The sequence below is a fragment of the uncultured Cellulomonas sp. genome (assembly GCF_963527515.1).
Lineage (GTDB): Bacteria > Actinomycetota > Actinomycetes > Actinomycetales > Cellulomonadaceae > Cellulomonas.
In genome coordinates this window covers 1-55,999 of sequence record NZ_CAURTV010000003.1, presented here as the reverse complement: position 1 = coordinate 55,999, position 55,999 = coordinate 1, and the positions used below count along the sequence as shown (strand labels likewise).

At 73.0% G+C, this 55,999-nt stretch carries 54 protein-coding genes (1 of these 54 cut by a window edge); 33 read left to right on the top strand and 21 right to left on the bottom strand.

All coding sequences use genetic code 11. The annotated features are described in order from the left end of the window. On the top strand, positions 1-407 hold the 3' portion of the coding sequence (locus RYN42_RS01745; protein WP_315093189.1) for a helix-turn-helix domain-containing protein. Its footprint begins 445 nt before the window's first position; only the last 407 of its 852 coding nucleotides appear in the window; its start codon lies beyond the left edge, outside the window; it ends in the stop codon at positions 405-407. Between the two features lie 19 nt (positions 408-426). Here RYN42_RS01745 and RYN42_RS01740 read toward each other — a convergent pair whose 3' ends face one another. The 4 genes from RYN42_RS01740 to RYN42_RS01725 all read right to left on the bottom strand — a co-directional run bounded on the left by RYN42_RS01740 (position 427) and on the right by RYN42_RS01725 (position 4,478). Further along, on the bottom strand, positions 427-1,230 hold the full coding sequence (locus RYN42_RS01740) for a hypothetical protein (RefSeq protein ID WP_315093188.1): 804 nt from the start codon (positions 1,228-1,230) through the stop codon (positions 427-429). A 67-nt stretch (positions 1,231-1,297) separates the two neighbouring features. After that, the gene (locus RYN42_RS01735) at positions 1,298-2,914 is read right to left on the bottom strand and encodes an anibiotic ABC transporter (protein WP_315093186.1); all 1,617 of its coding nucleotides are present in this window, start codon (positions 2,912-2,914) and stop codon (positions 1,298-1,300) included. Further along, positions 2,911-3,837, bottom strand: coding sequence for an ABC transporter ATP-binding protein (locus RYN42_RS01730; protein WP_315093184.1), 927 nt, complete (start codon positions 3,835-3,837; stop codon positions 2,911-2,913). The genes RYN42_RS01735 and RYN42_RS01730 overlap by 4 nt, the downstream gene beginning before the upstream one ends. Continuing rightward, positions 3,834-4,478, bottom strand: a complete 645-nt coding sequence (locus RYN42_RS01725) for a TetR/AcrR family transcriptional regulator (RefSeq protein WP_315093182.1) — start codon at positions 4,476-4,478, stop codon at positions 3,834-3,836. Before RYN42_RS01725 ends, RYN42_RS01730 begins: the two co-directional genes overlap by 4 nt. A 74-nt stretch (positions 4,479-4,552) precedes the next feature. On the opposite strand from RYN42_RS01725, the gene radA reads away from it, so the two are divergent. The 4 genes from radA to disA all read left to right on the top strand — a co-directional run bounded on the left by radA (position 4,553) and on the right by disA (position 8,605). After that, the gene (radA, locus tag RYN42_RS01720) at positions 4,553-5,974 is read left to right on the top strand and encodes a DNA repair protein RadA (protein WP_315093180.1); all 1,422 of its coding nucleotides are present in this window, start codon (positions 4,553-4,555) and stop codon (positions 5,972-5,974) included. A gap of 108 nt (positions 5,975-6,082) precedes the next feature. Beyond that, positions 6,083-6,310, top strand: coding sequence for a hypothetical protein (locus RYN42_RS01715; protein WP_315093179.1), 228 nt, complete (start codon positions 6,083-6,085; stop codon positions 6,308-6,310). Between the two features lie 68 nt (positions 6,311-6,378). Continuing rightward, positions 6,379-7,437, top strand: coding sequence for a LacI family DNA-binding transcriptional regulator (locus RYN42_RS01710; RefSeq protein WP_315093178.1), 1,059 nt, complete (start codon positions 6,379-6,381; stop codon positions 7,435-7,437). 91 nt (positions 7,438-7,528) lie between these two features. Further along, the gene (disA, locus tag RYN42_RS01705; RefSeq protein ID WP_315093177.1) at positions 7,529-8,605 is read left to right on the top strand and encodes a DNA integrity scanning diadenylate cyclase DisA; all 1,077 of its coding nucleotides are present in this window, start codon (positions 7,529-7,531) and stop codon (positions 8,603-8,605) included. 4 nt (positions 8,606-8,609) lie between these two features. Here disA and RYN42_RS01700 read toward each other — a convergent pair whose 3' ends face one another. Continuing rightward, the gene (locus tag RYN42_RS01700) at positions 8,610-9,188 is read right to left on the bottom strand and encodes a hypothetical protein (protein ID WP_315093176.1); all 579 of its coding nucleotides are present in this window, start codon (positions 9,186-9,188) and stop codon (positions 8,610-8,612) included. Between the two features lie 96 nt (positions 9,189-9,284). Then, a complete protein-coding gene (locus RYN42_RS01695) occupies positions 9,285-9,863 on the bottom strand; it encodes a GNAT family N-acetyltransferase (protein WP_315093174.1) in 579 nt (192 codons plus the stop codon). A gap of 54 nt (positions 9,864-9,917) precedes the next feature. Here RYN42_RS01695 and RYN42_RS01690 point away from each other — a divergent pair, with 54 nt between their 5' ends. The 3 genes from RYN42_RS01690 to RYN42_RS01675 are packed head-to-tail and all read left to right on the top strand — an operon-like array spanning position 9,918 to position 11,696. After that, positions 9,918-10,823, top strand: coding sequence for an A/G-specific adenine glycosylase (locus RYN42_RS01690; protein ID WP_315093172.1), 906 nt, complete (start codon positions 9,918-9,920; stop codon positions 10,821-10,823). Between the two features lie 20 nt (positions 10,824-10,843). Then, the gene (locus tag RYN42_RS01680) at positions 10,844-11,350 is read left to right on the top strand and encodes a DivIVA domain-containing protein (protein ID WP_399552371.1); all 507 of its coding nucleotides are present in this window, start codon (positions 10,844-10,846) and stop codon (positions 11,348-11,350) included. Positions 11,351-11,363: 13 nt separating this feature from the next. After that, complete coding sequence (locus tag RYN42_RS01675) at positions 11,364-11,696, top strand: cupin domain-containing protein (protein WP_315093170.1); 333 nt, start codon at positions 11,364-11,366, stop codon at positions 11,694-11,696. A gap of 4 nt (positions 11,697-11,700) precedes the next feature. Here the strand turns inward: RYN42_RS01675 and RYN42_RS01670 are convergent, their stop codons facing one another. The 4 genes from RYN42_RS01670 to RYN42_RS01655 form a co-directional block, all read right to left on the bottom strand. After that, positions 11,701-12,264, bottom strand: coding sequence for a GNAT family N-acetyltransferase (locus tag RYN42_RS01670; protein ID WP_315093168.1), 564 nt, complete (start codon positions 12,262-12,264; stop codon positions 11,701-11,703). A 40-nt stretch (positions 12,265-12,304) separates the two neighbouring features. Beyond that, the gene (locus RYN42_RS01665; protein WP_315093166.1) at positions 12,305-12,805 is read right to left on the bottom strand and encodes an amino-acid N-acetyltransferase; all 501 of its coding nucleotides are present in this window, start codon (positions 12,803-12,805) and stop codon (positions 12,305-12,307) included. 42 nt (positions 12,806-12,847) lie between these two features. Beyond that, the gene (locus RYN42_RS01660; RefSeq protein ID WP_315093164.1) at positions 12,848-14,371 is read right to left on the bottom strand and encodes a sodium:solute symporter family protein; all 1,524 of its coding nucleotides are present in this window, start codon (positions 14,369-14,371) and stop codon (positions 12,848-12,850) included. 119 nt (positions 14,372-14,490) lie between these two features. After that, complete coding sequence (locus RYN42_RS01655) at positions 14,491-15,144, bottom strand: TetR/AcrR family transcriptional regulator (RefSeq protein ID WP_315093162.1); 654 nt, start codon at positions 15,142-15,144, stop codon at positions 14,491-14,493. Positions 15,145-15,330: 186 nt separating this feature from the next. Here RYN42_RS01655 and RYN42_RS01650 point away from each other — a divergent pair, with 186 nt between their 5' ends. The 4 genes from RYN42_RS01650 to RYN42_RS01635 are packed head-to-tail and all read left to right on the top strand — an operon-like array spanning position 15,331 to position 21,728. Next, a complete protein-coding gene (locus tag RYN42_RS01650; RefSeq protein ID WP_315093161.1) occupies positions 15,331-16,173 on the top strand; it encodes an urea amidolyase associated protein UAAP1 in 843 nt (280 codons plus the stop codon). Then, a complete protein-coding gene (locus RYN42_RS01645; RefSeq protein ID WP_315093158.1) occupies positions 16,170-16,772 on the top strand; it encodes an urea amidolyase associated protein UAAP2 in 603 nt (200 codons plus the stop codon). Before RYN42_RS01650 ends, RYN42_RS01645 begins: the two co-directional genes overlap by 4 nt. Then, a complete protein-coding gene (gene uca / locus RYN42_RS01640; protein ID WP_315093157.1) occupies positions 16,769-20,344 on the top strand; it encodes an urea carboxylase in 3,576 nt (1,191 codons plus the stop codon). The genes RYN42_RS01645 and uca overlap by 4 nt, the downstream gene beginning before the upstream one ends. 55 nt (positions 20,345-20,399) lie before the next feature. Continuing rightward, positions 20,400-21,728 (top strand): hypothetical protein, encoded by a 1,329-nt coding sequence (locus tag RYN42_RS01635; protein WP_315093156.1) that lies wholly within the window; start codon positions 20,400-20,402, stop codon positions 21,726-21,728. A gap of 25 nt (positions 21,729-21,753) precedes the next feature. On the opposite strand, the gene RYN42_RS01630 is transcribed toward RYN42_RS01635, so the two are convergent. From RYN42_RS01630 to RYN42_RS01620, 3 genes are read right to left on the bottom strand one after another with little or no spacing between them, the layout of a single operon-like run. Next, entirely contained in the window at positions 21,754-22,101 is a 348-nt protein-coding gene (locus RYN42_RS01630) for a type II toxin-antitoxin system PemK/MazF family toxin (RefSeq protein ID WP_315093155.1), read from the bottom strand. After that, positions 22,098-22,325 carry a ribbon-helix-helix domain-containing protein gene (locus RYN42_RS01625; RefSeq protein ID WP_315093154.1) on the bottom strand — a complete coding sequence of 76 codons (228 nt, stop codon included), beginning with the start codon at positions 22,323-22,325 and terminating at the stop codon, positions 22,098-22,100. Before RYN42_RS01625 ends, RYN42_RS01630 begins: the two co-directional genes overlap by 4 nt. Positions 22,326-22,364: 39 nt before the next feature. Then, positions 22,365-23,354, bottom strand: a complete 990-nt coding sequence (locus tag RYN42_RS01620; RefSeq protein WP_315093300.1) for a sugar-binding domain-containing protein — start codon at positions 23,352-23,354, stop codon at positions 22,365-22,367. Between the two features lie 145 nt (positions 23,355-23,499). On the opposite strand from RYN42_RS01620, the gene RYN42_RS01615 reads away from it, so the two are divergent. From RYN42_RS01615 to RYN42_RS01585, 7 genes are all read left to right on the top strand, one after another. Beyond that, positions 23,500-25,308 carry a glycerol-3-phosphate dehydrogenase/oxidase gene (locus tag RYN42_RS01615; RefSeq protein WP_315093152.1) on the top strand — a complete coding sequence of 603 codons (1,809 nt, stop codon included), beginning with the start codon at positions 23,500-23,502 and terminating at the stop codon, positions 25,306-25,308. A 112-nt stretch (positions 25,309-25,420) separates the two neighbouring features. Then, entirely contained in the window at positions 25,421-26,107 is a 687-nt protein-coding gene (locus RYN42_RS01610; protein ID WP_399552369.1) for an MIP/aquaporin family protein, read from the top strand. Between the two features lie 92 nt (positions 26,108-26,199). Next, positions 26,200-27,723, top strand: a complete 1,524-nt coding sequence (gene glpK / locus RYN42_RS01605; protein ID WP_315093149.1) for a glycerol kinase GlpK — start codon at positions 26,200-26,202, stop codon at positions 27,721-27,723. 97 nt (positions 27,724-27,820) lie between these two features. Continuing rightward, positions 27,821-28,837: a hypothetical protein gene (locus RYN42_RS01600; RefSeq protein WP_315093147.1), complete on the top strand. Its 1,017-nt coding sequence runs from the start codon at positions 27,821-27,823 to the stop codon at positions 28,835-28,837. Then, complete coding sequence (locus RYN42_RS01595) at positions 28,816-29,238, top strand: hypothetical protein (RefSeq protein ID WP_315093146.1); 423 nt, start codon at positions 28,816-28,818, stop codon at positions 29,236-29,238. Before RYN42_RS01600 ends, RYN42_RS01595 begins: the two co-directional genes overlap by 22 nt. Further along, positions 29,235-29,708: a hypothetical protein gene (locus RYN42_RS01590; protein WP_315093144.1), complete on the top strand. Its 474-nt coding sequence runs from the start codon at positions 29,235-29,237 to the stop codon at positions 29,706-29,708. Before RYN42_RS01595 ends, RYN42_RS01590 begins: the two co-directional genes overlap by 4 nt. After that, positions 29,705-30,508, top strand: a complete 804-nt coding sequence (locus RYN42_RS01585; RefSeq protein ID WP_315093142.1) for a hypothetical protein — start codon at positions 29,705-29,707, stop codon at positions 30,506-30,508. The genes RYN42_RS01590 and RYN42_RS01585 overlap by 4 nt, the downstream gene beginning before the upstream one ends. 1 nt (position 30,509) lies before the next feature. On the opposite strand, the gene RYN42_RS01580 is transcribed toward RYN42_RS01585, so the two are convergent. Beyond that, positions 30,510-30,818 carry a hypothetical protein gene (locus tag RYN42_RS01580; RefSeq protein WP_315093140.1) on the bottom strand — a complete coding sequence of 103 codons (309 nt, stop codon included), beginning with the start codon at positions 30,816-30,818 and terminating at the stop codon, positions 30,510-30,512. Between the two features lie 10 nt (positions 30,819-30,828). Next, on the bottom strand, positions 30,829-33,144 hold the full coding sequence (locus tag RYN42_RS01575) for an MMPL family transporter (RefSeq protein ID WP_315093138.1): 2,316 nt from the start codon (positions 33,142-33,144) through the stop codon (positions 30,829-30,831). Between the two features lie 70 nt (positions 33,145-33,214). Here RYN42_RS01575 and RYN42_RS01570 point away from each other — a divergent pair, with 70 nt between their 5' ends. Beyond that, entirely contained in the window at positions 33,215-33,805 is a 591-nt protein-coding gene (locus RYN42_RS01570; RefSeq protein ID WP_315093137.1) for a TetR/AcrR family transcriptional regulator, read from the top strand. Positions 33,806-33,847: 42 nt separating this feature from the next. On the opposite strand, the gene RYN42_RS01565 is transcribed toward RYN42_RS01570, so the two are convergent. Beyond that, the gene (locus tag RYN42_RS01565; protein ID WP_315093135.1) at positions 33,848-34,603 is read right to left on the bottom strand and encodes an SDR family NAD(P)-dependent oxidoreductase; all 756 of its coding nucleotides are present in this window, start codon (positions 34,601-34,603) and stop codon (positions 33,848-33,850) included. A 125-nt stretch (positions 34,604-34,728) separates the two neighbouring features. On the opposite strand from RYN42_RS01565, the gene RYN42_RS01560 reads away from it, so the two are divergent. The 5 genes from RYN42_RS01560 to RYN42_RS01540 all read left to right on the top strand — a co-directional run bounded on the left by RYN42_RS01560 (position 34,729) and on the right by RYN42_RS01540 (position 40,382). Continuing rightward, the gene (locus RYN42_RS01560) at positions 34,729-35,520 is read left to right on the top strand and encodes an exodeoxyribonuclease III (RefSeq protein WP_315093133.1); all 792 of its coding nucleotides are present in this window, start codon (positions 34,729-34,731) and stop codon (positions 35,518-35,520) included. 75 nt (positions 35,521-35,595) lie between these two features. Continuing rightward, positions 35,596-36,759 carry a DUF4190 domain-containing protein gene (locus RYN42_RS01555; RefSeq protein WP_315093132.1) on the top strand — a complete coding sequence of 388 codons (1,164 nt, stop codon included), beginning with the start codon at positions 35,596-35,598 and terminating at the stop codon, positions 36,757-36,759. A gap of 47 nt (positions 36,760-36,806) precedes the next feature. After that, entirely contained in the window at positions 36,807-37,421 is a 615-nt protein-coding gene (locus RYN42_RS01550; protein WP_315093130.1) for a DUF4190 domain-containing protein, read from the top strand. A 72-nt stretch (positions 37,422-37,493) separates the two neighbouring features. Then, positions 37,494-39,731: a glycoside hydrolase family 3 C-terminal domain-containing protein gene (locus RYN42_RS01545; protein ID WP_315093128.1), complete on the top strand. Its 2,238-nt coding sequence runs from the start codon at positions 37,494-37,496 to the stop codon at positions 39,729-39,731. Between the two features lie 93 nt (positions 39,732-39,824). Beyond that, a complete protein-coding gene (locus tag RYN42_RS01540) occupies positions 39,825-40,382 on the top strand; it encodes a hypothetical protein (RefSeq protein ID WP_315093126.1) in 558 nt (185 codons plus the stop codon). A gap of 1 nt (position 40,383) precedes the next feature. Here the strand turns inward: RYN42_RS01540 and RYN42_RS01535 are convergent, their stop codons facing one another. After that, positions 40,384-41,007: a TetR/AcrR family transcriptional regulator gene (locus RYN42_RS01535; RefSeq protein WP_315093125.1), complete on the bottom strand. Its 624-nt coding sequence runs from the start codon at positions 41,005-41,007 to the stop codon at positions 40,384-40,386. 146 nt (positions 41,008-41,153) lie between these two features. On the opposite strand from RYN42_RS01535, the gene RYN42_RS01530 reads away from it, so the two are divergent. Together RYN42_RS01530 and RYN42_RS01525 are read left to right on the top strand one after the other, a co-directional pair. After that, complete coding sequence (locus RYN42_RS01530; protein WP_315093124.1) at positions 41,154-42,437, top strand: MFS transporter; 1,284 nt, start codon at positions 41,154-41,156, stop codon at positions 42,435-42,437. Further along, positions 42,437-44,149 (top strand): glycoside hydrolase family 3 N-terminal domain-containing protein, encoded by a 1,713-nt coding sequence (locus RYN42_RS01525; RefSeq protein WP_315093123.1) that lies wholly within the window; start codon positions 42,437-42,439, stop codon positions 44,147-44,149. The genes RYN42_RS01530 and RYN42_RS01525 overlap by 1 nt, the downstream gene beginning before the upstream one ends. A gap of 93 nt (positions 44,150-44,242) precedes the next feature. Here RYN42_RS01525 and clpB read toward each other — a convergent pair whose 3' ends face one another. After that, the gene (clpB, locus tag RYN42_RS01520; RefSeq protein ID WP_315093122.1) at positions 44,243-46,864 is read right to left on the bottom strand and encodes an ATP-dependent chaperone ClpB; all 2,622 of its coding nucleotides are present in this window, start codon (positions 46,862-46,864) and stop codon (positions 44,243-44,245) included. 101 nt (positions 46,865-46,965) lie between these two features. Between clpB and RYN42_RS01515 the strand changes: the two genes are divergently transcribed. The 5 genes from RYN42_RS01515 (at position 46,966) to RYN42_RS01495 (ending at position 52,066) form a co-directional block, all read left to right on the top strand. Next, on the top strand, positions 46,966-47,898 hold the full coding sequence (locus RYN42_RS01515; RefSeq protein WP_315093121.1) for an alpha/beta hydrolase: 933 nt from the start codon (positions 46,966-46,968) through the stop codon (positions 47,896-47,898). Between the two features lie 46 nt (positions 47,899-47,944). Then, positions 47,945-48,730: a VOC family protein gene (locus RYN42_RS01510; protein ID WP_315093120.1), complete on the top strand. Its 786-nt coding sequence runs from the start codon at positions 47,945-47,947 to the stop codon at positions 48,728-48,730. An 11-nt stretch (positions 48,731-48,741) separates the two neighbouring features. After that, the gene (trmB, locus tag RYN42_RS01505; RefSeq protein ID WP_315093119.1) at positions 48,742-49,482 is read left to right on the top strand and encodes a tRNA (guanosine(46)-N7)-methyltransferase TrmB; all 741 of its coding nucleotides are present in this window, start codon (positions 48,742-48,744) and stop codon (positions 49,480-49,482) included. Next, on the top strand, positions 49,479-50,270 hold the full coding sequence (locus RYN42_RS01500) for a LysR substrate-binding domain-containing protein (RefSeq protein WP_315093118.1): 792 nt from the start codon (positions 49,479-49,481) through the stop codon (positions 50,268-50,270). Before trmB ends, RYN42_RS01500 begins: the two co-directional genes overlap by 4 nt. Positions 50,271-50,539: 269 nt before the next feature. Then, a complete protein-coding gene (locus RYN42_RS01495) occupies positions 50,540-52,066 on the top strand; it encodes an APC family permease (RefSeq protein WP_315093117.1) in 1,527 nt (508 codons plus the stop codon). Between the two features lie 3 nt (positions 52,067-52,069). On the opposite strand, the gene RYN42_RS01490 is transcribed toward RYN42_RS01495, so the two are convergent. Both RYN42_RS01490 and RYN42_RS01485 read right to left on the bottom strand, forming a co-directional pair. After that, positions 52,070-52,444 carry a DUF5997 family protein gene (locus RYN42_RS01490; RefSeq protein WP_399552375.1) on the bottom strand — a complete coding sequence of 125 codons (375 nt, stop codon included), beginning with the start codon at positions 52,442-52,444 and terminating at the stop codon, positions 52,070-52,072. A 120-nt stretch (positions 52,445-52,564) separates the two neighbouring features. Beyond that, entirely contained in the window at positions 52,565-55,045 is a 2,481-nt protein-coding gene (locus RYN42_RS01485; RefSeq protein ID WP_315093115.1) for a glycogen/starch/alpha-glucan phosphorylase, read from the bottom strand. 112 nt (positions 55,046-55,157) lie between these two features. Here RYN42_RS01485 and RYN42_RS01480 point away from each other — a divergent pair, with 112 nt between their 5' ends. Then, positions 55,158-55,553 (top strand): phage holin family protein, encoded by a 396-nt coding sequence (locus RYN42_RS01480; RefSeq protein WP_315093114.1) that lies wholly within the window; start codon positions 55,158-55,160, stop codon positions 55,551-55,553. A 4-nt stretch (positions 55,554-55,557) separates the two neighbouring features. Here RYN42_RS01480 and RYN42_RS01475 read toward each other — a convergent pair. Continuing rightward, the coding region (locus tag RYN42_RS01475) for a M15 family metallopeptidase (RefSeq protein ID WP_315093112.1) at positions 55,558-55,999 on the bottom strand (442 nt) is incomplete at its 5' end.

The following is a 55,999-nucleotide window of genomic DNA, read 5'->3' as shown; positions in this document are numbered from 1 at the left end:
CGCAGGCACGCGCCCGAGCGGCCAGCGGCCTGGTCGTCGACCTGATGCGGCGGCACCCGGCGCCGTCCACGCACCTGCTGGCCAACCGTGTCCTGGACGAGCTGCGGTCCGGCGCCCACCAGCGGACGGGGACCACGCTCGCTCGGCACTTCGACGTCAGCGAACGAACGATCCAGCGGGCGTTGTCAGCCACGCTCGGCATCGGACCGAAGCAGGCCGCCCGGCGTCTGCGCCTCCAGGAGGCAGCCCGGGCGATCGCGGTGCACGGCGACGACGAGCTGGCCGCGGTCGCGGTCCAGCTCGGCTACACCGACCAGGCGCACCTCACCAGCGACTTCCGCACGGCGACGGGCACGACGCCCGGAACCTACCGGCGCACCCTGCGACGGCTCACCGAGTCGTCATGAAGGTGCCCGGCCGGTCTGGTCAGAGCGGGAACGCGTTGTAGACGTTGACGATGTCCGCCAGCGGGGCCGTCGCGCGGAAGACCGTCGTGCCGTTGGTCCAGACCGCGACGCCTGTGCCGTCGCTGGCATCGGCGATCGTGAACGTGCCGGCCGCGGCGTCGCCGGCCGTGACCTCGCCGGTGCTCGGCAGCGTCGGCCCCGAGGGGGACGCGGACGGGTCGGCGCTCGGGGCGGCCGGGAGTCCTGCGACGAGCGCCGCGGCGTACGCGACGGCCTCCGCGGGCGTCTCCCACTGGCCGGAACGGACCGTGAGCGTGCCGTCGGCGCCGTCGGTGTAGGTCTCGGTGTACGCCTCGAGGGCACCGGCGGCCTGCCACTCGGCGTCCGGGCCCGACGTGGCCAGCGCGTACTGCAGGACGCTGACCGGCAGCGCGGACGCGAACGCGCTGGTCGCGGGGCGGGCGGCCGGTGCGACGGTCGGCGTCGGCGACGGCAGGACGGTCGTCTCGGCGACAGCCGGGGGCTGCTCGACGGTGTCGTCGCCACCGGAGCTGACGACGATGCCGATGATGATCGCGGCGGCGATGAGCACGACGGCGCCGATGATGGCGGGGATCAGCCAACGGGGGCGGCCGGTCGCCTGCTCGGGCGGCGGCTCGGACCCGGTGGTCGCCGGGACCGCGAACGAGGACGGCACACCGGTGCGGGCGTCGCCCTGGACGGGACCGCTGGGCGGCGTCGGCGGCTGCGCCTGCCAGTTCGAGATCGGCGGGACCGGCTGGCCGATCGGTCGGTCGGGGCCGGGACGGCCGGTGTCGCTCATCGGGGCTCCCCCTTGCATCGCGTCGCCCGAACCCTCGCCGGACGCCCCGCAGCCTACCTACGCCGGGTCATCCCACGACGTCACGGCGCCGGAACGCGGCGAGCCCCGCGCAGATCAGGGCGACCGCGACCACGCTGACCCCCAGCACGGGCGGCCAGTCCACGGGCTCGGCGGGCATCCGCGGGAGGTAGGTGAACGGAGACAGCACGTCGGAGCCGTCCGGCAGCAGCTCGGCGAACATCCCCACCACGCCGACGTAGGTGACGTAGAGCCAGACCAGCCCGAACGCGCGCGGCGCGACGCCCATCACGAGGACGGCGACGCCGAGGACGATCCCCACCGCGGGCAGCGTGCCCGCCGCGGCGCCGAGCATGCGTCCGACGTAGGCGTCGTCACCGAGGGACGTCGCCGCCATGAGCCCCATCAGCAGGCCCGCCACCAGCATCATCACCACCGCCGCGGCACCCGCCACGGCGACCTGCGCGCCGAGCCACCGGTAGCGCGACACCGGGCCCGAGAGCACGAGCGCGCCCCGGGCCGCCGTCTCCTCGGCTCGGGCCGCACCGACGGCGGTCCCGCAGTAGGCGGCCGCGACGACCGCGAGGAACACCACGTAGATCGCGAAGGCGGACGCCGCCGCACCCTGCGGTCCGGCCGGGAAGAGCTGCTCGAGCTGCGGCTCCGTGGCGATGAAGTCGACCACCGCGCCCGCCAGCATCCCGACCAGCGCGCCCATGGCGACGACGCCGATGCCCCACGCGGCGATGGCACCCGCCTGCCGTCGCACCGTGAGCGCCACCAGGCCCGTGAGGCGTGCCGACGCACGCGGCCGGCCCAGCCGCTCGGCGAGCAGGCCCGTCCCCAGGTCACGCCGACCGACCAGCCAGAACGCCACCGCAACGAGCGCGACCGCCACGACGAGCCCGATGCCGAGCGGCCAGAACCGCTCGTCGACGTACGCGCGGGTGGCCTGGGCCCACCCGAACGGCGACAGCCAGGTCAGGACGCTCGTGCTCTCGGGCCCGCGCACGTCGCCGACCGCACGGAGCACGAACGCGACGCCGAGCGCCGCCATGCCGATCGAGCTGGCGGCCCGCCCGTGCGCGGTGAGCTGGGACGCGACGGCCGAGACGCCCGCGAAGACCAGACCGACCATGACGATGCCGCCCGCGAGCGCGACGGATCCCACGGCGTCGAGACCGGTGCTGAGCAGCGCGAGGAGCGTCAGGGCACCGACCGCGAGGGTCGCGACCGCCGCGGCGACGAGCCCCGCGACCACCGGGGCGTCCCGGCCGACGGGCGCCGACCGCACCAGCTCGAGCCGGCCGTCCTCCTCCGCGGCGCGCAGGTGCCGGGTCACGGTGAGCAGCGCCATGATGGCGACGGGCAGCATGACCCAGAGCCCGAGCTCGTTGGCCGTCATGGCGCCGACCGTGTAGTCGTCCAGGCCGTACCCCGGTCCGGCCAGGGCCGTCGCGGCCGGCGAGGAGATGAGCTGGGCGCGGCTGGCCAGCGACTCCGGCGACCCGTACAGCTCCACGATCGAGCTGACCGACACCTGCGTCAGCCCCGCCACGGCCACCGCCCAGACCACCGTGCGCCACCGGTCCAGGCGCAGGGCCACCCGGACGAGCCCCGGCGTGCCGGACAGCTCGCTCCCGCGTGCGTCGAGCGCGGTGGTCATCGTGACGCCTCCGGCACACCCAGCGTCTCCAGCTCGTCGCTGTACTCGCGCAGGAACAGGTCCTCGAGCGTCGGCGGGTGCGCGGTCAGCGACTGGACCCCGAACGTGGTCAGCCGCGCCAGGACGTCGTTGAGCGAGGCGGTGTCGACGTCGACCGTGAGGTGCCCGTCGTCGCGCTGGACGTGGTGCACGCCGTCGAGCCCGGCCAGGGTGCGCTCGGCGTCGTCGGCGTCGCGAAGCCCTGCCGTGACCGTGGTGCGCGTCCGGCTGCGCAGCTCCTCGAGCGACCCGCTCTGCACCGCGCGGCCCTGCCGGATGATCGTCACGCGCCGGCACAGCGCCTCGACCTCGGCCAGGATGTGGCTCGACAGCAGCACGGTCCGGCCGTCCGCCGCGGCCTCCTGCACCACCTGCTGGAACACCGCCTCCATGAGCGGGTCGAGGCCGCTGGTGGGCTCGTCCATGAGCAGCAGCTCGACGTCCGCCGCCAGCGCCGCGACGAGCGCGACCTTCTGCCGGTTCCCCTTGGAGTACGCGCGGCCCTTGATGCGGGGGTCGAGCTCGAACCGGTCGACCAGGGCGTCCCGGCGGCGCCGGTCCAGGCCCCCGCGCAGCCGGCCGAGCACGTCGATCGCCTCGCCGCCGGTCAGGTTGGGCCACAGGTTCACCTCGCCGGGCACGTAGGCGAGGCGGCGGTGGAGCGCGACGGCGTCGCGCCACGGGTCGCCGTCCAGCAGCCGCACGTCGCCCGCGTCGGGGCGCAGCAGGCCCAGCAGCACGCGGATGGTCGTCGACTTGCCCGCTCCGTTGGGTCCGAGGAAGCCGTGCACCTCCCCCGTGCGGACCGTGAGGTCGAACCCGTCGAGCGCGCGCTTGGCGCCGAACGTCTTGACGAGTCCGCTGACCGCGATGGCGTCGGTCATGGCTTCTCCTTGTACTCCAGGTAGGCGTCGAGATAGGAGCTGTCCGTGAACAGGCCGTGCGTGTAGAGGTCGAGGCCGGCCAGCATCGAGCGCGTCACCAGCTCCTCGATGGCCGCGCCCGGGTCCTCGGTGGGCGCGACGCCCCGGCCTGCGGTGCCCTCCAGCTGCGCGAGCAGGAGGAGGCCGAGCTGGGTGGCGACGACCAGGCGGGCCCGCCCGGCGGGGTCCACCGACGGCCGGATCGTGCCCGCCGTCTCCCCCGCCTCCAGGTACGCCCCGGCGTCGTCGACGAGTCCCTCGACGAAGTGCCCGGCGAGCGCGCCGCCCTCGAGCAGGCTGCGCACGATGTACGCGAAGAGCGGTCCGTACTCGCGCACCTTCGCGAGCAGCGCGATGGTCTCGCTGGGCGACATCGTGCTGATGGCGGCCGACTTCTCCGCGCGGATGACCCCGAGCACGTGCTCGTCGCACGCGGCGCGCAGGGCGTCCTTGGAGCCGAAGTGGTGGATCACCAGGCCGGCGCTCACCCCGGCGTCCTCCGCGATGGTGCGCAGCGGGGCCGCGAACCCGTCCCGGCCGAAGCGCGCGACGGCCGCGTCGCGGATGCGGGCGCGGGCGGTGAGGTCGTCGTCTGAACGCACGTTCACTACGTTAAACGCGTGTTCAGCCGTGGCGCAAGGGGTTCGTGTCAGACGCTCCGGTTAGCGTGCGGCCCGTGACCTCGACCTCCCCGAAGCGCCCCGACCGCAGCGCTCGTCCGGCGTTCCGCTGCACCGAGTGCGGCTGGACCGCCGGCAAGTGGGTGGGCCGGTGCGGCGAGTGCCAGGCCTGGGGATCGGTGGTCGAGGACACCGGCCCCGGCGGTGGTGCCCCGCGGACGGTCGCCACCTCGCCGACGCGGTCGCCCGCCCGGCCCATCGACCAGATCGACGTGGAGACGGCACGGGCCCGACCGACCGGCGTCGAGGAGCTCGACCGCGTCCTCGGCGGCGGCCTGGTGCCCGGCGCCGTGGTCCTGCTGGCCGGCGAGCCGGGCGTCGGCAAGTCGACCCTGCTGCTGGACGTGGCCGCGCGGGCGGCGCGCACGGGCCGCAAGGTCCTCTACGTGACCGGCGAGGAGTCCGCCGCGCAGGTGCGTCTGCGGGCGGGTCGGATCCACGCGCTCGACCCGCAGCTGCTGCTCACGGCGGAGACGGACCTGGGCACGGTGCTCGGGCACATCGAGCACGTGGACCCCGACCTGCTCGTGCTCGACTCCATCCAGACCATCGCCTCCGCGCAGGTGGAGGGGACCGCCGGGGGCGTCTCCCAGGTGCGCGAGGTGGCCACCGCGGTGATCCAGGCGGCCAAGGCGCGGGACCTGCCGGTGGTGCTCATCGGGCACGTCACCAAGGACGGCTCGGTGGCCGGCCCTCGCACGCTCGAGCACCTGGTGGACGTCGTCTGCCAGTTCGAGGGCGAGCGGCACTCCCGCCTGCGCATGCTGCGGGCCACCAAGAACCGCTACGGCCCGACGGACGAGGTCGGCTGCTTCGACCTGTCCGAGTCGGGGATCGTCGGGCTGGCGGACCCGAGCGGCCTGTTCATCTCGCAGGCCCTGCACGCCGTGCCCGGCACCTGCCTGACCGTGACGCTGGAGGGTCGACGCCCTCTGGTGGTCGAGGTCCAGTCGCTCGTGGCGCCCAGCGCGGTGCCCAACCCGCGGCGCACCACCAGCGGGGTCGACAGCAGCCGCCTGGCCATGGTGCTCGCCGTGCTCCAGCGCCGGCTGGGCGCACGACTGGCCGACCAGGACGTGTACGTGTCGACCATCGGCGGCGCGCGCGTGGTCGAGCCGGCGGCGGACCTCTCGCTGGCGCTGGCCGCCGTGAGCTCGCGCGAGAACGTCGCCCTGCCGCGCGGGCTGGTGGCCATCGGCGAGGTGGGGCTGGCCGGGGAGATCCGGACCGTCTCGGGGGTCGGCCGGCGGCTGGCCGAGGCTGCCCGGCTCGGCTTCACCCGCGCGATCGTGCCGGCCGGGGCGCTGGACGGCGCCACCCCACCCGCAGGGCTGACCGTGCTCACGGCCGCCGACCTCGTGGAGGCCGTCACCGCCGCCGGGCTGGTGCCGGACCTCGCCGGTAGCGCCCGCCGCTGACGGCCGTCGGGCCGTACTCGGACTTTGTCCGCGGATCCTCTTGACCGGTACAGAGCCGAGGGTTACTTTAGCGGTACAGACAATCCTCTGGACGACAGGAGAAGCCCGATGTCGATGGACAACCCGCAGCTCGGACTGCTGCTCGGCGTCGCCGCTGCGCGGCACGAGGCGGAGAGCTCGCGCCCGTGGGCACCCGAGGTCCCCGAGCCGGACCGCGCTCCGCACACCCCCCGCGCTCGCGTCCCGCGCACCCGGCGCACCCTGGCCGGCGCCCTGCACCAGCTCGCCGACGCCATCACGCCGACCAGCCCGTGCGACGGTCAGCCCGCGCGGTGACCATCTCCACCCCGGCACACGTCCGGGCGACCTACCCTGTCCCGCATGGAGCGGAACAGGGTGGCGTCATGTCCCGGGTGACGCTGCAGACGATCGCGGACCGCGTCGGGGTCAGCCGGATGACCGTCTCCAACGCGTTCTCCCGCCCCGACCAGCTCTCGGCCCAGATGCGCCGGACCATCCTCGCGGCCGCCGCAGAGCTCGGGTACGTCGGCCCCGACCCGTCGGCCCGCGCGCTCGCCCGGGGCACCACCGGCGCGATCGGCGTGCTGCTGACCGAGTCGATCGGCACCGCGTTCCTCGACCCGATCGCCGCCGCCTTCTTCGGGGCGGTCGCCGAGGAGCTGGCCCCCACCGGCATGGCGGTGGTGCTCCTGCCCTCCACCAGCTCGGAGACCATGATCCCCGCGCGCGACATCCCCATGGACGGCGCCCTCGTCTACGGGTGCGCGGGCGACTACCCGGCGGTGGACTGGCTGGTCAAGCGCCGGCTGCCGCTGGTGTTCGTCGACGGCGAGCCCGTGCAGGGCTCGGACAGCGTGCTCCTGGACGAGCAGCACGGGGCGGTCCTCGGTGCCGAGCACCTGCTCGCCCTCGGCCACCGCCGGATCGGCATCCTCACCATGAACTCCTACGAGCCCCCCGGTCTCGCACCAGACCCGGCCGCGGCCGGCTCGGGCTTCGTCGCGCGGGAGCGGCAGATCGGCTGGATGCGCGCGCTGGACGCCGCCGGGGTGACGCCCGTCGTCATGGAGGTCCACGACAACGCGGAGCCGTACGTCTCCCAGGGCGCGCGGGCGCTGCTCGCCCTCGACGAGCGACCGACCGCGGTCCTGTGCTTCTCGGACCTCATGGCCGCCGCGGTGGTGCACGCCGCCGAGGAGCTCGGGCTGCGGGTTCCGGAGGACCTGTCGGTGGTGGGCTTCGACGACTCGCCCCTGGCCCGCCGGCTGCGCCCCGCCCTGACGACCGTGCACCAGGACTTCGTCGCCAAGGGCCGGGCGGCTGCCGCCGCGCTGACCTCGTCGATCGCCCGGTTCCGGGCCGGCGACCCGGCCGAGCCGCAGGAGCACCGCATCCCGGTCGACCTGGTGGTCCGCGACAGCACGGCTCCAGCACCTGCGTGAGGCGTGTCGAACGAGCGAACCCGCACGTGCGGAGGGGTCCGTCATGCGGTTCGTGACCGCCGGTGTCCCCGGGCGTCGTTACCATGCAAGCGTGCCGCACCCGCACGCCCCCGACGACCTCCTGAGGTCGACCCTCGCCGCCGTCGCCCCCGGCGGTGAGCTTCGTGACGGCCTGGAGCGGATCCTGCGCGGCCGCACGGGTGCGCTGATCGTCCTCGGGTTCGACAAGACCGTGGAGAGCATCTGCTCCGGCGGCTTCGTCCTCGACGTGGAGTTCTCGGCCACCCGCCTGCGCGAGCTGGCCAAGATGGACGGCGCCGTCGTGGTCGACGCGGGCATCTCCCGCATCGTGCGCGCGGCCGTCCAGCTGCTGCCCGACGTCACCATCGAGACGTCGGAGTCCGGCACCCGCCACCGCACCGCGGAGCGCGTCGCCAAGCAGACCGGCCTGCCGGTCGTGTCCGTCTCGGCCTCCATGCGGATCATCGCGCTGTACGTCGGCGGCCAGCGGCACGTCATCGAGGACTCGACCACCATCCTGTCCCGCGCCAACCAGGCGCTGGCCACCCTCGAGCGGTACAAGTCGCGTCTCGACGAGGTCAGCGGCACCCTGTCCGCCCTCGAGATCGAGGACCTGGTCACCGTCCGCGACGTGTCCGCCGTGGTGCAGCGCCTGGAGATGGTCCGCCGCATCTCCGAGGAGATCGAGGGGTACGTCGTCGAGCTGGGCACCGACGGCCGCCTGCTCACCCTCCAACTGGACGAGCTGGTCGGCGGCATCGGCTCCGACCGTGCGCTGATCATCCGCGACTACGTCGACACCAGCCGCCGCGACGTGGACTCCGTGCTCGACGAGCTGGCGGAGCTGGACTCCACCGAGCTGCTGGACAACGCCCGGATCGCCAGCGTGCTGGGCCTGCCCGGCGGGGGCGACGCCCTCGACGCAGCCGCCGGACCGCGCGGCTACCGGTTGCTGTCCAAGGTCCCCCGCCTCCCGGGCGCCATCGTCGACCGCCTGGTGGCGCACTTCGGCGGGCTGCAGAAGCTGCTGGCCGCCGGCATCGAGGACCTCATGGCGGTCGACGGCGTCGGTGAGCAGCGAGCGCGGGCGGTGCGCGAGGGACTGTCCCGGCTCGCGGAGTCGAGCATCCTCGAGCGGTACGTCTAGCCCGTCACTCCAGCCCGAACACCGCCGGCGGTGCGCTCGCACCGGCCAGGACCAGCTGCGCGGAGTACGTGCCGGCGCCGGGCGCCGGCAGTCCCTGCGGGCAGCCTTCCGCGGACCGGACGCGGTTCCACGCGAACGACGTCGTGTCGTTGGCGCCCCCGGCGAGCAGCAGCGTGCGCTTCTCCGTGCCGGGCACCACGCAGTCGCGGTTCGACCACACGCGGTCGGAGCCGGAGGTGATGACGATCTCCCGCTGCGCCTCGCCCGCGTCGACCAGGCACTGCTCGGACCCCGGGTTGGTGATCGAGACGGTGAACGTGGCGCTCACGCCCGCCGCGAACGACACTGCGTCGGGCGTCATCGCGATCACCAGGCCGGTGCAGTCGGGCACCGCAGGCGTCGCGGCCGGCGTGGTCTCCGGAGCGGGGGCGGTGGTCGTCTGGGCGTCGGGCGTCGGCTCGTCGCCCGAACCCCGTCCGGCGACGAGCCAGACGACCACGGCGATGATGACCAGCGGGATGCCGAGCACGACGAGCCGGCGCACCCAGTAGACGCGGGCGGGGAGGCGTCGCGACTCGCTCACTCGTCCTCCGGCTCCGCTCGACTGCCCGCGCGATCCCGCGGCGCGACCACCGTAGAGGCAGGTCCGCCGGCCCGCGCGGCAGGCGCGCGGGGGTGCTCAGAGGGCGAGACGGACGATCGCCCGGCCCTCCTTCGGCCGCGCCACCACGTCGAAGTCGGCCGCGAGGAACAGGCTCACGGTCCCCCGGTAGAGCTCGGCCGACGAGAGCTTGCGCCCGCCCGGTTCCAGCGGGTAGCCCTCCAGCGTGTGCGCCCCCGACGCCCGTGCGTGCTCGACGGCGGCCGCGAGCAGCACACCCGCGACGCCCTGGCGCCGATGGCCCGTGCGCACGACGAAGCAGGTCACGGACCAGATGCCGGGGTCGTCGAGGTCGGCCTTCAGCTCACGGGTGGTCATCGACGGGCTGGTACGGACCCGGGGGAACTCGGCCCGCGGTGCCACCGACGCCCAGCCCACCGGTTCCCCGTCGAGCGTCGCGACCACGCCCGGGCTCGCTCCTGACCCGCTGACCCGGGTGGCCAGCCGGTTCCGTAGCTCCTCGGGCGACAGCGTCCGGTACTGCGCGTAGGGCATCCGGTCGAACTGGCAGAAGCAGCGACCCGGGTCACCCGGACCGTCGAGCACCGTGACGGCGTCGTCGATGCTCGTGCAGGGTGCCGCCCGCAGCTCCGCCATGCGCCCACCGTAGCCAGCACCTCCGACAGCGCACGCGTGGGGCAGGATGCTGCGGTGCCGCCGCCGTCCCCCGCCCAGCTGCGCGAGCCCGTGCTCGCCTGGTTCGGCGTGCATGCGCGCGACCTCCCCTGGCGCGCCGCGGACCGGACCCCGTACGGCGTGCTGGTCAGCGAGATGATGCTGCAGCAGACGCCTGTGGTCCGGGTCGAGCCCGCGTGGCGGGCGTGGATGGCGCGCTGGCCGACGCCCTCGGACCTCGCCGCGGCGTCGACCGCCGACGTGCTCCGCGCCTGGGACCGGCTCGGCTACCCGCGCCGTGCGCTGCGGCTGCAGGAGTGCGCCCGCGCGATCGTGGACCGCCACGGCGGCGAGGTGCCCGACGACGAGCAGGTGCTCCTCGCCCTGCCCGGCATCGGCTCCTACACCGCCGCCGCCGTCCTCGCGTTCGCGTACGGCCGCCGGTCGGTGGTGCTGGACACCAACGTCCGGCGGGTGCTGGCCCGCACCGTGGACGGCGTCGCGCTGCCGGCGCCGAGCCAGACGGTGGACGAGGTCCGGCGGGCCACCCGGTACGTGCCCGACGACGACGCGACGGCCGCGCGGTGGGCAGCGGCGTCGATGGAGCTCGGCGCCCTGGTCTGCACCGCGCGCTCGCCGCGCTGCGACGCCTGCCCGGTCCGGGACGTGTGCGCCTGGTACGCCGCGGGCCGGCCGGCCGACGAGCACGCGGCCCGGCGTCGGACCCAGACCTTCACCGGCACCGACCGTCAGGTGCGAGGCCGGGTGATGGCACTGCTGCGCGAGGCCCTCGGGCCCGTCCCCGCGGCGGCCGTCGACGCGGTCTGGCCGGATGCGCGCCAGCTCGCGCGGTGCATCGACGGGCTGCTGGCCGACGGCCTGGTGATCCGGGTCCCGGCGGCGAGCGTCGACGACCCAGCGACGTACCGTCTCCCGCACTGACCGCGTGGGAGCATGCGGCCATGCTGACCGCCGCCGACGTCGTCAACCAGAAGTTCGCCGCGACCAAGTTCCGCGAGGGCTACGACCAGGACGAGGTGGACGACTTCCTCGACCGCGTGGCGGAGACCCTCAAGGAGCAGGAGGGGCTCGGGCGGGCGAGGAACCCCGTGACCGCGAGCCAGCTCGAGGCGGCACGGTTCCAGACCACCAAGTGGCGCGAGGGCTACGACCAGCAGGAGGTCGACGCGTTCCTGGACCGGGTGCGCGACCGGTTGGCCTCGGACGCGCCGGCGTCGACCCCGGCCCGGGAGCCGAGCCCGACCTCTGCGACGCCCGTCGACGGGGGCTCCATCGGGGCGTCGACCACGCTCTCCGGCGCCGCGCTGGTGGTGCGGCTCCAGTCCGTGCGGGCCACCCGGCCCGCCGGAGCACCGGACGTGGTGGTCGTCCGGCTGCCGGACGGCACCGTGCACCCGGTCACCGACCTGCGCAGCACCGCCGACGGCGTCGAGCTCACCCTCGGCTGAGAGGAACGGTCCCATGCGACTCCTGACGATCCCGCAACACCCGATCGCCTCGTTCGGCAGCACGGGCGTCACCATGCAGCTCCTGCCGCAGGCCGGGGGAACCTCGGTGCACGTCGCGCACCTGGCGCCTGGCGGGACGCTCGGACGTCATCCCGCGGTGCGACGCCAGCTCTTCGTGGTCGTGGCCGGGCGCGGCGAGGTCCAGGTCGACGACGATCCGCCGCAGGTGGTCGGGCCGGGCACGCTGGTCGTCTGGGAGCCCGGTGAGGTGCACCAGACGTGGGCGACCACCGACCTCACCGCGGTGATCGTCGAGACGTCCGAGGAGATCGACCTGAGCGACTGAGGGGCTACCGCCGCTCCCACTGCTCCCTGGTGATCTCGTACCGGAGGCCGCCGCGTTCGGAGCCCTCGACCATGAGCATGTCCTCGGGGGTCTCCAGGATCTCCGTGACCGTCATGCCGACCTTCTCCATCACCTTCTGCGAGGGAAGGTTCAGGGCCATCGTCTCGCCCCAGACCACGCGCACGCCGAGCTCCGTGAACGCCTTGTCCAGCAGCGCGCGCGAGCCCTCCGTGGCGTACCCCCTGCCCCAGGCGTCCTGGCGCAGCCGGTATCCGAGCTCGACCTCGTCCAACGGACCGTCCCGCTCGGGACGCAGGCAGAACCACCCGACGAACGCGCCGCTGCCCGTCTCGTGCGCCGCGAACACGCCGAACGTCCCACCCCACCGCTCGTAGCCCCGCAGGAGGCTCGGCAGGACCATCTCGCGGACGACGCCAGGCGGGGTCGGCTCTCCTCCGCTCAGGTAGCGCATCACCGCGGGGTCGCTGTCGAGCTCGATCAGCAGGTCGGCCTCGTCGGCGGAGAAGGGGCGCAGCGCCAGCCGCTCGGTCGCCAGGTAGGTGGTCACCCGCTGAGCGTGCCCGACGGGAAGCGGGCAGCCCACCGATTTACAGCTCGATGAGCATCCGGGTGTTGCCGAGCGTGTTCGGCTTCACCCGCGCCAGGTCGAGGAACTCGGCGACGCCGTCGTCGTGGGACCGCAGCAGCTCGAGGTAGACGTCGGGCGTCACGGGCGTGCCCTCGATGACGTGGAACCCGTGGGACTCGAAGAACGCCACCTCGAACGTGAGGCAGAAGACTCGACGCAAACCCAGCTGCCGAGCGCGGTCCAGCAGCGCGTCGAGCAGCTCGTGCCCCACGCCGGTCCCGCGGAAGGTGCGGTCGGCGGCGAGGGTGCGGATCTCCGCGAGGTCCTGCCACATCACGTGCAGCGCGCCGCAGCCGATGACGACGCCGTCGTCGTCCTCGGCCACCAGGAACTCCTGCACGGCCTCGTAGTACCCGACCCACTCCTTAGCGAGCAGGATGCGCTCGGCGGCGTACGGCTCGACGAGAGCACGGATGGCACGGACGTCGGCGGGCAGGGCGGGGCGGACACGGAAGGACACCGGGACAACCTAGCCGCGAGCCGACCAGCCCATGCCGACTGCTCACACGGCGGGCTCGGGCTCCACGCCGCGCTGGACGGGGACGGTCTCGTCCGGCATGCCGTCGGCGATGGCCCAGGCCTCCTCCGTCACGGTCCGCGGCCACACCGCGGCGGCGACCAGGTAGGCGAGCAGGGACGCACCGAACCCGTAGAACGTGGGCCACCCGTCGAACGAGGCGTCGACCAGGTCGTTCGGGATGAACCACACGTCGTTGGGCACCCCGTAGACCGTCGGCGTGAGGACGAAGAGCACCAGCCGGACGCCGACACCCACCACGAGCGCCGCGACGGCCGCCCGGGTTCCCCCGCGCTTCCAGAACAGTCCGAGGATGAACGGCACCAGCAGCCCGGCGAGCATGAGGTCGAACGCGAGCGTCAGCAGGATGCCGGTCTGGGCCACCCGCAGCGCCACCGCGACGCCGAGGACGACGATCGGGATCATCGCGACCCGCGTCCACAGCAGCAGCGGGTCGCGCACGCCCTCCTCCTTCACGGAGACCACGCGGCGCACGCCGAGGATGTTCCGGACGGCCACCGCGGAGGTCGCCAGGATCGCCCCGGACGCGGTCGAGAACGACGCGGCGACGATGCCGGACAGGACCAGCACGGTCAGGCCTGAGGGCGCGTAGTCGTCGAGGAGCTGGAACAGGATGGGCCCGGAGTCCGTGGTCAGGCCGAGCACCGACGACGCCGACAGGGCGACCATGGCGAACGCGACGCCGATGACCGCGGTGCCGGCCGCGCCCGTGAAGCACGACCGCTGGGCGATCTCCGGGTTCCGCGCCGCGAAGATCCGCTGCATGAAGTCGATGGCCACGATGTCCCCGATGCCCAGCGCGACGAGCGTGGCCCAGTTGATGGGCGCCCCCGCGCTGGTCTGGGTCAGCTGCTCGAAGTCGAAGGGACCCATGCCGTCGGCCACCTCGAACCCGTAGGTCATGCCGAACCAGATCACCAGGGCGGCCGTGGCGGCGATGGTGATGACGATCTGGATGGCCGCGGTGTAGGCGTCGGAGAACATGCCGCCGCCGATCGTGTAGACGAGCACCAGCGCGACCGCGAGGAGCACGCCGATCGTGTAGTCCAGGCCCAGGAACCGTTCCAGCAGGAACCCGCAGGCCACCAGGTTGCCGGCCATGAGGATGGCGAACGCGAAGATCATGAACACCGACGACGCCACCTCGACCCCGCGCCCGTAGCGCAGGCGATAGAAGTCGGCGAGCGTGAACAGCTTCATGCGGTTCATCGGCTTGGCCAGGAAGAGACCGGTCAGCAGCAGGCAGATGGCCAGGCCGAGCGCGAGCGACGCCCCGGCCCAGAACCCGAACGACGCCGACAGGTCCGTGTTGCCGACCGTGGCGTTCGAGTCGACCGCGGCGGCCATCAGGGAGGCGGCCACGAGGGGGACGCCCAGGCGGCGGCCGGCGACGAGGTAGTTGGCGCTGTCGCCGTCGACCTTGCGGGCGACGACGATGCCGACGAGGACGACGGCGAGGACGGAGAGACCGACTCCGGCGATGATCATGAGGGCTCCGGGGGCGCGAGGGGGGATCGACCGACCGCCGGCCCGGAGTTTCTGTCGGCCGACAGGATCATTGACCACCCGGCCTGTGTCGGACCCGCTGCGCGCACGCAACGCTTGTGTTAAATCGCTCCGACCCCGAGCGACACCGGCAGCGCGCGGGCGGCCGCGACCTCGGTCGGCGTGCAGCCGACCAGGCGCAGCACGCCGTCGGCCACCGCGTCCTGCACGGCGGCGACGTCGAGGTCGGGGGTGTCGCGGCGGCGCAGGATCACCGACTCCACGAGGCCGAGCACCAGCTCCCCGCGGTCGTCGTCGGCGTGGTCCGCCGCGGCGGCCGCCAGCTCCGCGTACCGCGAGCGCAGCCGCGAGCGCAGCGCGTGGAACTCAGCGAACTGCTCGCCGGCCACCTCCGGCAGCACGTACAGGACGCCGAGGTTCACGGGTCCGGCGCCGAGCAGCCCGACGTCGGCGTGCACGAGCGCCCACAGGCGCGCGGCCGCGGGCTCGGTGCCGGCGACGAGCGCGTCGGCGAGGTCCAGCGACGGGCGGACCGTGCCGAGCAGCAGCTCCAGCAGGATCGCGTCCTTGCCGGCGAAGTGGTGGTAGATCGAGGCCTGTCGCACTCCGGCGGCGTCGGCGATCGCACGGGTGCTGGTGGACGTGAAGCCGACCGTGCAGAACAGGGCGGCGGCGGCGTCGAGCACGTCGCGACGGGTGTCGCGCTCACCGTCGGGGTCGCCGCTCGCGCGCGGTCGACCGGGTCTGCGTGCCATGGCGAGCCGACGCTACCACCGGCCCCCGGACGCACCGCCGCGGGCCTGCAGCGTCCGAGGATGTGGTCGCCAGGGCGCGCACTTCCTCGGACGTTCCGGTGTTACAGGAGGTTTACCTGCCGGAGACCGGGCGGGAACCTCAGCGGCCCAGCCTGTTTCTGTCAGTCGACAGAAATCGGGGACGCGATGACCACCACCACCGGCACCACGGCAGGCGCGCGGGAGCATGCCCGGGCACAGGAGGTTGCCGCCGTCGGCGCGGTCCCCACCCTGCCGGTCCGCCCCGCACGCGACTGGCCCACGCCGCCCAGCGGGGTCGATCCCGCCACGCTGGTCCACGCGGAGGTGGTCGCGGGCGGGGGGTACACCCACCTCACGGTCGCCCGCGGGACGCACGTCCGCCTGACCGACCTCGTCGGCGACGCCTGCGCCCACGTGCTGGCCTACCGCCTGGACCGCCCGTGGGAGCGGCTGAACGTCGCGGACACCGTCAAGGTCCAGTGGCAGGTCTACCTGACCGCGGGCCACCTGCTGCTCAGCGACCAGGGCCGGGTGCTGGCGAGCATCGTCGGCGACACCTCGACCCGTCAGGACGCTCTCTACGGCACCTCGTCGAGGGCGCGGAACGACGAGCGCTACGGCGACGGCAGCGCGCAGGGTCCGACGCCGGCCGGGCGCGAGCTGTTCGCCCTCGCCGCCGCCAAGCACGACCTCTCCCGCCGCGACCTGCCGCCGAGCATCTCCTTCTTCCAGGGCGTCCGGATCGACGACGACGGCCGCCCGGTGTTCGAGGGGTCCGCCGGACCGGGCGCCTCGCTCACCCTGCGCGCGGAGGTGCCGCTGCTCCTGCTCGTCGCCAACACCGCGCACCCGCTCGACCCGCGCGAGTATCTGAGCACGCCGCTCGAGGTCCTCGCCTGGTCGGGATCGCCGACGAGCGACACCGACCCGCTCTGGACCGCCACCCCCGAGGGCCGCCGGGCCTTCGTCAACACCCGCGAGGACCTGACCGCACGGGGGATCGCATGACCACGCTGCTCGACACCGTCGTCCCCGCCCGTGCGCCCTGGTCCGCCGTGGTCCGCGCGGGCGACGTCCTCACGATCATCGACCTGGGGGGCAACCAGGCCGTCGACTTCCTCGTGTTCGACGCCGCCGACACGAGCCTGCGGTACAGCGCTCCCGACACGATCCAGGGCCAGGACTCGGTCTTCCTGACGACCGGCTCGGTGCTGCGCGACTGCGAGTACGGCCCGCTGATGACCGTGGTGGCCGACGAGGTGGGCCGGCACGACACGCTCGGCGGCGCGTGCTCCAAGGAGTCGAACACCCTGCGCTACGGGCACCACACGTGGGCGCAGCACGCCTGCGTGGAGAACTTCCTGGCGGAGGGCGGTCGGTACGGGCTGGGCAAGCGCGACCTGGTGTCGAACATCAACTGGTACATGAACGTGCCCGTGGACCCCGACGGAGCGCTCGGCATCGTCGACGGCATCTCGGCGCCCGGCCTGTCGCTGTCCCTGCGCGCCGAGCGGGACGTGCTGGTCATGGTCAGCAACTGCCCGCAGATCAACAACCCGTGCAACGGCTTCGACCCGACGCCGGTGCGGATGGTGATCCTGTCTTGACCTTCGACACGTTGCTCGTCGCCAACCGCGGGGAGATCGCCGTCCGCATCCTGCGCACCGCGAGGGAGCTCGGCCTGCGCACGGTCGCCGTCTACTCCGACGCCGACGCGGGCGCGGCGCACGTGCACCTGGCCGACACGGCGGTCCGCCTCGGGCCGGCGCAGTCGTACCTGCGCGCCGACCTCCTGCTGGACGCGGCACTCGCACAGGGCGCGGGCGCGATCCATCCGGGGTACGGGTTCCTCAGCGAGAACGCCGCGTTCGCCCGCGCGGTCGAGGCGGCGGGGATCGCGTTCGTGGGCCCAACACCCGCGCAGCTGGACCTGTTCGGCTCGAAGCACACCGCTCGGGAGGCGGCGCGCGCGGTCGGCATGCCGATGCTCGCGGGCACGGGCCTGCTGGAGTCTGTCGACGAGGCCGTCGCGGCGGCCGACACCATCGGCTATCCCGTCATGCTCAAGGCCACGGCGGGCGGCGGCGGCATCGGCATGCGGGCGTGTGCGACCCCCGACGAGCTCGTGGCTGCGTGGGAGGCGGTCCGGCGGACGGCGGGTGCCGCGTTCGGCTCCGCCGGCGTCTACCTGGAGCGGCTGATCACGGCCGCGCGCCACGTCGAGGTGCAGGTGTTCGGGGACGGGCTGGGCCGCGTGGTCACGCTCGGCGACCGCGACTGCTCGCTGCAGCGGCGGCACCAGAAGGTGGTCGAGGAGGCACCGGCCCCGGGCCTTCCTGACGACGTCCGCACCGGCATCGCCGACGCGGCCCGCACGCTCGCGGAGTCGGTCGGGTACCGCTCCGCCGGGACGGTGGAGTACGTGTACGACGCCGACCGGCAGGAGGCTGCGTTCCTCGAGGTCAACACCCGCCTGCAGGTCGAGCACCCGGTCACGGAGGCGGTCTTCGGGGTCGACCTGGTCGCGTGGATGCTCCGGCTCGCCCAGGGCGACACGGCCGTCGTCGACACCCCGCTGGTGCCGCGCGGAGCCGCCGTCGAGGCCCGCGTCTACGCCGAGAACCCCGACCGCGACCACCTGCCGAGCGCCGGGACGGTCACCGCCTTCACGGTCCCGGCCGGCGCCCGCGTCGACACCTGGATCGCGCCCGGCACCGAGGTCTCCACCCACTACGACCCCCTGCTGGCCAAGGTGATCACGGCCGGGGACGACCGGGACGCCGCGTGGGTTGCGCTCGGCGACGCGCTGGCGGGCACCCGGCTGACCGGGATCGCGACCAACCTCGGGCTCCTGCGCACGATCGCGCACTCCCCCGAGGTCGCCGCCGGGGGGCACCACACCGGCACCCTCGCGCGCCTGCGGGACGAGACGCCGCGCGTCGAGGTCGTCCGCCCGGGCATGCTCACCACGGTGCAGGACTGGCCCGGCCGGACCGGCCTCTGGCACGTCGGCATCCCGCCCTCGGGGCCGATGGACGACCTGTCGTTCCGGCTGGGCAACACCGCGCTCGGCAACCCCGAGGGCGCGCCCGGCCTGGAGTGCACGATGGCCGGTCCCGAGCTCCGGTTCCGCACGGGCGCGACGGTCATGGTCACCGGCGCACCGGCGGCGGTCACGGTCGACGACGTCCCGGTGCCGCAGTGGGAACCGGTCGAGATCCCCGCCGGCGGGGTGCTCGCCATCGGCGCACCAGCGGTTGGGATGCGCACGTACCTGCTGGTCAGCGGCGGCCTGGACGTGCCGCACGTGCTCGGTTCGGCCGCGACGTTCGACCTCGGTCGGATCGGCGGCACGACAGGTGTCCCGCTGCGCCCGGGCGACCAGCTGGCGCTCGGGGCGCCGTCCGGAACACCGAGGGCGGTACCCGAGCGAGACCGGCCCGTCGTGACCGGCACCTGGCACATCGGCGCCCTCGAAGGTCCGCACGCCGCGCCGGAGTTCTTCACGCCGGCCGACATCGACGTGTTCTACTCCGCCACCTGGGCGGTCCACTTCAACTCCGCGCGCACAGGCGTCCGGCTCGTCGGCCCCAAGCCCACCTGGGCCCGGCCGGACGGGGGCGAGGCCGGCCTGCACCCGTCGAACATCCACGACACCCCGTACGCGGTCGGCGCGGTGGACTACACCGGCGACCTGCCGATCCTGCTGGGCCCGGACGGCCCGTCGCTGGGCGGTTTCACGTGCCCGGCCACCGTCGCGCTCGGGCAGCTGTGGAAGCTCGGCCAGCTGCGGCCGGGTGACACCGTGCGGTTCGTGCCGGTCGACGAGGCCGAGGCGGACGCGCTGCGCAGGAGGCCGCAGGCCGCGCCCCGCACGACGAGGGAAGCACACGACGACGGCGGCATCCTGGCGCGCACCGAGGCTGACGCCACCCAGGTCACCTACCGCCGCAGCGGCGACGACAACCTGCTCGTCGAGTACGGCGCGATGACCCTGGACCTGGCCTCCCGGATGCGGGTGCACGCCCTGGCGCAGGAGGTGCAGCAGCGCGTCGACCACGACGGGCTGCGCGGCATCGTCGACCTCACGCCCGGCATCCGCTCGCTCCAGCTGCACGTCGACCCCGAGCGCCTCCCCCTGCGCACGGCCCTGGACCTGGTCCGCGAGATCGAGCACACGCTCCCGGCGACCACCGACCTCGTCGTCCCCAGCCGCACGGTGCACCTGCCGCTCAGCTGGGACGACCCCGCCACCCGGGAGGCCATCGAGCGCTACACGGCCGGCGTCCGCGACGACGCCCCCTGGTGCCCCTGGAACATCGAGTTCATCCGACGCATCAACGGCCTGTCGTCGGTCGAGGAGGTCCACCGCACGGTCTTCGACGCGTCCTACCTGGTCATGGGGCTGGGCGACGTGTACCTGGGCGCCCCTGTGGCCACCCCGCTGGACCCGCGGCACCGGCTGGTCACCACCAAGTACAACCCGGCCCGCACGTGGACCCCGCAGAACGCGGTCGGCATCGGTGGCGCCTACCTGTGCATCTACGGGATGGAGGGACCGGGCGGCTACCAGCTCGTCGGGCGCACGGTCCAGGTCTGGGACACCCACGCCCGGCACCGGCCGTTCGAGCCCGGCACCCCCTGGCTGCTCCGGTTCTTCGACCGGATCTCCTGGTACCCGGTGGGCGCCGACGAGCTGCTGGACCTGCGCGCGGACATGGCCGCTGGTCGCCTCGACGTGTCGATCGAGCCGGGCACGTTCTCGATCGCGGAGCACCAGCGGTTCCTGTCCCAGAACGCCACGGACATCGCCGCCTTCCGCGCCCAGCAGTCGACGGCCTTCGGTGCGGAGCGCGACGCGTGGGCGGCAGCGGGCGAGTTCGACCGCGTCTCCGAGCCCGACGCCCCCGCTCCCGCGGTCGACACCGAGGTGCCCGACGGCTGCGAGGGCGTCGCGGCGCCGTTCGTCGCGACCGTCTTCCGGGTCGACGTCCGCCCCGGTGACGTGGTCGAGCGCGGTCAGCAGCTGCTGGCGCTGGAGGCCATGAAGATGGAGTCGCCCGTCACCGCGACCGTCAGCGGCACGGTCGTCGACGTCGTCGTGACGCCCGGCGACCAGGTGGGCCCGGGCCAGGTGCTGGTCATCGTCGAACCGACCCGGGTGACGACGGCGGCGTGAGCCGATCAGGTGACCGGAGCGGGGCGGTGCTGCAGGCCCGCACTACGGTCGCGTGGTGAGGTTCACCAGGATCACGGACCGCCTGCCCGAACCGCAGAGCTATCTGCTCGCAGGACTGCCGCGCCCGGACGATCCCGTGCACGGGCACCTGCAGGGCGATCCGACGGCCAACACGGTCGGGCGCAAGGTCCCGGCGATCACCCCCGGCGGCCGTGCCCCGACGTCGACCACCGTGGTCGATGCCGAGTCGACACCTGTCGGGATCCTCTGGTCACCGTCCGGGCAGTACCTGACCCGCCCCGTGCACCGCAGCGTCACCGACAAGGACGTCCTCGACGTCGAGCGTGGCCGTCTCGGCCTGACCGAGCTCGAGGTCGACCCGCGATCGCGCCGCGCCAGGTCGTGGGAGCCCCCTGCCGACCCTGTCGACCTCGCCACGGCACGCCTCGTGACGATCGACTTCTCCGTCATCCTGGCCGGCCTGGAACCTCGCCACTTCGCGCCCGACGACGCCCTCTTCGTGAGCACGGCGATCGCGATCGAGAAGGCCGTCGTCGCCGAGCGGTGGCGGGACAGTGACGGGCAGTGGTCGCACGCGATCGGGTTCCGGCCCTGGGACCTGACCGTCCCGGTCGCCGTCGACAACGCGGTGCTCCGGATCTACGCCCAGCTGGTGTCGGCGGCCTGGCACCTGCCCGACCTCGACCGCACCGACCTGCTGTGCGCCGCCACCGCGATCGCGTACCAGGCCCCGATGTACACGACCAAGCCCGACGCCTACAGGCCGCTGCGCAACGGGCTGCGGGTGCTCGCCTACGGCAAGGTCCGCGACCAGTCCGCTGGTCTCCCCCCGGCCGGGGACGCGGGCGGGCTCACCGCCGTGCACGCCGTGGCACGGGCACACCGAGCCGGGGAGGCGTTCGGGATGTCGACGACGATGGCGCTCGTCAGCGCCATGTCCGCCCCCGAGGAGCTCGCCCGGCTCGTCGTCGACATCCTGGAGACCTCGGACGCGGACCGGTCGTGGCACGTCGGGGTGCTGGAGTGCGCGCAGGCCCTCGCGCCGGCTCTCGCCGAGGTGCACGACCTGCACGACGACCTCATGACCGCGGTCGCGGTCCTGTCCTCGCCGCTCGACGCCCCCGAGTCGCCGGCCGCGCTGGCCGCTCTGGGGCACTGGGGCACGTGGCCGCGAGATGCGGACGACGAGATCCTCGGCGACATCGAGGACGATCCCACCGGCCCGGCGTCGCTCGCGTGGTACGAGGTCTTCCTGCGCATGGCCCGCGTGCCGCCCGACGTCGTCGACGCCGAGGTCGCCGCCGTCCGTGCGGGCACCGCGCACCCGTCGCGCGAACGCATCAACCAGCTGTCCGTCGGCTGACCCGGATCTTGCGGACCGCCGCGCCCTACAGGTCGAGGTGCAGCCGGAGCGCGTCGTTCAGCGCGTGCATCGTCGACTCCGCCACCGTGCCGACCTGCCGGACGAACCGACGCACGTCGATGCTGCGGACCTGCTCGGCCTGCGCTTTCGAGTCACGGTCGAGCCCGCTCTCCCGAGCGGTGACCAGGACCTGGAAGGCCAGGACTCGGGCGGTGTTGCTAGTGAGCGGCACGACGGTCACCACGCCATGACCGGCCGAGAAGGCACGGGCCGCGGAGACCGCATGTCCGACGATCACGACCGGCCGGACCTTGTTGGCCTCGGCTCCGCGCGTCGGCTCGAGGTCGACGAGCCAGATCTCTCCGCGGCTCATCGCGTGACCGACAGTCCGTCTCCCGTGGCGACATCCCACACGTCGGCCTCACCCGACTCCTCCCACTCGGCGAACGCCAACGCGTAGTGGTCGCTGAGCGCCCGCTCGCGCAGGAGCTGCAGCGCGTCGCGCAGCGCCGAGGAGCGCGTCGCACCGGCATGGCTCCTGACATAGTCGTCCAAGAGATCGACATCGCCCTCGGACAGGCTCACACTCAGCTTCATACCCGTGATGCTACTGCGGGTAGCATCACCATGGCCACCTCACACCCGCGCGCGTACTCGCCGCGGGTGGGGCGGCTCCGCCGCGTCGAGCAGGCCGGTGGCCGTGATCTCGTCGACCACGAGGTCCGTCACCACGCCGGCGCGCAGAGCGGCCAGCAGCGGCGCCACCTTGTTGTCGCCGGCCACCACGCAGACGCGCCGCGGGATCCGCTGCAGCTCCACGGGGGTGGGGCCGGTGGCGCGCTCGTTCAGGTGCACGTCCTGCCAGGACCCGTCGGCGCGCAGGAAGACGGTGCACACGTCGCCGACCACGCCCTCGTCGTGCAGGTTCTTCACGTCGGCGTCGTCCAGGTAGCCCGCCGAGTACACGTGCGACGGCACCGCGCCCGCGACCGCACCGACCGAGAAGACGGCGATGTCCGCGCGCCGCTGCATGTCGAGCACCCGGCGTACCGAGCGCTCACGCCACATGGCCGCCTTGGTGTCGGGGTAGTCGAAGAACGCGGGCACCGAGAAGTGGTGCACGGCTGCGGCGAACGCGGTCCCGAACGTCGAGATCAGGTCGCTGGCGTACTCGATCCCGCTGGTGCGCATGTTCGCGGCACCGTTCAGCTGGACCACCGCGGAGCCGCGCGTCGGCTTGGGGGCGAGGTACCGGGACACCGACGCGAGAGTGGTCCCCCACGCGACGCCGAGCACCATGTCGGAGTCGAACCACGAGGACAGCAGCCTGGCGGCCGTGATCGACACCTGGTCGAGCCGCTCGATGTGGCTGGCGGAGTCGGGCACGGGGACCACGTAGGTGTCGATGCCGAAGGTCGCCGCGATCGTCCGGCCGAGGCCCGGTGCACGGGTGCTCGCCGGGCGCAGGGTGATCTCCACGAGGCCAGACTGCCGGGCGCGCTTGATGAGCCGGGAGACGGTGGACCGCGAGGTGCCGAGGTGGCGTGCGATGACCTCCATCTTGATGTCCTGCAGGTAGTACATGGACGCGGCCCGCAGCACGTCCTGCTCGCGCTCGACGTACATGGCATCCCCCTCCCGCTCGCGGCCGATCGTGCACATATGTGCACCGCGGTTGCGCGTTCGTTCGCCTCATGACGACGATAGCCAGCAAGCCCGTACCGGGCGAGCGGGGCAGATGCGACACAACGGAACCACCGGGGGTACACGGATGAGGACGGCGCCGCTCACGGCCCAGGCACGACAGGACGCACTCGACGCGATGCGCGGCAGTGCCGAACGCGGGAGCGAGCTCGACGTCCTGGTCATCGGAGGCGGCGTCACGGGCGCCGGGATCGCCCTCGACGCGGTCAGCCGGGGCCTGTCCACCGCGATCGTCGAGGCCCAGGACTGGGCCAGCGGCACGTCCAGCCGGTCCAGCAAGCTGGTGCACGGCGGCCTGCGCTACCTGCAGATGCTCGACTTCCACCTGGTCCGCGAGGCCCTGACCGAGCGGGACCTGCTGATCAACCGCCTGGCGCCGCACCTGGTCAAGCCCGTCAGCTTCCTGTACCCGCTGGAGAACCGCGTCTGGGAGCGGGCCTACGTCGGCGCCGGCGTCGCGCTCTACGACACGCTGGCCTCCGTCACCGGCTCCCGGCGCGCGCTGCCCATCCACCGCCACCTGACCCGCAAGGGCATGGAGCGGCTGTTCCCCGACCTGCGCCACGACGCCGCGATCGGCGCGGTCCGGTACTGGGACGCGAGCGTCGACGACGCCCGCCTGGTGGAGACGCTGGTCCGCACCGCCGTCAGCTACGGCGCGCACGCCGCGTCGCGCACGCAGGTGATGGACCTGCAGACGACGACCGGCGGCGCGGTGACCGGCGCCGAGGTGGTGGACCTGGAGACCGGCGAGCACATCGACGTCCGGGCACGGTCGGTCATCAACGCCACGGGCGTGTGGACGGAGCAGACCGAGGAGCTGGCCGGGGCCGAGGGCGGCCTGCGCGTGCTGGCCAGCAAGGGCATCCACATCGTCGTGCCGCGCAGCCGGATCTCCGGGGACGTCGGGCTGATCCTGCAGACCGAGAAGTCGGTCCTGTTCATCATCCCGTGGTCGCGGTACTGGGTGATCGGCACCACGGACACCCCCTGGGAGCAGGAGCTGGTGCACCCCGTGGCGACGAGCGCCGACATCGACTACGTCATCGAGCACGCCAACGCCGTCCTGTCCCGGCCGCTCACGCGCGAGGACATCATCGGCACGTGGGCAGGTCTGCGCCCGTTGCTGCAGCCGCAGGTCAAGGAGGGCACCAGCTCCGCCAAGGTCTCGCGCGAGCACACGGTCGCCTCCCCCGCCCCGGGCTTCACGGTCATCGCCGGCGGCAAGCTCACCACCTACCGCGTGATGGCCAAGGACGCGGTGGACTTCGCGATCGGCAGCCGCGCGACCACGCTGCCGTCCATCACGCACGACCTGCCGCTGGTGGGCGCCGAGGGGCTGCAGGTGTTCCAGCGGCAGGCGCGGGCGATCAGCCAGCGGTACGGCTGGAGCCGGCCGCGCATGGACCACCTGCTGCACCGGTACGGCTCTCTGCTGGGCGAGCTCATCGACCTGGTGGACGCCGACCCGTCGCTGGCCGAGCCGCTGGAGCACGCCGAGGCGTACATCCGCGCGGAGGTCGTCTACGCCGCGAGCCACGAGGGCGCGCTGCACCTCGACGACGTCCTCATGCACCGCACGCGGCTCAACTACGAGCAGGCGGACAAGGGCGTCGGCGCCCTGGAGGAGATCGCGGACCTGGTCGCACCGGTCCTCGGCTGGGACGCGCACACGCGCAGCCGGGAGATCGAGGCGTACCGCGCCCGGGCCGAGGCCGAGGACGCCGCCGCGCAGGAGGTGGACGACGCCGAGGCCGAGAAGGTCCGCCTGCGCGTCCCCGACGTGGCGCCGATGCTCTCGGACCAGCCCGCCGACGCCGGCACCAAGCCGGGATCGCCCGCCGGGAAGGGGTCCTCCGGACCCGTCGGGACCTGAGACTCCCCGCGGCCATCCGCGGGGTGCACGTGACAACGACGTCCGTCAGAAAGGGTCGACAGTGGACTTCACAATGGGAGACGCCTTCATCTCGGAGGTGATGGGGACCGGCATGCTGATCCTCCTCGGCGCCGGTGTCGTCGCGAACGTCATCCTGCCGAGGAACAAGGGCTTCGACGGCGGCTGGCTCCTCATCAACTTCGGATGGGGTCTTGCCGTCTTCGCGGGTGTGTACGTCGCGTACAAGTCAGGGGCGCACCTCAACCCCGCCGTGACGATGGGGCTCTGGACCAGCGGGGCCGACGAGTTCGCGCCCGGCATCGAGGTCTCGGCGGTGAACGGCTTCCTGTACGTCGTCGCACAGATGGCCGGTGCCGCACTGGGCGCCGCCGTTGCGTTCCTCGCCTACAAGAAGCACTTCGACGAGGACGCCGACCCGGCCACCAAGCTCGCGGTCTTCTCGACCGGCCCGGCGATCCGCTCGTACGCGTGGAACTTCGTCACCGAGGTCATCGCCACGTTCGTCCTGGTGTTCGTCATCCTCGCGTTCGGCAAGACGCCGGCCGAGATCGGTCCGCTCGCCGTCGCGCTGCTGGTGGTCGGCATCGGCGCCAGCCTCGGTGGCCCCACCGGGTACGCCATCAACCCCGCACGTGACCTCGGTCCGCGCATCGCCCACATGCTCCTGCCCATCAAGGGCAAGGGCTCGAGCGACTGGGCCTACGCCTGGGTGCCGGTCCTCGGCCCCCTCGTCGGCGGCGCGATCGGTGGCCTGGTGGCCGCCGCGTACATCGTCTGACGCCCACCACAGCTGTCCCCGTCCGGACGGCGTCCACCAGCGTCGGTGCACGCCGTCCGGGCCGCCCCTGAACCACCGGAGGAGCTCTCACCATGCCCGACACCCAGTACGTCCTGGCCATCGACCAGGGCACCACCAGCACCCGCGCCATCGTGTTCGACCACTCCGGCCAGATCGTCGAGTCCGGCCAGATCGAGCACGAGCAGATCTTCCCGCGCGCCGGGTGGGTGGAGCACGACGCCGAGGAGATCTGGCGCAACACCCGTGAGGTCGTCGGCCTGGCGCTCACCCGCGCCAACCTGACGTACCGCGACCTGGCCGCGGTCGGCATCACCAACCAGCGCGAGACCGCCGTGGTCTGGGACCGGACCACCGGCAAGCCGGTCTACAACGCGATCGTCTGGCAGGACACGCGCACGCAGAAGATCGCCGACGAGCTGGGCGCGCTGGGGGGCGGCGCCGACCGGTACAAGGCGAAGGTCGGCCTGCCGCTGGCCACCTACTTCTCCGGCCCGAAGATCAAGTGGATCCTCGACAACGTCGAGGGTGCCCGGGCCAAGGCGGAGGCCGGCGACCTGGCGTTCGGCAACACCGACTCCTGGGTGCTGTGGAACATGACCGGCGGGGTGGACGGCGGCGTGCACGTCACCGACCCGACCAACGCGTCGCGCACCATGCTGATGAACCTCGACACGCTCACGTGGAACGAGGAGATCGCCGCCGACATGGGCATCCCGCTGTCGATGCTGCCCGAGATCCGGTCGTCGTCCGAGGTGTACGGGAAGGGCCGCGAGGGCGGCATGGTCCCGGGCGTCCCGATCGCGGGCATCCTCGGCGACCAGCAGGCGGCCACCTTCGGGCAGGCCTGCTTCGAGGTGGGCATGGCGAAGAACACCTACGGCACCGGCAACTTCATGCTCATCAACACGGGCACGGAGCCGATCCCCAGCAAGAACGGCCTGCTGACCACCGTCTGCTACAAGATCGGCGACCAGCCGACGGTGTACGCGCTCGAGGGGTCGATCGCGGTGACCGGCTCGCTGGTCCAGTGGCTGCGCGACAACCTGGGGATCATCAAGGCGGCCCCGGAGATCGAGGACCTGGCCAAGACGGTCGACGACAACGGCGGCGCCTACTTCGTGCCGGCGTTCTCCGGCCTGTTCGCGCCGTACTGGCGTTCCGACGCCCGCGGCGCCCTGGTCGGCCTGACCCGGTTCGTCAACAAGGGGCACATCGCCCGGGCCGCGCTCGAGGCCACCGCGTTCCAGACCCGTGAGGTGCTGGACGCCATGAACGCCGACTCAGGCGTGGACCTCGCCGAGCTCAAGGTCGACGGCGGCATGATCGCCAACGAGACGCTCATGCAGTTCCAGGCGGACATCCTCGGCGTGACGGTCATCCGGCCGAAGGTCGCCGAGACCACGGCTCTCGGTGCGGCCTACGCGGCCGGCATCGCGGTCGGGTTCTGGAACGGCGAGCAGGACGTCATCGACAACTGGGCCGAGGACAAGCGCTGGGAGCCGACGATGGACGCCGACGAGCGCGACCGGCAGTACCGGTTGTGGAAGAAGGCGGTCACCAAGACGTTCGACTGGGTGGACGACGACGTCAGCTGACCCGCCGAGCAGCGGAGGGCCGGGACGCGACCAGGCGTCCCGGCCCTTCGTCGGTTAGCCTCCAAGTCGTCCGTCGACACCGGGGAGGGAGCGTCGCGTGGTCGTCTCGATCAACCCTGACGGCGTGCTGGCCATGAGTGCCGCCACGCTGCTGGTGGCGCAGAACCTGTCGACGGAGGCCGTGACCCTGCAGGCCGAGATCGACGCCGTGGACCACCTCGTCGGACGGCGGCCCGTGTTCACCGGCCGCGTCGACGCCACCGCCGGCGACCTGGCCGAGCTGGCCGGCTGGGCGCGCGAGCTGGTCATCACCTACGTCGACGACGAGCGCCCGATCCAGCAGCTGGCGACCATGGGGTTCTGGCTGCCGGACTTCAGCAAGCTCGGCTGGGACGGCGAGCTGACCGCCGGGGAGAACCTCGACAAGACCGTGCGCTCCGACGAGTTCGGGGCGTTCATCCTCGGCACCGCCGGCGCCCTGATGGACCGGTACCGCCGGTTCTCGCTGTACGTCCCGCGCGAGGGTGCGCCCCTGCCGTCGCTGAACCTGCCGCGACCCGACGTGCAGTGGCGCGGCAAGCCGTTCGTCACCCTGCCCAACGGCCTGGTCATCCCGCAGGGCAGCACGGCCGACCCCGCGGTGCAGCGGCTCGCCGCGCTCGCGGACGACTGGCACCAGCCCGGCAGGCCGACCCTCGTCACCAACCCCGGGTTCGGCCGGCCGCCCACGTGGGCGCGGGTGGGCGGCAGGACCCTGGGCGTCCTCGGCGCCGGCCTGACCGTCTACGACTCCTTCATGACCCAGTGGGAGCAGGACTCGACGTACCACCCCGAGTACAGCACCGGACAGCGGTGGGCGAGCGCCGGGTACAACGCCGTGACCGAGGGCGGCGGCGCGGTCGCGGGCGGGATCGTGGGCGCGCAGATCGGTGCGACGGTCGGCTCGTTCATCCCGATCCCCGTGGTCGGCACGCTCGGCGGCGCGCTGGTCGGCGGGGCGATCGGGGCGTTCGTCGGCAGCAAGGCCGGCAAGGCGGTCGGGACCGGGCTGAAGGAGGGCGCCGAGTTCGTCGGCGACAAGATCGGGGACGCGTGGGACTCACTGTTCGGCTGACCTCCGCGGCTCTCCCGGACACCGGCGCCACGCTGTCGGGTCCCGGCCTCGTCGTCGGTGCCGTCTGCGCGGTGCTGTTCCTCGTGCTGGGCCTGGCCAACTACGCCGGGTACTTCCGGTTCGTCGCGACCGCCTACATCCTCAGCCCGTACGTGATCCTGGCGTGCGCCTGGCTGGGCGGCGGCGCGCTGCTCGTGCTCGCGGGCGTGTGGTTGCTCGGCCTCGGCCCGGTCGTGGCGACCGTCGCCGGGATCGTGCTGGCCGCGGTGGGCGCGCTGGCGTGGGTCGTGGGGCTCGTCGGACTCGTCTGGCTCCCCCGGCGACTGCGCCCGCGGTGGATGTGCGATCTGCTGGACCGGCGCCGGGCCGGCGAGGACGTCCAGGGAGGGGTGTGGCGATGAGCGAGCCGACGACCGTGAGCGCCGAGGGCGTGAGCCTGCAGGTGCCCGACGGGTGGGAGCGCGTCGAGGCGCCCGGACTGACCGTGGGGATCGCCGGACCCGTCGGGACTGCCACCGCCGACGGGACCCAGTTCCGTCCGTCACTCACCGCCATCGTCGTCGACGCCGCCCCCGACGCGGACATCCGCCTGCTCGGCTCGGAGGCGGTCGCCGCAGCGCGCCTGGTCTCCGACGACGTCCACGTGCTCGCCTACGACCTGTGGCCGCTGCCCGACGGCACCGCCGGACGCCGCCTCGAGATCACCCTCGAGCAGGGCGGCATCCCGCTCTGCGTCCGGCAGTGGATCGCCCTGCGCGACGGACGCGTGATCACCCTGACCGGCACGTGCGACGTCGCCCACCTGCTGGCGGGCGGCCCGATCATCGAACGGCTGGCCACCCAGGCCCTCGCCGCCCAGGAGACCCGATGAGCGCCACGCTGCCCCGCCTCGACCCCTATCTCGTCTCGATCGGCGAGGAGCTCGAGGACCTGTCGCGCATCGCCGGCTCCCAGCCGTTCCGCAGCACCGGCCCGACGCTCCCGCGCGAGGATCTCGAGGTGCTCGTCCGCGCTGCGTCCGCGCGGCTGCGCAAGGTCCGCGCCACGCCCACGCTGGTCGAGGCCGGGCTGATGGACGACTCCGGCCCGACCGACGACGGCCGCACGGTCGCCAGGATGCTCAGCGGCTCCCAGGCACGCCTGCGGGTCGAGTCCGGCCGCGGCCGCGCCCCCCTGACCCTGGACGTCTACCTGGCCGACGGCCGCGCGCTCGCGATCGCCACCTCCTCGCCCGCCGCCCTCGCCGACGTGCCGCACGGCGACACCATCCTCGAGGTCGCCGGCTCGGTGGGACTGGACCTCGTCGACTCGTCCGCCGTGCCGGCGCTCGTGGCGTCCTGGGTGGGGCTCTCGCCGGCCTGGAGCCTGGCGACGACGCCGGAGGCGATCCTCGAGGAGACGGTGCTCACGCGCGTCGACGAGCCGGAGACCCCGCCCCCGCCCGGGGCGGACGCCCACCTGCGGCACGTATGGGGCCAGCCCTGGTACCTGTGGACCCTGCAGGCGAGCGGGAACGAGTACGGCCTGGTCGTCGTGCGGGCCGGTGCGGCCGGGCAGTTCCTGCTCACCAGCTCCGACGAGCCCGGTCACGTCGGGTTCGTCGCCGTCCCCGCCGCCCAGCTGTGGGCGCACCTGGTCGAGCAGACCGCGACGGCGGTCCGGTCGGCCTGAGTCAGGCCGGGGGCACGGCCGCAGCCTCGAGGTCGGCCGCCTGCTGGTCGCGCAGGACCGCCTCGGCCTCGCAGTCGTCGGCGAACCGGTCGACGTCGCGGCCCACCTGCGCCAGGTCCCCGGTCGCCGTGACCAGCTCCTCGGCGTACCGGGTGGCGTGCGGGGACTTCCACAGCGTCTCCGAGGGCAGCGGGTACCGCTCCTGGAGGGTGCGGAGGTCGTCGTCGAAGGCGTAGCCCTTGGCGCGGATGCTCAGGGCGGCGGCGCGGAGCTGGCGGGCCTGGTCGCGCAGGACCTCGGGATCGGGCACGTCGAGCAGACTAACCGGGCTGGTCGCCTGCCGCCGTGTGGGCGCCGTGCGCCGCGTGCGCGCCCTGGTGGGCGTCGGCGGGCACCTCGTCGACCGGGGCGTCGGCGGCGTGCGAGCCACCGTGCTCGGGTCGCTCCAGCGCGGCACCCTCGATGTCGACGTTCGGGATGATCCGGTCGAGCCAGCGCGGGATCCACCAGGCCGACTTCCCGAGCAGCGCCATGGCCGCCGGGATCATCGTCATCCGGACCACGAGCGCGTCGAACAGGATGCCGATGGCCAGCGCGAACGCGATCGGGGAGATCTGCGCGGACCCGCTGAACACGAAGCTGGAGAACACCGAGATCATGATGAGCGCGGCCGCGAGCACCACGCGGGCGCCGTGCGCGAACCCGAGCCGGACGGACGTGATCGGGTCGGCGCCGTGCACGTGCTCCTCGCGCATCCGGGACACCAGGAACACCTGGTAGTCCATGGCCAGGCCGAACAGCACGCCCACCAGCAGGATCGGCAGGAAGCTCAGCAGCGGGCCCGCCGAGTCGACGTTGAAGATGCCGGAGAGCCAGCCCCACTGGAACACCGCGGTCGTGGCGCCGAACGACGCGGCGATGGTCAGCAGGAACCCGAGCACGGCGGTGACCGGGACCAGCACCGAGCGGAACGCGACCAGCAGCAGGACGATGGCGAGCCCCACGACGATGAGCAGGAACAGCGGGAACGCGTCGGCCAGCTTCTCGGTGATGTCGATGTTGGCGGCGGCGGCGCCGGTCACCCACAGCTCCGTGCCGGTGGCGGCCTCCAGGTCCGGGCGGGCGTCGCGCAGGGCGTGCACGAGGTCCGCCGTCTCCTGCGAGTCGGGGGCGCTGGTGGGGATGACGATGACGAGCGCGGCGTCGGCCCCCTCCGTCGCGCCGGGGGCGGCCACCGGGGCCGCGTAGGCGACGTCGGGCAGCGCGGCGACCGTGGTGGTCACCTCGACGACGGCGTCGGCCAGCGAGGACGGGTCCTGCGCGGCGTCGACGACGACGACGAGCGGGCCGTTGAAGCCGGGGCCGAAGCCCTCGGCGAGCATCTCGAACGCCTGGCGGTCGCCCGACCCCTCCGGCTCGCGGCCGGCGTCGGGCAGGCCGAGGCGCAGGCTCAGCGCGGGCACGGCGATGGTGAGCAGCACGGCGGCGGCCACGAGGAGCGTCACGATCGGGTGCGTGGTGACGAACGCTCCCCACCGGTTGCGGGCCGCGCGGGAGTGCTCGGCCTGCTTCAGCGCCCGGCCGCGCGGACGCAGCCGCTCGCCGGCGAAGCCCATGATCGCGGGCAGCAGGGTGAGCGCCACGGCCACCGCGATGACGACCGTGGCGGCGGCGGCCAGACCCATGGCAGACAGGAACGGGATGCCGGTGACGGTCAGCGCGGCGAGCGCGATGACCACGGTGGTGCCCGCGAACCCGACGGCGCTGCCGGCGGTGCCGACCGCTCGGCCGGCCGACTCGAGCGGGTCCATGCCCTCGGCCAGCTGCTGGCGGTGCCGGGAGAGCAGGAACAGGGCGTAGTCGATGCCGACCGCCAGCCCGAGCATCAGGGCGAGGGTCAGGGTGGCCGACGAGATCACCGTGACGCCGGACAGGGAGAGCACACCGGCCACGCCGATGCCGACGCCGAGCAGCGCCGTGAGGATCGGCATGCCTGCGGCCAGCAGCGACCCGAAGGTCACGACGAGCACGATGAGCGCGACGACCAGGCCGATGGCCTCCGTCGGGCCCGCCAGCTCCAGCGGCGCGGTGAACGGGCCACCCGACAGGGCGACCTCGTACCCGTCGGCCTCGAGCGCGTCGGCGGCGTCCTCGAGCACGTCGGTCGTCGCCGTCGGGACGTCCTCCATGCCGACCGTGAACTGCACGTCGACGTACATGACGCTGCCGTCGGGCGCGACCGCCTGGTTGCTCACCGGGTCGGACACCCCGGCCACGTCGGCCGCCTGCGCGACCGGCCCGATCGCCGTCAGGACGTCCTGGATGCCGGTGCCCGCCAGGAACGACTCGCCCTCCGGCACACCGACGACCACCCGGGCGCTGGACGGCTCGTCGGCGTCGGCCGCCTGCGAGGAGCTGCTGGACCCCACTCCCGCGGCCTGGTCCCCGAGCCGCTCGGCGACGAGCGCCTGGGCCCGGTCGGACTCCGTGCCCGGGATGGAGAACGAGTTCGAGAGGTTGAGCCCCGAGGACACCGCGCCGAACGCGGCGGCGGCGAGCACCAGCAGCCACACGACGAGCACGATCCAGCGGTGCTTGTAGCTTCCCCGGCCCAGACGGTCCAGCACGCGTGCCATGTTCACTCCTTGGTCGACGCTCGAGGATACCCGACACCTGTCGGTTAGTGACGATGGCATCATGTGACGCGTGACGCACCAGGACGATGACGCTCGGGTGGATCCGCGAGTGCTGCGTACGCGGCGGCTGCTCCAGGATGCCCTGATCTCGCTCGCACGCGAGCGGAGCCTGGACGAGATCTCGGTGGCCGACGTCGCCGAGCGCGCCACCGTCAACCGCAGCACGTTCTACCAGCACTACCCCGACACGGACACGCTGCTGGCCGACGCGCTCGACGCCCAGGCCGCGCTGGTGGGGGCGGACCTGACCGAGATCCATCCCGGCACGGGTGCCGACCAGACCCCGGACGTGCTGGTCCGGTACGCCACTCACGTGGCGGAGAACGTCGGCCTGTACCGCACCGCGCTCGGCGAGCACGGCTCCCCCGTGGCGGTTGCCCGCCTGCGCCGGCGCATCGCGGCGCTGGCACGCGAGGGGCTGGAGCTGCACGGCATCCCGCCCGCGCTCGCCGGGATGCCGCTCCCGGTCGCGGCGGCCGCGCTGGCGGGGTCGGTCATCGGCGTGCTGGTCGCGTGGCTGGAGCGCGACCCGCTGCCCCCGGCGACCGACGTGGCGTCGTGGGCCTGGTCGGCGGTCAGCGGCTGGCCCTCGGAGCGCTGACCTGGCCTACCCCGCACGACGTCCCCGCGGTACGGGTGCTCGTCAGGTGAAGTAGGCGCCGCCGTTGACGTCCAGGACCGTGCCGGTGACGAACGCGGCGCCGTCGCCCGCGAGGTACACGACGGCCTCGGCGACGTCGTCGGGGGTGCCGGCCCTGCTCAGCGGCGAGGCGGCCACCGCAGCCCGCTGCGCCGGCTCGGGGGTGTGCGCCGCGTGCAGCGGGGTGCCGGCGACGAACCCCGGCGCCACCACGTTCACCGTGATCCGGCGCGGTCCGAGCTCGCGCGCGAGCGCCCGCGTGAACCCCTCGAGCGCCGCCTTGGCCGTGGCGTAGGCGACCATCCCGGTGCCGCCGCCGCTGCGTGCCGCCTGGGCGCCGATCGTGATGATCCGGCCACCGTCGGGCATGACCGCGAGCGCGGCGCGGCTGGCGTAGAACGCGGACGCGAGGTTGAGGTCGAGCACGCCGTGCCAGTGGGCGTCGTCCATGGCGGGCACGGGACGCCGCTCGACCGGTCCGCCGACGGTGCTGACCAGGATGTCGATGCCGCCGCCGAGCGCCGCCGCTGCGTCGCTGACCGCCTTGTCGACGTCCCAGCTGCGCCGCAGGTCCACCTGGAACGACGCCGCGGTGCGCCCCTCGTCCTTGATCTCCGCGACGACGGCGGTGGCGTCGTGGGACAGGTGGGTGATCGCCACGTCGGCCCCCGCCCTGGCCAGCGCCAGCGCCGTCGCACGTCCGATCCCCGATGCGCCGCCGGTGACGAGGGCACGACGGCCCCTCAGCGCGTCCTCCAACGTCCCGACCTCCTGTGGCTGGTGGTGAGCGCACCGTACGGGAGCCGCTTCCTCCCGCTCAACACCCCGATGTCCGAATCATCCGGATGCCGGGCTGTCGGCGCGCCCGGGTAACGTCCTGCCCCATGCGTCTGGCCACCTGGAACATCAACTCGATCCGCGCCCGCACCGACCGCGCGCTCGCCTTCCTCGAGCGCACGGGGGTCGACGTGCTGGCCCTGCAGGAGACCAAGTGCAAGGACGAGCAGTTCCCGCGGGAGGGGTTCGAGGCGCTCGGGTACGAGGTGGTGACCGCCGGGCACAGCCAGTGGAACGGCGTCGCCCTCGTGTCGAAGGTCGGCATCGAGGACGTCGAGGTCGGCTTCCCGGGGATGCCCACGTGGGGGGACCCGGCGGTGGCCGAGGCCCGCGCGCTCGGCGCCACGTGCGGCGGCGTGCGCGTGTGGAGCCTGTACGTGCCCAACGGCCGCGAGCTCGGGGACCCGCACTACGCGTACAAGCTGGACTGGCTGGCCCGGCTGCGGGACGCGGCCCACGGCTGGCTCGCGGCGGACGCCCACGCGCAGGTCGCCCTCGTCGGCGACTGGAACATCGCCCCGCTGGACACCGACGTGTGGGACATCGGCTTCTTCGCCGGCCGCACGCACGTCAGCCCGGCGGAGCGGGAGTCGTTCACGGCCATCGCCGACGCCGGCTACACCGAGGTCTCCCGCGTCCACCTGCCCGCCGAGCACACCTACACCTACTGGGACTACCAGCAGCTCCGGTTCCCCCGGAACGAGGGCATGCGGATCGACCTGACCTACGCGACGCCGGCGCTCGCCGCGCGGGTCAGCGGCGCGACCGTCGAGCGCAACGAGCGCAAGGGCAAGGCCCCGTCGGACCACGTCCCCGTCGTGCTCGAGATCGCGGACTGAGGTGAGCGGGCGCGCGCGGGTGATGTCGGTGGGAAGACCGGTCTGCCCGGGGGCTCGGTGGGCTAGGTTGCGCGCATGAGCAACGAGCCTGGGGGGCCGGCTCCGGTTCCCGACCCCTACGCCGTCCCCGAGCCGACGGCGACCGCCCCGGTTCCGGCCGGCAGCTACGAGCCGGTGGCGCCGAGCGGCTACGAGGCGGTGCGGACCCCGGTCGGCGAGACGCAGCCGATCCCGCCCCAGGGCGACGCGGCGTCCCCGTACGCGACGCCGACGCCGGGCGCCGGTGACACCGCTCCGGTGTACGGCACGCCGCAGTACGGGGCCCCTCAGTACGGGGCACCTCAGTACGCCGCACCGCAGTACGCCGCACCGCAGTACGGGGCGCCGCCGCAGTACGGAGCACCTCAGTACGGAGCGCCGCAGTACGGGGCCCCTCCCGCGTACGAGCAGGGTGCGCCGCCGTACGGTGCCCAGCCGTACGGGTACGGGCAGCCCTATGCCGCCCCGCCCACCGAGGGCATGGCGATCGCCTCGTTCGTCACCAGCGCGGTCGGGCTGTTCTTCCTCGGCGGCCTGTCGGGGCCGGTCGGCCTCGGCCTGGGCGTCGCCGCCCTGCGCCGCATCAAGGTCTCCGGCAAGGCCGGCCGCGGCTGGGCGATCGCGGGCATCGCGGTCGGCGCCGTGGGCATCCTGTGGCTGCTGGCGATCATCGCGTACGTCGTGTTCATCTTCGCGTTCCTCGCCGGCTCGGGCGGCTCCTCGTCGTTCTGGGAAGAGATCGAGCAGGGCGTCGAGGAAGGCTCCGGCCCCACCTCCGACTCGGGGTCGGACTCGGCGCTCCCCCCCTTCACGCTGCGGACCGACCTGGCCGTCGGCACGTGCCTGTCCACCTACGCGTGGGAGTACGACATGGCGGACACCGAGCCCGTGGACTGCGCGGTCCCGCACGAGGCCGAGGTGGTCGGGCTGATCGAGATGTCCGGACCGGTCACCATGGACATCGAGGACGAGTTCGACAGCGCGTACAACGAGGCCTGGGACGCCTGCGACCAGCTCACGGAGAGCCTCCTGCCGGACTACTTCTCCGCCGGCAACATCGAGCTCTACTACCCGCACCCGGACGACTTCGCAGCCGGCGCGACGTCCGGCTACTGCGTGTACTACGCCGACGACGCGGGCGTGACGGGTTCGGTGACCGCCCGGACGCTGCAGCTCGCCGCACTCGGGACGCAGTCCTGAGCGACGAGTCGTACCGCTACCCGGAGCCGCACTACGCCCCCGGGTGGGTGGAGCCGCGCGCGCGGCTGGAGCCGACTGCCGTGTGGTCGCTGGTCACGGGCCTGCTCGCCCTGGGTCCGGTCGCTCTCGTGCTCGGGGTCGTCGCACTGCGCCGGACCGCGTCCCGGCACACCCGCGGGCGCGGGATCGCGATCGCGGGGGTGGTGCTGGGCGTCGTGGGGACCGTGGCGCTGCTCGCCGTCGTGGCGGCCGTCGTCCTCACGACGCTGGCCACCAGGCCGCTGCCGACGGACGTGGCCGAACCCCGCGACGCCCGCGCGCAGCAGCTGGTCACCGGCAGCTGCGTCGCGTCGATCCCCGAGGACGGGCCCGTCGGCTCTGTGCGGGTGGTCCCCTGCGCCGACCCGCACGAGGCGCAGGTGGTCACGCTGTTCGCGTTCGCCGAGGACGCCGTCTGGCCCGGCCAGCAGGCGGCCGACGCCCGGGTGGCCCGCGCGTGCGTGCTGGACGAGAGCGAGGTCACGGCCGGCGTGCGGACCGTGACCTGGTCGCCGACCGAGCAGTCCTGGGCCGACGGCGACCGGGTCGGGCTCTGCCTGGCGGTGGTCGACGGCGGAGGGGTCACGGGCTCGTTCCTCGACGGTTCCGCGGAGCTCCCCTGACCGACTCTTACCACGTGGTAAGAATTGGGCTATGGTGGCGGGCAACGAACCCCAACGAGGAGGTACCCCGCGATGACGCAGGTCTTCGACGTCGAGCACGTGCTGGCCCAGCTGACCCTGGAGGAGAAGGCGTCGCTGACGTCCGGCTCCGACTTCTGGCACACGCAGGGCGTGCAGCGGGCAGGCGTCCCGGCGGTCATGGTCACCGACGGCCCGCACGGACTGCGCAAGCAGCCGGAGGAGGCCGACCACCTGGGGCTCGGCAACTCCGTCCCGGCCACCTGCTTCCCCACCGCAGCCGCGCTCGGTTCGTCGTGGGACGTCGGGCTGGTCACCCGCGTCGGCGAGGCGCTCGGCCGCGAGACGCGCGCCAACGACGTCGCCGTGCTGCTCGGTCCCGGGGTGAACATCAAGCGCACCCCGCTGTGCGGCCGCAACTTCGAGTACGTCTCGGAGGACCCGGTGGTCGCGGGAGAGCTCGGCACCGCGATCGTCCGCGGCATCCAGAGCCAGGGCGTCGGCACCTCGCTCAAGCACTTCGCCGCCAACAACCAGGAGTCGGACCGCATGCGCGTGTCCGCCGAGGTCGACGAGCGCACGCTGCGCGAGATCTACCTGCCGGCCTTCGAGCGCGTGGTGAAGAACGCCCAGCCCTGGACCGTGATGTGCGCCTACAACAAGGTCAACGGCACGTACGCCTCGGAGAACCACTGGCTGCTGACCGAGGTCCTGCGCGACGAGTGGGCGTTCGAGGGGCTCGTCGTCTCCGACTGGGGCGCCGTGCACGACCGCGTCCCGGCGCTCGCCGCCGGCCTGGACCTGCAGATGCCCGCCGCCGGCCCGCGTCCCGACGAGGAGGTCGTGGCCGCCGTGCGGGACGGCTCGCTCGACGAGGCCGTGCTCGACGTCGCCGCGCGACGGGTGCTGGACCTGATCGCCAAGGCGCTGCCCGGCATCGAGGCCGACGACTCGTTCGACGTCGACGCCCACCACGAGCTGGCCCGCGAGGCCGCGGCCGCCGGGTCGGTGCTGCTGAAGAACGAGGGCGGGCTGCTGCCGCTGGCCTCGACCGAGGGCGTCGCCGTCATCGGCGAGTTCGCCCGCACCCCCCGCTACCAGGGCGCCGGCTCGTCGCAGGTGAACCCGACGCGGCTCGACGCCCCGCTGGACGCCCTGCGGGCAGTCGGCGAGGTCGCGTTCGCGGCGGGCTTCACCATCGCGGGCGGGCCGGCCGGCGACGACGCTGCCCTGCAGGCGGAGGCCGTGTCGGTCGCGCGCACGGCGAGCACCGTCGTGGCGTTCCTCGGCCTGCCCGGGCCCGACGAGTCCGAGGGCTACGACCGGCCCCGGCTCGGGCTCCCCGACAACCAGGTGGCGCTGCTCCGCGCGGTGGCCGAGGTCAACCCCCGGGTGGTCGTCGTGCTGGCGAACGGCTCGGCGGTGAGCATGACCGACTGGCGCGACCTCGCCCCGGCGATCCTGGAGACGTGGCTCGGCGGGCAGGCCGGCGGGTCGGCCGTCGCGGACCTGCTGCTCGGCGTCCGCAGCCCGTCCGGCCGGCTCACCGAGACGATCCCGCACCGCATCGAGGACACCCCCGCGTTCGGGAGCTTCCCCGGAGAGGCCGGTGTCGTCCGCTACGGCGAGGGCGTCCTGGTGGGCTACCGCTGGTACGACACCCGCGCCATGGACGTCGCCTACCCGTTCGGTCACGGCCTGTCGTACACGACCTTCGGCTACTCCGACGTGACGGCCACCGCCGAGGGCACCGACGTCACCGTCACCGCCACGATCACCAACACCGGGTCCGCCGCCGGCGCGGAGGTGGTGCAGGTCTACGTCCGTGACCCGCAGGCCTCCGTCCTGCGCCCGACGCGCGAGCTCAAGGCGTTCACCAAGGTGGCGCTCGAGCCCGGCGAGTCCCGCGCGGTGTCGTTCACCCTCGGTGCGCGCGACCTGTCCTACTGGCACCCCGGCCTGCATCGCTGGGTGGTCGAGGGCGGCCAGTTCGTGATCGAGGTCGGTGCGTCGTCACGCGACCTGCGCGGGTCGGTGTCGCTGGAGATCGAGGGTGAGCCGCTCTGGGGCGAGCTCACGCCGATGTCCACCATCGAGGAGTGGCTGGCGCACCCCGTCGGTGGTCCGCTGCTGCAGGCCGCCCTGGTGCCGCCGACCGACATGGGCCCGCTCGACGAGACCATGGAGGCGATGATCCAGCAGATGCCGGCCAAGGTGATCGCCGACTTCGGCCTCTCGGGCTTCGACCGCGAGACGCTGGACACCCTGGTGGCCAAGGTCGCCGCGGGCTGACGGCGCCGAGCACGTGCCTTCGCCGCGAGAACGGCAGTAAATCCGCACGTTCTCGCGGCGAACGCACGTTCTCGTGGCTGGGACACTCGTGCGATGGACCTCGACGGTGTGCTGGCCGGGCTCGACGCCGCCGGGGTCTGGTTGGATCCCGGCCTGAGCGCCGACGAGCTCGCGGACGTCGAGCGGCGGTTCGGGTTCACGTTCTGCGCCGACCACCGCGACCTGCTGACGCTCGCCGTCCCCGTCGGCGACCACTGGCCGGACTGGCTCGACGACGACGAGTCACCCCTGCGCGCGCGGCTGGCGTGGCCGGTCGACAGCGTCGTCGCCGACGTCCTGGCGGGCGACTTCTGGCCGGCGTCGTGGGGTCCACGGCCGGCGGACGATCTCGAGGCTCAGGCCCGTCGGCAGCTCGAGCAGGTGCCGACGATGGTCCCCGTGTACTCCCACCGGTACCTGCCGAGCGGTACCGCGGCGCCGGGCGTGCCCGTCTTCTCGATCTACGGGACGGACGTCATCCACTACGGGTCCGACCTGGCCGACTACCTGGAGCGGGAGTTCCTCGGCCGCTCGTCGCGCGTGCCCGACGTCTCGCTCCGGGTCCCGTTCTGGTCCGACCTCGTCGACAGCGTCGACCCGGCCGACCGCTAGCTCATCCGGTCAGCAGCGCCGCGAGCTGGGCGCGCAGGGCCTCCGCCATGTCGGGGCGGTCCTCCGGGGAGTCGGCGGCGAGCAGCCACTGGATCTGCATGCCGTCCATCACCGCGACCGTGAGGCGCGCCGCCGTGCGCGGGTCGATGCCGGGCCGGAGCCGACCCTCGGCCCGAAGACGCTCGAACTCGGCGGTCGTCAGCCCGACGACCGTGCGGTAGCGGTCCTGGAAGAACTCGTGCGCGGGGTGGTCGGGCGAGGTGGCCTCCGCGGAGAGCGTCGCGAAGAGCTCGACGATCCCGGGGCGGACCGCGTTGCGCTCGACGATCCTGGCGAGGGCCTCGAAGTAGTCGTGCCCTCCGTCGAGGTCGGACTGGAACGCCGCCTCGTCCACCTCGTCACGCCGCGCGAGGACCGCCGCGAGCAGGACGGCCTTGCTGGAGAAGTGGTGCAGCAGGCCGGGGTGGGAGATGCCGACGCGCGAGGCAACCTCGCGCAGGGACGCCGTGTGGTACCCGACCTCTCCGAACAGCTGCATGGCCGCGTCGAGGATCTCCTCCCGCGTCGCGCGGCCCTTGGCGTAGCCGGCGGCGCGCGCGGTCGAGGGGGGAGCCTGCGTGGTCATGGCGCCCAGGATGCCACGCCGAGGCTAATCCCGACCAGATGGTAAGCGCGGTCTTCCCATCAATCCCGACCACGTGGTAACTTCCGACTTACCAAGTGGTCGGGATTCAAAGACGGTCCGACCCGCTGTCCGACACAGGAGTCGACATGGCCCTCTCGCAGAACACGGCCCCGCCCACCGGCGCGGCACCCCTGGGCACCACCGCCCGCGAGCCCCGCAGCTACCTGCCCTCCCTGGCGTTCGCCAACCTGGGCGTCTTCGTCGCCCTGCTGACGCCGGTGATGGTGTCGATGGCGTTCAAGATCGACCACCTCGTCGGCAGCGCGGCGGCCCCCGCCACCCTCGGCATGGTGATGGGCATCGGCGCCCTGTTCGCCCTCGTCTGCAACCCGTTGGCCGGCCGCCTCTCGGACCGCACCACCAGCCGGCTCGGCATGCGTCGACCCTGGATCATCGGCGGCTCGATCGTCGGCACCGCGGCCCTCGTCGTCGTCGGCACCGCGCAGTCCGTCGCACTCGTGCTGGTCGGGTGGTGCGTGGCGCAGGCCGGGTTCAACGCGGTGCTCGCCGCCGCCAACGCGACCATCCCGGACCAGGTGCCGGTCGAGCGCCGCGGCAAGGTGTCCGGCCTCGTGGGCATGGCGACGCCGCTGGCCATCCTGCTCGGCAGCGTGATCGTCAACCGGGTCTCCGCGGACGCCACCCGGTTCATCGTCCCCGCCGCGCTCGGCCTGATCCTCTCGTTGCTGCTCGCCGCGGTGCTCCGCGACCGCCGGCTGCACGAGGCGCCCGCGCAGCGGTTCACCATCGGCCAGTTCTTCGGCTCGTTCGTGTTCAACCCGCGCAAGCACCCGGACTTCGGCTGGACCTGGCTCACCAAGTTCATGGTGATGTTCGGCTACGCGGGCATCGCGACGTTCCTGCCGTACTACCTGATCGGCCGCTTCGACCTCTCCGAGCAGGAGGCCACCGGCGTCATCCTGACGGCCACGTTCGCGTCCGTGGTCGGCATGGTCGTCTCCAGCCCCGTCGGCGGCATCCTGTCCGACCGGTTCGGCAAGCGCCGCCCGTTCGTCGCCGTCGCCGGCGCGATCATGGCGGTCGGCCTCGTCGTGCTCGCGTTCGCCCCGACCATCGCGATGGTCGTCCTCGGCCAGGCGATCATCGGGCTCGGCGCCGGTGCGTTCTTCTCCGTCGACATCGCGCTGGCCACGCAGGTGCTGCCGAGCAAGGAGGACACGGCCAAGGACCTCGGCGTCCTCAACATCGCCAACGCGCTGCCGCAGTCCCTCGCCCCCGCGATGGCCCCCGCCATCCTCGCCGTCGGCGCCCACCTGCCGATCGGGCAGTACCCCACCTGGTACCTGTTCGGCGCGGTCGTCGCCCTGGCCGGCGCGGCGCTGGTCTACAAGATCAAGGGCGTCCGCTGATGCGCCCGTACGAGGATCCGACGCGGCCAGTCGACGACCGCGTCGAGGACCTGCTCGAGCGGATGACGCTCCAGGAGAAGGCCGGCCAGCTGTTCCAGCACATGATCACGATCGGCCCGCTCGACGAGGGCGACGCGGTCTTCGGCCTGCCGTCCGCGAAGGAGTACGTGCACGGCAGGCACATGACGCACTGGAACCTCCTCGGCGTCCCGGGCGGCGCGCGGGAGATCGCGCAGTGGCACAACGAGCTCCAGGCGCTGTGCCAGCAGACCCGGCTCGGCATCCCCGCCACGATCGCCACCGACCCGCGGCACGCCTTCACCGACAACCCGGGGACGGCCCTGCTCTCGGGCCCGTTCTCGCAGTGGCCGGAGACGCTCGGGCTGGCGGCGACGCGCGACGAGGCCCTCACCGAGCGGCACGCCGACATCGCGCGTCAGGAGTACCTCGCGGTCGGGCTGCGGACGGCGCTGCACCCGCAGGTCGACCTGGCGACCGAGCCCCGCTGGGCACGCGCCAACGGCACGTTCGGGGAGGACGCGTGGCTCACCGGCCAGATGGGCGCCGCGTACGTGCGGGGGTTCCAGGGACCCGTGTTCGGCCCGGACAGCGTCTCGACCATGACCAAGCACTTCCCCGGCGGAGGTCCGCAGAAGGACGGCGAGGACCCCCACTTCGCCTACGGACGCGAGCAGGTCTACCCCGGCGGACGGTTCGCCGAGCACCTGGAGCCGTTCAAGGCGCTCCTCGCGGCCGGGACGCGGCAGATGATGCCGTACTACGGCATGCCGGTGGGCCTGTCGGACGTGCCCGAGGTCGGCTTCGGCTTCAACAAGCCGATCCTGACAGGCCTGCTCCGCGACGAGCTCGGCTTCGACGGGATCATCTGCACCGACTGGGGGCTGGTGACCGATGCGGAGGTGTTCGGTCAGCCGTTCCTCGCGCGGGCGTGGGGGGTGGAGCACCTGTCGGTCGAGGACCGCGTCGCGCTCATCCTCGACGCCGGCGCCGACCAGCTGGGCGGCGAGGCGTGCCCGGAGGTCGTGGTGTCACTGGTGCAGGACGGCCGCATCACCGAGGCGCGCATCGACGCCTCCGTGCGCCGGCTGCTGCGGGAGAAGTTCCTGCTGGGGCTGTTCGACGAGCGGCGCTACGTGGACGTCGACGCGGCGTCCCTGGTCGTCGGCTCCGACGAGTTCCGGGCCGCCGGTCTGGCCGCCCAGTCGGCCGCCGTGACGGTCCTGACGAACGACGGCATCCTCCCGCTGGCGCCCGGCCTGCGGATCTACGCCGAGGGGTTCGAGGGCACGGTCGACGACCCCGCCGACGCCGACGTCGCGATCCTGCGGCTGCACGCGCCCTACGAGCAGCGCGGGACGGGGTTCGAGTCGTTCTTCCACGCCGGCTCGCTGGACTTCCCGGCGGAGCTCGTCGATCGGGTGAACGCCATCTCGGCGCAGGTCCCGACGATCCTCGACGTCTACCTCGACCGGCCGGCGATCCTCACGCCGCTGGTGGAGGGGGCCGCCGCGGTCGTCGTGAACTTCGGCGCCGGGACCGGGCCGCTGCTCGACGCCCTGCGAGGGGCTGCCCGGGGACGGCTGCCCTTCGACCTGCCGCGGTCGATGGCCGCAGTCGAGGCGTCCCGCGAGGACGTCCCGTTCGACACCGCCGACCCGCTGTTCCGGTTCGGCCACGGTCTGGCGCTCTGACGACGGCGCCCGGCGCTCGGCGCTCGGCGCTCGGCGCTCGGCGCTCGCGTGAAGACTTCGTCGCGCCCAGCAGGACGACGTCTTCACGCGAGGTCAGCCGACCCGCTCCGGAGGTGCACCTGCCCGGGCCGACGTGACCACGAGCCCGTCCGCACCGCGGTCCACCGCGACCGCGTCGCCGTCCTTGATCTCGCCCGCCAGGATCTGGCGCGCCAGCCGGTCGCCGATCTCCCGCTGCACCAGCCGCCGCAGCGGGCGCGCACCGTAGGCGGGGTCGAAGCCCTCGATCGCCAGCCACTCGCGCGCGGCCGGGGAGACCTCCAGCGCGAGCCGGCGGTCCTTCAGGCGTCGGGCCAGGGCAGCCACCTGCAGCTCGACGATGCGCCCGAGCTCCTCCAGCGACAGCGGGTCGAAGAGCACGACGTCGTCGAGCCGGTTGAGGAACTCCGGCTTGAAGGCGGTCCGCACCGCGGACATGACGGCCTCGCGCTTCTGCTCGTCGGACAGCAGCGGGTCCACCAGGAACTGCGAGCCGAGGTTCGACGTCAGCACCAGGATCACGTTGCGGAAGTCGACCGTGCGCCCCTGGCCGTCGGTGAGCCGCCCGTCGTCGAGCACCTGCAGCAGCACGTCGAACACCTCGGGGTGGGCCTTCTCCACCTCGTCCAGGAGGACCACCGAGTACGGCCGACGCCGCACGGCCTCGGTCAGCTGACCGCCCTCCTCGTACCCGACGTACCCGGGGGGCGCGCCGACCAGCCGGGCCACCGAGTGCTTCTCGGCGTACTCCGACATGTCGATGCGGACCATCGCGCGCTCGTCGTCGAACAGGAAGTCCGCGAGCGCCTTGGCCAGCTCGGTCTTGCCGACGCCGGTCGGACCGAGGAACAGGAACGAGCCCGTCGGGCGGTCGGGGTCGGACACGCCCGCACGCGCGCGCCGGACCGCGTCCGACACAGCGGCGACCGCCGGGCGCTGACCGATGAGCCGCTCCCCGAGCACCTCCTCCATGCGCAGCAGCTTGGCCGTCTCGCCCTCGAGCAGCCGGCCGGCGGGGATGCCGGTCCACTGCGCGACCACCTCGGCGACCTCGTCGGGACCGACCTTGTCGGCGATCATCGGCGGGCCGTCCGGGGCGGCGTCGGCGGACTCCTCGTCTGCTTCGGCACGCGCGATCTGCTCCTGCAGGGCGGGAAGCTCGCCGTACTGGATGCGCGCGGCACCGGCCAGGTCGCCCTCGCGCAGGAGCCGCTCGGCGTCGGACCGCAGCGCGTCCAGCCGGGCCTTGAGGTCGCCGACCAAGTTGTGCCCGGCCTTCTCCTTCTCCCACCGCGCGGTCAGGGACGCGAGGTCCTCACGGCGGTCGGCCAGGTCCTTGCGCAGCCGCTCCAGGCGGTCGGCCGAGGCGGGGTCGTCGGACTCGCTGAGCACGACCTCCTCCATCTCGAGCCGGGTCACCGCGCGCTGCAGCTCGTCGATCTCGATCGGCGACGAGTCGAGCTCCATGCGCAGGCGGGAGGCGGCCTCGTCGACCAGGTCGATGGCCTTGTCGGGGAGCTGGCGGCCGGTGATGTAGCGGTCGGACAGCGCGGCAGCGGCGACCAGGGCGGAGTCCGCGATGGTCACCTTGTGGTGCGCCTCGTACCGCTCCTTCAGCCCGCGCAGGATCGCCACGGTGTCCTCGACCGACGGCTCGCCGACGAACACCTGCTGGAACCGGCGCTCCAGGGCGGGGTCCTTCTCGATCCGCTCGCGGTACTCGTCGAGCGTCGTCGCCCCCACCAGGCGCAGCTCGCCGCGCGCCAGCATGGGCTTGAGCATGTTGCCCGCGTCCATGGCGCCCTCGGACCCGGCACCCGCACCGACGACCGTGTGCAGCTCGTCGATGAAGGTGACGACCTGCCCGTTCGAGCCGGTGATCTCCGCAAGCACGGCCTTGAGCCGCTCCTCGAACTCGCCGCGGTACTTGGCGCCGGCCACCATGGCGGCCAGGTCGAGCGCGACCAGCTTCTTGCCCCGCAGCGACTCGGGGACGTCCCCGGCGACGATCCGCTGCGCGAGGCCCTCGACGACGGCGGTCTTGCCGACGCCGGGCTCCCCGATGAGGACGGGGTTGTTCTTGGTGCGCCGGGACAGCACCTGCACGACGCGGCGGATCTCGGCGTCGCGGCCGATCACCGGGTCGAGCTTGCCGTCGCGGGCGCGCTGCGTGAGGTCCATGCCGTACTGCTCGAGCGCCTTGTACGTGCCCTCCGGGTTGGGGCTGGTCACGCGCGCGGACCCGCGGACCGCCGGCAGCGCCGCTGCGAGCGCGTCACGGGAGGCACCCTGCGCGCGCAGGGCGTCGGCGACGCCGGACTGGCCGGTGGCGAGCCCGAGCAGCAGGTGCTCGGTGGAGACGTAGTCGTCCCCGAGCGAGCGCGCCTCCGACGACGCGGCCTCGAGCGCGGTGGACGTGGCGCGGGACGCCGACGGCTGCGCGACCGCCGAGCCGCTGGCGGTCGGCAGGTTCACGAGCATCCCGCGGACGGCACGGCCGAGCGCACCGCGGTCCGCGCCGACGGCGTCGAGAAGTCCGTTGGACACCCCACCCTCCTGCTGCAGCAGGGCGTTGAGCAGGTGGGCCGGCTCGAGCTGGGGGTTGCCGGCGGCCGACGCCTGCTGGATGGCGTCGCCCAGGGCCTCCTGGGACCGGGTGGTGAACTTGGCGTCCACGTGACCTCCTGAGTTGTCGTGTCTGCTCGGCGCAACGACGTCCAGAGTTGAGTCTATTCCGCTCAAGTCTCTCCGGCACCCTGCGTGACACCATCGGCGTCATGGACGACGACGTGCTGCCCGGCTGGACCGCTCAGACCCTCCCGCTGCGGCCCGACGGCCGGACCCCGGACCCCGTCGCGACCCTCGTCCACCGCACCGGCACCGCCAGCCGCCGCGCCCTGCTCTACGTGCACGGGTTCGTCGACTACTTCTTCCAGACGCAGTTCGCCGACGCCCTGGCCGCCCACGGGTACGACGTCTACGCACTCGACCTGCGCGACTACGGGCGGTCGATCCGCGACGGCCGACCGGCCAACCACATCACCGACCTGGGTGCGTACGCGGAGGACATCGACGCCGCGATCCGGATCATCCGCGCCGAGCACGACCAGGTGGTCCTGCTGGGCCACTCGATGGGCGGGCTCGTCACGTCCTTGTGGGCCGACGCCCGCCGGGGCGAGGGCCTCGTCGACGCGCTGGTGCTGAACAGCCCGTGGCTGGACCTGCGCGGCTCGTGGTTCGAGCGCCGGGTCTTCACGGCCGTGCTGGACCGCGTGGGGCGGGTGGCCCCGGACCTCGTCGTCGGCAAGATCGGTCCGTTCTACGGGCGCGCGCTGCACGAGGGCACCGGCGGCGAGTGGGCGTACGACCTCGCGTGGAAGCCGCACGACGGCTTCCCGGCCCGCGCCGGGTTCGCCCGGGCCGTCCGTCGCGGGCACGCGCGGGTCGCCCGCGGCCTGGCCGTCGACGTGCCGGTGCTGGTCCTGGCCTCCGACGCCTCCGGTCCCGACGACGCCTGGCACGACGCCCTGCTCACCACCGACTCGGTGCTGGACGTCGCGCACATCAAGGAACGCGCGCCCCTGCTCGGGCCCGACGTCACGTTCGTCGAGATCCCCGGCGGAGCGCACGACCTGGCCCTGTCCCCCACGCCCGCCCGGGACACGTACGTCGCCGAGGTGCTCGCGTTCCTGGACGCCCGGCTGCCCTGACCTCGAGCGATGGCGGCCGGCAGGGGCACGGTGTTGGGTGTGTCCCATGACCACACATCGCGAGGCGTGGCCCACCGGCACCCCGGCCTGGGCGGACATCACGGTGCCGGACGTCGCCGTCGCCCGTGCGTTCTACGGCCCCCTGCTCGGGTGGGAGTTCGAGGTGGGCGGCCCTGAGCTCGGGTTCTACACCCAGGCGCTCGTCGACGGGCGCCGCGTGGTCGGCCTCGGCGAGCCCATGGGCGACGAACCCGCCCCGCCGCCGGCCTGGTGCGTCTACCTGGCCGCCGACGACCTGGCGGCCACCGCGGCGGCGATCAAGGAGGCGGGCGGCCAGGAGGTGGTCCCGCCGATGCCGATCATGGACTTCGGCAGCATGGCGATCTTCGTCGACACCGCCGGCGCCGTGTTCGGCGTGTGGCAGCCGGCCGAGCACACCGGCTGGGACGTGGTCGAGGAGCCGGGCGCGGTGGTGTGGTCCGAGGTGATGGTGCACGACCAGCCCGGCGCCCTCGAGTTCTACCAGCGGGTGTTCGGGTACGAGGTCGAGGACCTGTCCGCACCCGGCTTCACCTACGCGTCGGTGTCGCTGGGCGGCGCGGCCCTGGCCGGCGTCGGCGGGTACGGCGCCCAGGCGGGTGCCGACGCCCCCGCCGCCTGGACGCTCTACTTCGGCGTGACCGACACGGACGCCGCCGTCGCACGCGTCACCGAGCTGGGCGGCACGGTCGTCAGCCCGGCCACGGACACGCCCTTCGGTCGGATGGCGATCGCCGCCGGACCGTTCGGCGAGGTCTTCGCGCTGATGGGGCCCGTGGTCGGCGACGCCTAGGCTGGACCCTCATGACCCCACCGTCCGAGGCGTTCCGGCTGCAGGCCGCGCGTCCGCACGAGCCGCTGCGCACGTTCCACCCGCGCCGCTCTCCGCTGGGTCCCGAGCGGGAGGCCGCCCTGGTGCACCTCTGGCCGCGGTTCGGCTTCTCCGTGCACGACGCGGGCTCCCCGGTTCCGGTGACGCCGGACGGTGCCCTGGACACGGTCGCGCTGTTCGGCCGGTCGGCACCGCTGGTGCTGGAGATCGGCTCCGGGATGGGTGAGACCACCGCGGCCATGGCCGCCGCCGACCCCGCGCGCGACTACCTGGCCGTCGAGGCGCACCTGCCGGGCGTCGCGCACCTGCTCGGCCTGCTCGACCGCGCGGGCCTGACCAACGTCCGCATCGCGCACGGCGACGCCCTCGACCTGGTGCGCAGCGCGCTGCCCGAGCGGTCGCTCGCCGCGGTGCACGTGTTCTTCCCCGACCCGTGGCCCAAGGCCCGCCACCACAAGCGCCGGCTGGTGCAGCCGACGCACGTGGCGCTGCTGACCTCGCGACTGCAGGTCGGCGGCGTCCTGCACTGCGCGACCGACTGGGTGGACTACGCCGACGCCATGCTCGAGGCCCTCACCGCCGACCCGTCGCTGGAGAACACTGCCCGGAGCTTCGCTCCCCGTCCCGCGCACCGGCCCGTGACCAAGTTCGAGCAGCGGGGAATCGATCTCGGCCACGAGGTGCGCGACGTCGTGTTCCGGAGGGTCCGATGACGTTCCGGATCCTGCTGGTGCCCGGCGTGAACCCCGACCGCTGGCTGCGCGTGTGGCAGGAGCGGCTGCGGGACGTGCCGGTGGAGCTGGTGCACGCGACGCCCACCGACGCGGTCGACGTGCTGCGGTCCGGCGGCGCCGACGTCGCCCTGGTGCGCCTCCCCGCGGCCGGCGACGACCTGTCCACCATCCCCCTGTACACCGAGGCCACGGTCGTCGTGGTGCCCAAGGACCACGTCGTCACGGTGGTCGACCAGGTGGACGCCGCCGACCTCGACGACGAGACCCTGGTGGTCCCCCTCGACGACCAGCTGCACTGGACCGACCCTCCGGGCACCCCGTTCGCGGGAGGTGAGGTGGCGACGACGGCCGACGCGATCGACCTGGTCGCCGCCGGCGTCGGGGTGCTCGTGCTGCCGCAGTCGCTCGGCCGGCTGCACCAGCGCCGCGGCCTGACCGCGCGCGTGGTCCGGGACGCCCCCGGGTCCGCCGTCGGACTGGCCTGGGTGACCGACCGGTACGACGAGCTGACCGAGGAGTTCATCGGCATCGTCCGCGGCCGCACGGCGACCTCGTCGCGCGGCCGCGGCGCACCGGAGCCGGAACAGACGCCCGCGACGACCCGCGGGTCTGGCAAGGGCACGGGCGGGTCCGGCAAGAGCGCGGCCGGGTCCGGCAAGGGCACGGGCGGGTCCGGCAAGAGTGCGGCCGGGAAGGGCGCGTCGGGACGTCGGTCGTCGGCCAAGGGTTCCGCGGCGCCCCGCGCACGCAAGCCCCGCCCTCGATGACCCTTCTTCGCTGACCCCCGCCCCCGACGGCCGCGGGGCCGGCCACGAGAACAACGTGGGACGCGTCAAGCGGGCCGTTGACGCGTGCCACGTTGTTCTCGGCGACCCCCCGCGGGGCGAGAACAACCTGGGTGGCCCTTGACCGGGCCATGACGGCACCCACGTTGTTCTCGTGCCGGGCGCGCGACCGGGAAAGCGGCCGGTCCGGGGGGCCGTGGGAGTAATGTCCGGATCCGGGGGCACCGTCGCACCGTGAGCCGGGAGGTCCGATGAGCAGCGCCCTGACCGACGAGTCCGCACCGGCGAAGGGGCTGAGCTCCGGCACGCTGGGCCTCTGGGGCAACACCGTCATCGGCCTCGCCAGCACCGCTCCCGCGTACTCGCTGGCCGCCACGCTGGGCTACGTGGTGCTGGCCGTCGGTGACCGGTCGCCGGCCATGTTCCTCATCGCCTTCGTGCCGATGCTGCTGGTCGCGATCGCGTACCGCGAGCTCAACTCGGTCATGCCGGACTGCGGGACCACGTTCACGTGGGGCACCAAGGCGCTCGGGCCGTGGGTCGGCTGGCTGGGCGGCTGGGGTCTGGCGGTGTCCGGGATCATCGTGCTGGCCAACGTCGCGGAGGTCGCCGCCGTCTACTTCCTGCGGGCGTTCGGCCTGGACGGGGTGGCGGAGAACCGCGTCGCGGTGCTGGTCATCGGGGTCGGCTTCATCGCGGCCATGACGTGGGTGAGCTATCGCGGGATCCTGGTCAGCGAGCGGCTGCAGAACGTGCTGGTGGTGTTCCAGTTCCTGGTGCTCGGGGGTCTGAGCATCCTGGCGCTCTGGAAGGTGTACGGCGGCACCGCGGGGGCGCAGGCCGTGCTGCCGCGGTGGGAGTGGTTCAGCCCGGCCGGTCTGTCGTCGTCGGCCATCGCGGCCGCCGTGATCCTGTGCCTGTTCATCTACTGGGGCTGGGACGCGTGCCTGGCCGTCAACGAGGAGACCAAGGACCTCGCGCGCACGCCGGGGCGCGCCGCGGTGCTGGCCACGGTCATCCTGCTGGTCACCTACTGCCTGGTGGCGGTCGCCGTGCAGGCGTTCGCGGGGTTCGGCACCACGGGGATCGGCCTGAACAACGAGGCCAACATCGACGACGTCGTCACCGTGCTGGGCGGACCGCTGCTGGGTCCGGTGATGGCGTTCGTCCTGCTGCTGGTCATCGCGGTGTCGGCGACGGCGTCGACCCAGACGACGATCCTGCCCACCGCCCGCGGCACGCTCGCGATGGCCGTCTACAAGGCGGTGCCCGGGCAGTTCGCGCGCGTGCACCCGGTGTTCAAGACGCCGTCGTTCTCCACGCTCGTCATGGGGATCACCGCCGGCGTCTTCTACATCGTGCTCAAGCTGCTCAGCGAGGACGCCCTGTTCGACTCGATCGCGTCCCTCGGCCTCGCCGTGGCGTTCTACTACGCGGTGACCGCGTTCGCCTGTGTCGCGTACTTCTGGCGGTCGATCTTCCGCAGCGTCCGCAACTTCTTCCTGCGCGGCCTGTTCCCGCTGCTCGGCGGCGCGGGGATGGTGTGGGCGTTCGGCATCTCGGCGCGGGACATGCTCGACCCCGACTACGGGTACACCAGCATCGGCGGGGTCGGCGGCGTGTTCGTCATCGGGGTCGGCATGCTCGCGCTCGGCGTGCCGCTGATGGTGGCGTGCGCCGCGCGGGCGTCGCTGCGACCGTTCTTCCGCGGCGAGGCGCTCAACCGCGACACCCCGGTGCTCGTGCCGGACTTCGACCCGCCGCGCGGCGGGCTCTGAGACTCAGCTCTCGCGTGCGGCGGCGGCCCGGCGGTCGGCCTCGCGGGACTCCTGCAGGCGCTCCTCCAGGCGGACCTGGGCGGCGATCTGACGCTCGCGCTCCAGCCACGTGGGCGGCTCGGCCTGGAGCGCCTCGATCTGCTCGGTGGTCAGCGGGTCCGTGATCCCGCCCCGGGCCAGCCCGCTGATCGAGATGCGCAGCCGCCCGGCGATCACGCTGCGCGGGTGCGGCCCGTCGCGACGCAGGTCCACCAGCCACTGCGGCGGCGTGCGCTGCAGCTCGGCCAGCTCGTCGCGCGTGATCATCCGGTTCTGGAAGTCCTCGGGCGTCGCCGGCAGGTACACGTCGAGCTTGGCGGCGGCGGTCGACGCCTTCATCTCCTGGGACTTCTTGGGCGGTGTCACGCCTCAAGGGTAGGCCCCGCGGGAACGACACAGCGTCCGAGGAAGTGAGCGCTCGGGCAGCCACTTCCTCGGACGCTGTGCGTGCACTGCGGCTCAGCGTTCCGGCGGGACCGGGTGCGTGTGCCAGATCTTGTCGATGTAGTCGCGCATCGACCGGTCGGAGGAGAAGAAGCCCGACCGGGCCACGTTGAGCACGGCCGACCGCGTCCACGCCTCTGTGTCCGCGTAGGCGTCGTCCACCCGGGCCTGCGCATCGATGTACGCCTGGTAGTCCGCGAGCACGAGGAACCGGTCCTCCGCCAGCAGGTTGGACACGATCGGCTCGAACACGGTCCGGTCCCCGCCGGAGAACGCGCCCGAGGCGATGAGGTCCAGCGCGTGCCGCAGCGAACGGTTCTCCTCGTAGTACGAGGTCGGGTGGTAGCCGCGCTCGACGATGTCGGCGACCTCGGGCTCGGTCAGCCCGAACAGGAAGAAGTTGTCGTCGCCCACCAGCTCGCGGATCTCGACGTTCGCGCCGTCGTCGGTGCCGATCGTCAGCGCCCCGTTGAGCGCGAACTTCATGTTCCCGGTGCCCGAGGCCTCCTTGCCCGCCAGCGAGATCTGCTCCGACAGGTCCGCCGCGGGGATGAGCTTCTCTGCGAGCGTGACGTTGTAGTTGGCCGGGAAGGCGACGGTGAGCCGGCCCTTGAGCGCCGGGTCGTTGTTGACGGTCCGGCCGACCGCGTTGATCAGACCGATCGTCTGCTTGGCCATCCGGTAGCCGGGCGCGGCCTTGGCGCCGAACGCGAAGGTCCGGGGCGTGATGTCGTCGATGCTCACGGCACCTGAGGTCACCTGGTCGTACAGGGTGACGATGTGCAGGAGCTTGAGCGTCTGCCGCTTGTACTCGTGCAGCCGCTTGACCATCACGTCCAGCATGGTGTCCGGGTCGAACGCGATCCCGTCACGCTCCGCCAGGACGTCGACCAGCCGGAGCTTGTTCGCACGCTTGACGTCGCGGAACGCCTGGCGGAACTCGGCATCCTCGGCCAGCGGCTCCAGCTCCTTGAGCCGGTCCAGGTCCGTGACCCAGCCGTCGCCGATCGCCGCCGTGACGAGCTCCGAGAGCCCGGGGTTGGCCAGCCGCACGAACCGCCGCGGCGTGACGCCGTTGGTGACGTTGGTGAACTTGTCCGGGAAGTAGTCCGAGAAGTCGTGCAGGACCTTGTCCTTGAGCAGCTGCGAGTGCAGCGCGGCGACGCCGTTCACCTTGGAGCCCGCGACGGTGGCCAGGTACGCCATCCGCACGGCTCGCTCGGGGTGCTCCGCGATGATCGACATGCGGCGCACGCGCAGCTCGTCGTCCGGGTAGGCCTCCCGCAGCTCCTCCATGAAGTCCTCGTTGATCTTGTAGATGATCTCGAGGTGGCGCGGCAGCAGCTTGCCCAGCAGGTCCACCGGCCAGACCTCGAGGGCCTCCGGCAGCAGGGTGTGGCACGTGTAGGCGAAGCACTTCTGGGTGACCGCCCAGGCGTCGTCCCACTCCCACTTGCGCTCGTCCACGAGGATCCGCATGAGCTCGGGGATCGCGATGACGGGGTGGGTGTCGTTGAGCTGGAAAATGATGCGCTCGGGCAGCTTGCGCAGGTCGAAGTCGTGCGGCAGCACCTGGTCCAGGAAGTCGCGCAGCGAGCACGCCACGAAGAAGTACTGCTGCTGCAGGCGCAGCTCCTTGCCCTGCGGCGTCGAGTCCTCCGGGTAGAGGACCTTGGAGATGTTCTCCGCGAACGTCTGCGCCCGGACGGCCTGCGCGTAGTCGCCGGCGTTGAAGATCTCCAGGTCGAACGCGCGGGTGGCGCGGGCGCTCCAGAGGCGCAGCGTGTTCACGCGGCCGTTCTCGAACCCGGGGACCATGTAGTTGTACGGGATGCCCAGGACGCTCCAGCCCGGCACCCAGCGGCTCCGCGTCACGCCGTCGTCGTCCACGTACTGCTCGGTGTGCCCGCCGAAGTCCACCGTGACGGCCGACTCGGGGTGCGGGAACTCCCACGGCGAGCCCAGGGCCAGCCAGTTGTCGGGCTTCTCCACCTGCCAGCCGTCGACGAACGTCTGGCGGAAGATGCCGTACTCGTACCGGATGCCGTAGCCGATGCACGGGACGTTCATCGTCGCGAGGGAGTCGATGAAGCACGCCGCGAGCCGGCCGAGGCCGCCGTTGCCGAGCCCGGGCTCGACCTCCGCCTCGCGCAGCTCAGCCAGGTCGATGCCCAACGACGCCAGCCCCTCCTCGACGACCTCGTCGAGGTCCGCGGCGAGCAGCGCGTTGTCCAGCTGCCGGCCCAGCAGGAACTCCGCCGACAGGTACGCCACCGACTTGGCCTGGATCTGGTACTGCTTCCGCAGCGTCTCCATCCACCGGACCATGAGGTAGTGGCGCACGGTGCGGGCCATGGCGAGGTACTTGTCGTTGACCGACGCTCGAGTCAGGTCGGCGCCCTGTCCGAAGTTCAGCTCCCGCAGGAACTCCCGGACAAAACCGTCGACCGTGTGCTCGGGCGTGGCGATGGGCGTGGGTGTCGAGTTCTCCGTCACGCTTGCCACGGTAGCGGGCGACTCCGGCGAGAACCGAGCCGTGCGACTACTCGTAACAAACGGACTGGTCACACCCTGGTGGTCGTGGGCGGCGTGTCCCTAGGGTGAGACGGTGGTGGTCTTCCTCATCCGCGCGCTGATCTTCCTGGCGTCCGCAGCCCTCGGCCTGTGGATCGCCTCGCTCGTCGTCGACGGTTTCACGGTGGGCGTCTCGGGGTTCCTGGTGGCGGTCGTGGTGTTCGCCGTCCTGCAGAGCATCCTCACCCCGTGGTTCCTGGTGATGACGCGCCGGTACGCCACCGCGCTGACCGGGGCAGTCGGGCTCGTCTCGACGGTCGTCGCCCTGTTCGTCGCCACCCTGGTGGGTGAGGGGCTGACCATCCGCGGGCTGAACGCGTGGGTGCTCGGGTCGCTCGTGGTGTGGATCGTCACCATGCTCGGCACCCTCCTGCTCCCTCTGGTCTTCCTGCGGAACCGCGTCCAGCAGAGGCGCCGCGCGGACGCCTGAGCGCTCACCAGCCGCTGGAGGAGTCCGCCTGCAGGTCCGGGCACCGGTCGGCGCCGTCGGCGAGCAGCTCGAAGTGCCAGATCTCGTTGGCGTAGGTCCGGCACAGGCCGTGCTCGAACCCGTGCTCGCCGAGCCACAGCGCACCGTCTGTCGGTCCCACGTCCACCGCGGTCCCGTCCACGTGCGCGGACGTCTCCGGCGGCAGGACCCAGCGGCGGGCCTCCTCCAGCGACCCGTAGCGCTCGACGGCATCGTCGACCAGGTCCTGCTGCTCCGCCGCGGACCGCCACCCGGACGTCATGGTCAGCGGCACCCCCTCCGCGGCCGCTGCCGCCTGGGCGGCGGCGAACCTGCGCTCGACCTCCGGGTCCAGCCGGGTCGCGACGCCGCCCGCCGCCGCCGCGTCGCCGCCCAGGGCGTGGACGGCGATCCCGACGAGCGCCACC

Bases quoted from the DNA above. Each gene is read 5' to 3' on its own strand.
- RYN42_RS01710 (WP_315093178.1), top strand. From the start codon at position 6,379: ATGTCCCGGGTGACGCTGCAGACGATCGCGGACCGCGTCGGGGTCAGC.
- RYN42_RS01740 (WP_315093188.1), bottom strand. From the start codon at position 1,230: ATGAGCGACACCGGCCGTCCCGGCCCCGACCGACCGATCGGCCAGCCG.
- RYN42_RS01675 (WP_315093170.1), top strand. From the start codon at position 11,364: ATGCGACTCCTGACGATCCCGCAACACCCGATCGCCTCGTTCGGCAGC.
- RYN42_RS01585 (WP_315093142.1), top strand. From the start codon at position 29,705: ATGAGCGCCACGCTGCCCCGCCTCGACCCCTATCTCGTCTCGATCGGC.
- RYN42_RS01680 (WP_399552371.1), top strand. From the start codon at position 10,844: ATGCTGACCGCCGCCGACGTCGTCAACCAGAAGTTCGCCGCGACCAAG.
- RYN42_RS01525 (WP_315093123.1), top strand. From the start codon at position 42,437: ATGCGCCCGTACGAGGATCCGACGCGGCCAGTCGACGACCGCGTCGAG.
- RYN42_RS01650 (WP_315093161.1), top strand. From the start codon at position 15,331: ATGACCACCACCACCGGCACCACGGCAGGCGCGCGGGAGCATGCCCGG.
- RYN42_RS01535 (WP_315093125.1), bottom strand. From the start codon at position 41,007: ATGACCACGCAGGCTCCCCCCTCGACCGCGCGCGCCGCCGGCTACGCC.
- RYN42_RS01575 (WP_315093138.1), bottom strand. From the start codon at position 33,144: ATGGCACGCGTGCTGGACCGTCTGGGCCGGGGAAGCTACAAGCACCGC.
- RYN42_RS01645 (WP_315093158.1), top strand. From the start codon at position 16,170: ATGACCACGCTGCTCGACACCGTCGTCCCCGCCCGTGCGCCCTGGTCC.
- RYN42_RS01510 (WP_315093120.1), top strand. From the start codon at position 47,945: ATGACCACACATCGCGAGGCGTGGCCCACCGGCACCCCGGCCTGGGCG.
- glpK (WP_315093149.1), top strand. From the start codon at position 26,200: ATGCCCGACACCCAGTACGTCCTGGCCATCGACCAGGGCACCACCAGC.
- RYN42_RS01615 (WP_315093152.1), top strand. From the start codon at position 23,500: ATGAGGACGGCGCCGCTCACGGCCCAGGCACGACAGGACGCACTCGAC.
- RYN42_RS01625 (WP_315093154.1), bottom strand. From the start codon at position 22,325: ATGAAGCTGAGTGTGAGCCTGTCCGAGGGCGATGTCGATCTCTTGGAC.
- RYN42_RS01660 (WP_315093164.1), bottom strand. From the start codon at position 14,371: ATGATCATCGCCGGAGTCGGTCTCTCCGTCCTCGCCGTCGTCCTCGTC.
- RYN42_RS01495 (WP_315093117.1), top strand. From the start codon at position 50,540: ATGAGCAGCGCCCTGACCGACGAGTCCGCACCGGCGAAGGGGCTGAGC.
- trmB (WP_315093119.1), top strand. From the start codon at position 48,742: ATGACCCCACCGTCCGAGGCGTTCCGGCTGCAGGCCGCGCGTCCGCAC.
- RYN42_RS01560 (WP_315093133.1), top strand. From the start codon at position 34,729: ATGCGTCTGGCCACCTGGAACATCAACTCGATCCGCGCCCGCACCGAC.
- RYN42_RS01655 (WP_315093162.1), bottom strand. From the start codon at position 15,144: ATGGCACGCAGACCCGGTCGACCGCGCGCGAGCGGCGACCCCGACGGT.
- RYN42_RS01695 (WP_315093174.1), bottom strand. From the start codon at position 9,863: ATGGCGGAGCTGCGGGCGGCACCCTGCACGAGCATCGACGACGCCGTC.
- RYN42_RS01630 (WP_315093155.1), bottom strand. From the start codon at position 22,101: ATGAGCCGCGGAGAGATCTGGCTCGTCGACCTCGAGCCGACGCGCGGA.
- RYN42_RS01590 (WP_315093144.1), top strand. From the start codon at position 29,235: ATGAGCGAGCCGACGACCGTGAGCGCCGAGGGCGTGAGCCTGCAGGTG.
- RYN42_RS01540 (WP_315093126.1), top strand. From the start codon at position 39,825: ATGGACCTCGACGGTGTGCTGGCCGGGCTCGACGCCGCCGGGGTCTGG.
- RYN42_RS01515 (WP_315093121.1), top strand. From the start codon at position 46,966: ATGGACGACGACGTGCTGCCCGGCTGGACCGCTCAGACCCTCCCGCTG.
- RYN42_RS01545 (WP_315093128.1), top strand. From the start codon at position 37,494: ATGACGCAGGTCTTCGACGTCGAGCACGTGCTGGCCCAGCTGACCCTG.
- RYN42_RS01610 (WP_399552369.1), top strand. From the start codon at position 25,421: ATGCTGATCCTCCTCGGCGCCGGTGTCGTCGCGAACGTCATCCTGCCG.
- RYN42_RS01715 (WP_315093179.1), top strand. From the start codon at position 6,083: ATGTCGATGGACAACCCGCAGCTCGGACTGCTGCTCGGCGTCGCCGCT.
- RYN42_RS01555 (WP_315093132.1), top strand. From the start codon at position 35,596: ATGAGCAACGAGCCTGGGGGGCCGGCTCCGGTTCCCGACCCCTACGCC.
- RYN42_RS01530 (WP_315093124.1), top strand. From the start codon at position 41,154: ATGGCCCTCTCGCAGAACACGGCCCCGCCCACCGGCGCGGCACCCCTG.
- RYN42_RS01500 (WP_315093118.1), top strand. From the start codon at position 49,479: ATGACGTTCCGGATCCTGCTGGTGCCCGGCGTGAACCCCGACCGCTGG.
- RYN42_RS01730 (WP_315093184.1), bottom strand. From the start codon at position 3,837: ATGACCGACGCCATCGCGGTCAGCGGACTCGTCAAGACGTTCGGCGCC.
- RYN42_RS01735 (WP_315093186.1), bottom strand. From the start codon at position 2,914: ATGACCACCGCGCTCGACGCACGCGGGAGCGAGCTGTCCGGCACGCCG.
- RYN42_RS01620 (WP_315093300.1), bottom strand. From the start codon at position 23,354: ATGTACGTCGAGCGCGAGCAGGACGTGCTGCGGGCCGCGTCCATGTAC.
- RYN42_RS01490 (WP_399552375.1), bottom strand. From the start codon at position 52,444: ATGAAGGCGTCGACCGCCGCCGCCAAGCTCGACGTGTACCTGCCGGCG.